General features: G+C 50.6%; 60 protein-coding genes, 1 rRNA gene and 1 riboswitch (1 of these 62 cut by a window edge). Of the genes, 14 read left to right on the forward strand and 47 right to left on the reverse strand.

The genetic code is table 11. From position 1 onward, the window contains the following. The 14 genes from EDC32_RS07120 to EDC32_RS07185 all read right to left on the reverse strand — a co-directional run. Positions 1-73, reverse strand: a 23S ribosomal RNA gene (locus EDC32_RS07120); the annotation flags it as partial. Between the two features lie 819 nt (positions 74-892). Then, positions 893-1,933: a cytochrome d ubiquinol oxidase subunit II gene (locus EDC32_RS07125; protein WP_132221015.1), complete on the reverse strand. Its 1,041-nt coding sequence runs from the start codon at positions 1,931-1,933 to the stop codon at positions 893-895. After that, a complete protein-coding gene (locus EDC32_RS07130; RefSeq protein WP_132221017.1) occupies positions 1,917-3,287 on the reverse strand; it encodes a cytochrome ubiquinol oxidase subunit I in 1,371 nt (456 codons plus the stop codon). The genes EDC32_RS07125 and EDC32_RS07130 overlap by 17 nt, the downstream gene beginning before the upstream one ends. A gap of 223 nt (positions 3,288-3,510) precedes the next feature. Beyond that, positions 3,511-4,755 carry a dihydrolipoamide acetyltransferase family protein gene (locus EDC32_RS07135; RefSeq protein WP_132221019.1) on the reverse strand — a complete coding sequence of 415 codons (1,245 nt, stop codon included), beginning with the start codon at positions 4,753-4,755 and terminating at the stop codon, positions 3,511-3,513. A 15-nt stretch (positions 4,756-4,770) separates the two neighbouring features. Then, entirely contained in the window at positions 4,771-5,751 is a 981-nt protein-coding gene (locus EDC32_RS07140) for an alpha-ketoacid dehydrogenase subunit beta (RefSeq protein ID WP_342774497.1), read from the reverse strand. Then, a complete protein-coding gene (gene pdhA, locus EDC32_RS07145; protein ID WP_246026888.1) occupies positions 5,748-6,827 on the reverse strand; it encodes a pyruvate dehydrogenase (acetyl-transferring) E1 component subunit alpha in 1,080 nt (359 codons plus the stop codon). The genes EDC32_RS07140 and pdhA (EDC32_RS07145) overlap by 4 nt, the downstream gene beginning before the upstream one ends. Then, entirely contained in the window at positions 6,824-7,996 is a 1,173-nt protein-coding gene (locus tag EDC32_RS07150) for a Leu/Phe/Val dehydrogenase (protein WP_132221023.1), read from the reverse strand. Before EDC32_RS07150 ends, pdhA (EDC32_RS07145) begins: the two co-directional genes overlap by 4 nt. A gap of 312 nt (positions 7,997-8,308) precedes the next feature. After that, the gene (locus tag EDC32_RS07155; RefSeq protein ID WP_132221025.1) at positions 8,309-9,103 is read right to left on the reverse strand and encodes an enoyl-CoA hydratase-related protein; all 795 of its coding nucleotides are present in this window, start codon (positions 9,101-9,103) and stop codon (positions 8,309-8,311) included. A gap of 15 nt (positions 9,104-9,118) precedes the next feature. After that, the gene (locus EDC32_RS07160) at positions 9,119-9,892 is read right to left on the reverse strand and encodes an enoyl-CoA hydratase-related protein (protein WP_132221027.1); all 774 of its coding nucleotides are present in this window, start codon (positions 9,890-9,892) and stop codon (positions 9,119-9,121) included. 242 nt (positions 9,893-10,134) lie between these two features. Further along, the gene (locus tag EDC32_RS07165; protein WP_022736964.1) at positions 10,135-10,401 is read right to left on the reverse strand and encodes an AbrB/MazE/SpoVT family DNA-binding domain-containing protein; all 267 of its coding nucleotides are present in this window, start codon (positions 10,399-10,401) and stop codon (positions 10,135-10,137) included. Positions 10,402-10,506: 105 nt separating this feature from the next. Continuing rightward, entirely contained in the window at positions 10,507-11,541 is a 1,035-nt protein-coding gene (locus tag EDC32_RS07170; RefSeq protein WP_132221029.1) for an anti-sigma-I factor RsgI family protein, read from the reverse strand. A 25-nt stretch (positions 11,542-11,566) separates the two neighbouring features. Continuing rightward, a complete protein-coding gene (locus tag EDC32_RS07175; protein WP_102993239.1) occupies positions 11,567-12,277 on the reverse strand; it encodes a sigma-70 family RNA polymerase sigma factor in 711 nt (236 codons plus the stop codon). Positions 12,278-12,555: 278 nt separating this feature from the next. Further along, on the reverse strand, positions 12,556-14,505 hold the full coding sequence (locus tag EDC32_RS07180) for an AMP-binding protein (RefSeq protein ID WP_132221031.1): 1,950 nt from the start codon (positions 14,503-14,505) through the stop codon (positions 12,556-12,558). 174 nt (positions 14,506-14,679) lie between these two features. Next, positions 14,680-16,086, reverse strand: coding sequence for an amino acid permease (locus tag EDC32_RS07185; RefSeq protein WP_132221033.1), 1,407 nt, complete (start codon positions 16,084-16,086; stop codon positions 14,680-14,682). Between the two features lie 322 nt (positions 16,087-16,408). Here EDC32_RS07185 and EDC32_RS07190 point away from each other — a divergent pair, with 322 nt between their 5' ends. Then, complete coding sequence (locus tag EDC32_RS07190) at positions 16,409-17,125, forward strand: alpha/beta hydrolase (RefSeq protein WP_132221035.1); 717 nt, start codon at positions 16,409-16,411, stop codon at positions 17,123-17,125. A 44-nt stretch (positions 17,126-17,169) separates the two neighbouring features. Here EDC32_RS07190 and EDC32_RS07195 read toward each other — a convergent pair whose 3' ends face one another. From EDC32_RS07195 to EDC32_RS16320, 8 genes are all read right to left on the reverse strand, one after another. Further along, the gene (locus tag EDC32_RS07195) at positions 17,170-18,261 is read right to left on the reverse strand and encodes a glycine-rich domain-containing protein (protein WP_132221037.1); all 1,092 of its coding nucleotides are present in this window, start codon (positions 18,259-18,261) and stop codon (positions 17,170-17,172) included. A gap of 40 nt (positions 18,262-18,301) precedes the next feature. Further along, positions 18,302-18,718, reverse strand: coding sequence for a BrxA/BrxB family bacilliredoxin (locus tag EDC32_RS07200; RefSeq protein WP_132221994.1), 417 nt, complete (start codon positions 18,716-18,718; stop codon positions 18,302-18,304). Between the two features lie 74 nt (positions 18,719-18,792). Further along, a complete protein-coding gene (locus tag EDC32_RS07205; RefSeq protein WP_132221039.1) occupies positions 18,793-20,220 on the reverse strand; it encodes an RtcB family protein in 1,428 nt (475 codons plus the stop codon). A 306-nt stretch (positions 20,221-20,526) separates the two neighbouring features. After that, complete coding sequence (gene queF, locus EDC32_RS07210; RefSeq protein WP_022736973.1) at positions 20,527-21,015, reverse strand: preQ(1) synthase; 489 nt, start codon at positions 21,013-21,015, stop codon at positions 20,527-20,529. Positions 21,016-21,027: 12 nt separating this feature from the next. Next, positions 21,028-21,414, reverse strand: coding sequence for a 6-pyruvoyl trahydropterin synthase family protein (locus EDC32_RS07215; RefSeq protein ID WP_132221041.1), 387 nt, complete (start codon positions 21,412-21,414; stop codon positions 21,028-21,030). A 5-nt stretch (positions 21,415-21,419) separates the two neighbouring features. Continuing rightward, a complete protein-coding gene (gene queC, locus EDC32_RS07220) occupies positions 21,420-22,109 on the reverse strand; it encodes a 7-cyano-7-deazaguanine synthase QueC (RefSeq protein WP_132221043.1) in 690 nt (229 codons plus the stop codon). A 6-nt stretch (positions 22,110-22,115) separates the two neighbouring features. After that, positions 22,116-22,790, reverse strand: coding sequence for a 7-carboxy-7-deazaguanine synthase QueE (locus EDC32_RS07225; protein WP_132221996.1), 675 nt, complete (start codon positions 22,788-22,790; stop codon positions 22,116-22,118). Between the two features lie 408 nt (positions 22,791-23,198). Then, positions 23,199-23,483 carry a hypothetical protein gene (locus EDC32_RS16320; protein WP_158283266.1) on the reverse strand — a complete coding sequence of 95 codons (285 nt, stop codon included), beginning with the start codon at positions 23,481-23,483 and terminating at the stop codon, positions 23,199-23,201. A 31-nt stretch (positions 23,484-23,514) separates the two neighbouring features. On the opposite strand from EDC32_RS16320, the gene EDC32_RS16325 reads away from it, so the two are divergent. After that, positions 23,515-23,817, forward strand: a complete 303-nt coding sequence (locus EDC32_RS16325; protein WP_158283267.1) for a pyridoxamine 5'-phosphate oxidase family protein — start codon at positions 23,515-23,517, stop codon at positions 23,815-23,817. Positions 23,818-23,881: 64 nt separating this feature from the next. Further along, positions 23,882-24,004, forward strand: a complete 123-nt coding sequence (locus EDC32_RS16720; RefSeq protein ID WP_281275215.1) for a hypothetical protein — start codon at positions 23,882-23,884, stop codon at positions 24,002-24,004. Positions 24,005-24,121: 117 nt separating this feature from the next. Here the strand turns inward: EDC32_RS16720 and EDC32_RS07235 are convergent, their stop codons facing one another. Beyond that, complete coding sequence (locus EDC32_RS07235; protein WP_132221047.1) at positions 24,122-24,475, reverse strand: hypothetical protein; 354 nt, start codon at positions 24,473-24,475, stop codon at positions 24,122-24,124. A 132-nt stretch (positions 24,476-24,607) separates the two neighbouring features. Then, the gene (locus EDC32_RS07240) at positions 24,608-25,357 is read right to left on the reverse strand and encodes an IclR family transcriptional regulator (protein ID WP_132221049.1); all 750 of its coding nucleotides are present in this window, start codon (positions 25,355-25,357) and stop codon (positions 24,608-24,610) included. A 313-nt stretch (positions 25,358-25,670) separates the two neighbouring features. Between EDC32_RS07240 and acnA the strand changes: the two genes are divergently transcribed. Beyond that, positions 25,671-28,394 carry an aconitate hydratase AcnA gene (gene acnA, locus EDC32_RS07245; RefSeq protein WP_132221051.1) on the forward strand — a complete coding sequence of 908 codons (2,724 nt, stop codon included), beginning with the start codon at positions 25,671-25,673 and terminating at the stop codon, positions 28,392-28,394. 122 nt (positions 28,395-28,516) lie between these two features. Beyond that, positions 28,517-29,191 (forward strand): site-2 protease family protein, encoded by a 675-nt coding sequence (locus EDC32_RS07250; RefSeq protein ID WP_132221053.1) that lies wholly within the window; start codon positions 28,517-28,519, stop codon positions 29,189-29,191. Positions 29,192-29,313: 122 nt separating this feature from the next. On the opposite strand, the gene EDC32_RS07255 is transcribed toward EDC32_RS07250, so the two are convergent. Next, positions 29,314-29,799: a GNAT family N-acetyltransferase gene (locus tag EDC32_RS07255; RefSeq protein ID WP_132221055.1), complete on the reverse strand. Its 486-nt coding sequence runs from the start codon at positions 29,797-29,799 to the stop codon at positions 29,314-29,316. An 18-nt stretch (positions 29,800-29,817) separates the two neighbouring features. Further along, a complete protein-coding gene (locus tag EDC32_RS07260) occupies positions 29,818-30,624 on the reverse strand; it encodes an ABC transporter ATP-binding protein (RefSeq protein WP_132221057.1) in 807 nt (268 codons plus the stop codon). Between the two features lie 238 nt (positions 30,625-30,862). After that, positions 30,863-30,976: riboswitch (TPP riboswitch) on the forward strand. A 285-nt stretch (positions 30,977-31,261) separates the two neighbouring features. Between EDC32_RS07260 and thiC the strand changes: the two genes are divergently transcribed. Then, a complete protein-coding gene (gene thiC / locus EDC32_RS07265) occupies positions 31,262-33,010 on the forward strand; it encodes a phosphomethylpyrimidine synthase ThiC (protein ID WP_132221059.1) in 1,749 nt (582 codons plus the stop codon). A gap of 28 nt (positions 33,011-33,038) precedes the next feature. Here the strand turns inward: thiC and thpR are convergent, their stop codons facing one another. Both thpR and tpx read right to left on the reverse strand, forming a co-directional pair. Next, on the reverse strand, positions 33,039-33,632 hold the full coding sequence (thpR, locus tag EDC32_RS07270) for an RNA 2',3'-cyclic phosphodiesterase (RefSeq protein WP_132221061.1): 594 nt from the start codon (positions 33,630-33,632) through the stop codon (positions 33,039-33,041). 69 nt (positions 33,633-33,701) lie between these two features. Further along, positions 33,702-34,223 (reverse strand): thiol peroxidase, encoded by a 522-nt coding sequence (tpx, locus tag EDC32_RS07275; RefSeq protein ID WP_022736989.1) that lies wholly within the window; start codon positions 34,221-34,223, stop codon positions 33,702-33,704. 213 nt (positions 34,224-34,436) lie between these two features. Between tpx and EDC32_RS07280 the strand changes: the two genes are divergently transcribed. Both EDC32_RS07280 and EDC32_RS07285 read left to right on the forward strand, forming a co-directional pair. Next, complete coding sequence (locus tag EDC32_RS07280; RefSeq protein ID WP_102993253.1) at positions 34,437-34,748, forward strand: hypothetical protein; 312 nt, start codon at positions 34,437-34,439, stop codon at positions 34,746-34,748. 79 nt (positions 34,749-34,827) lie between these two features. Then, positions 34,828-35,406 (forward strand): YdcF family protein, encoded by a 579-nt coding sequence (locus EDC32_RS07285; protein WP_158283268.1) that lies wholly within the window; start codon positions 34,828-34,830, stop codon positions 35,404-35,406. Positions 35,407-35,445: 39 nt separating this feature from the next. Here the strand turns inward: EDC32_RS07285 and EDC32_RS07290 are convergent, their stop codons facing one another. Further along, positions 35,446-35,844, reverse strand: a complete 399-nt coding sequence (locus EDC32_RS07290; protein WP_132221065.1) for a DUF309 domain-containing protein — start codon at positions 35,842-35,844, stop codon at positions 35,446-35,448. A gap of 102 nt (positions 35,845-35,946) precedes the next feature. Between EDC32_RS07290 and EDC32_RS07295 the strand changes: the two genes are divergently transcribed. Next, positions 35,947-36,177, forward strand: a complete 231-nt coding sequence (locus EDC32_RS07295) for a DUF1128 domain-containing protein (RefSeq protein WP_158283269.1) — start codon at positions 35,947-35,949, stop codon at positions 36,175-36,177. A 97-nt stretch (positions 36,178-36,274) separates the two neighbouring features. Here EDC32_RS07295 and EDC32_RS07300 read toward each other — a convergent pair whose 3' ends face one another. The 8 genes from EDC32_RS07300 to EDC32_RS07335 form a co-directional block, all read right to left on the reverse strand. Beyond that, positions 36,275-36,667, reverse strand: a complete 393-nt coding sequence (locus EDC32_RS07300) for an acyl-CoA thioesterase (protein ID WP_246026889.1) — start codon at positions 36,665-36,667, stop codon at positions 36,275-36,277. A 25-nt stretch (positions 36,668-36,692) separates the two neighbouring features. Next, positions 36,693-37,160 (reverse strand): hypothetical protein, encoded by a 468-nt coding sequence (locus tag EDC32_RS07305; RefSeq protein ID WP_106342241.1) that lies wholly within the window; start codon positions 37,158-37,160, stop codon positions 36,693-36,695. Between the two features lie 381 nt (positions 37,161-37,541). Continuing rightward, positions 37,542-38,963 carry a dihydrolipoyl dehydrogenase gene (gene lpdA / locus EDC32_RS07310; protein ID WP_022736996.1) on the reverse strand — a complete coding sequence of 474 codons (1,422 nt, stop codon included), beginning with the start codon at positions 38,961-38,963 and terminating at the stop codon, positions 37,542-37,544. 1 nt (position 38,964) lies between these two features. After that, positions 38,965-40,254, reverse strand: a complete 1,290-nt coding sequence (locus EDC32_RS07315; protein WP_132221069.1) for a dihydrolipoamide acetyltransferase family protein — start codon at positions 40,252-40,254, stop codon at positions 38,965-38,967. A gap of 165 nt (positions 40,255-40,419) precedes the next feature. After that, positions 40,420-41,400: an alpha-ketoacid dehydrogenase subunit beta gene (locus tag EDC32_RS07320; protein WP_132221071.1), complete on the reverse strand. Its 981-nt coding sequence runs from the start codon at positions 41,398-41,400 to the stop codon at positions 40,420-40,422. 3 nt (positions 41,401-41,403) lie between these two features. Continuing rightward, positions 41,404-42,483, reverse strand: coding sequence for a pyruvate dehydrogenase (acetyl-transferring) E1 component subunit alpha (gene pdhA, locus EDC32_RS07325; protein WP_246026911.1), 1,080 nt, complete (start codon positions 42,481-42,483; stop codon positions 41,404-41,406). Between the two features lie 711 nt (positions 42,484-43,194). Beyond that, a complete protein-coding gene (locus EDC32_RS07330) occupies positions 43,195-44,517 on the reverse strand; it encodes a hemolysin family protein (RefSeq protein WP_342774501.1) in 1,323 nt (440 codons plus the stop codon). An 80-nt stretch (positions 44,518-44,597) separates the two neighbouring features. Then, positions 44,598-45,461, reverse strand: coding sequence for a Cof-type HAD-IIB family hydrolase (locus EDC32_RS07335; RefSeq protein WP_132221075.1), 864 nt, complete (start codon positions 45,459-45,461; stop codon positions 44,598-44,600). A gap of 188 nt (positions 45,462-45,649) precedes the next feature. On the opposite strand from EDC32_RS07335, the gene mnmL reads away from it, so the two are divergent. Together mnmL and mnmM are read left to right on the forward strand one after the other, a co-directional pair. After that, positions 45,650-46,633, forward strand: a complete 984-nt coding sequence (gene mnmL, locus EDC32_RS07340) for a tRNA modification radical SAM protein MnmL/YtqA (protein WP_375163153.1) — start codon at positions 45,650-45,652, stop codon at positions 46,631-46,633. Positions 46,634-46,639: 6 nt separating this feature from the next. Then, on the forward strand, positions 46,640-47,239 hold the full coding sequence (gene mnmM, locus EDC32_RS07345) for a tRNA 5-(aminomethyl)-2-thiouridylate-methyltransferase MnmM (RefSeq protein WP_132221079.1): 600 nt from the start codon (positions 46,640-46,642) through the stop codon (positions 47,237-47,239). A gap of 118 nt (positions 47,240-47,357) precedes the next feature. On the opposite strand, the gene EDC32_RS07350 is transcribed toward mnmM, so the two are convergent. Beyond that, positions 47,358-47,744, reverse strand: a complete 387-nt coding sequence (locus EDC32_RS07350; RefSeq protein WP_022737004.1) for a S1 RNA-binding domain-containing protein — start codon at positions 47,742-47,744, stop codon at positions 47,358-47,360. Between the two features lie 502 nt (positions 47,745-48,246). Here EDC32_RS07350 and pckA point away from each other — a divergent pair. The 3 genes from pckA (at position 48,247) to EDC32_RS07365 (ending at position 51,544) form a co-directional block, all read left to right on the forward strand. Beyond that, complete coding sequence (gene pckA / locus EDC32_RS07355) at positions 48,247-49,827, forward strand: phosphoenolpyruvate carboxykinase (ATP) (protein ID WP_132221081.1); 1,581 nt, start codon at positions 48,247-48,249, stop codon at positions 49,825-49,827. 165 nt (positions 49,828-49,992) lie between these two features. After that, positions 49,993-50,622, forward strand: a complete 630-nt coding sequence (gene udk, locus EDC32_RS07360; RefSeq protein ID WP_022737006.1) for a uridine kinase — start codon at positions 49,993-49,995, stop codon at positions 50,620-50,622. A 154-nt stretch (positions 50,623-50,776) separates the two neighbouring features. Further along, positions 50,777-51,544 (forward strand): DUF3050 domain-containing protein, encoded by a 768-nt coding sequence (locus EDC32_RS07365; protein ID WP_246026891.1) that lies wholly within the window; start codon positions 50,777-50,779, stop codon positions 51,542-51,544. A 47-nt stretch (positions 51,545-51,591) separates the two neighbouring features. Here the strand turns inward: EDC32_RS07365 and EDC32_RS07370 are convergent, their stop codons facing one another. From EDC32_RS07370 to EDC32_RS07410, 9 genes are all read right to left on the reverse strand, one after another. Further along, entirely contained in the window at positions 51,592-52,017 is a 426-nt protein-coding gene (locus tag EDC32_RS07370) for a hypothetical protein (RefSeq protein ID WP_022737008.1), read from the reverse strand. A gap of 163 nt (positions 52,018-52,180) precedes the next feature. After that, positions 52,181-52,405 (reverse strand): DUF2553 family protein, encoded by a 225-nt coding sequence (locus EDC32_RS07375; RefSeq protein WP_158283270.1) that lies wholly within the window; start codon positions 52,403-52,405, stop codon positions 52,181-52,183. Between the two features lie 93 nt (positions 52,406-52,498). Continuing rightward, complete coding sequence (gene gcvH / locus EDC32_RS07380) at positions 52,499-52,879, reverse strand: glycine cleavage system protein GcvH (protein ID WP_022737010.1); 381 nt, start codon at positions 52,877-52,879, stop codon at positions 52,499-52,501. Between the two features lie 18 nt (positions 52,880-52,897). After that, on the reverse strand, positions 52,898-53,347 hold the full coding sequence (locus tag EDC32_RS07385; protein WP_022737011.1) for a TlpA family protein disulfide reductase: 450 nt from the start codon (positions 53,345-53,347) through the stop codon (positions 52,898-52,900). A gap of 74 nt (positions 53,348-53,421) precedes the next feature. After that, complete coding sequence (locus EDC32_RS07390) at positions 53,422-53,961, reverse strand: peroxiredoxin (RefSeq protein WP_022737012.1); 540 nt, start codon at positions 53,959-53,961, stop codon at positions 53,422-53,424. Positions 53,962-54,439: 478 nt separating this feature from the next. Next, on the reverse strand, positions 54,440-54,796 hold the full coding sequence (locus EDC32_RS07395) for an arsenate reductase family protein (RefSeq protein WP_022737013.1): 357 nt from the start codon (positions 54,794-54,796) through the stop codon (positions 54,440-54,442). Positions 54,797-54,844: 48 nt separating this feature from the next. After that, the gene (locus tag EDC32_RS07400) at positions 54,845-55,432 is read right to left on the reverse strand and encodes a cob(I)yrinic acid a,c-diamide adenosyltransferase (protein ID WP_132221087.1); all 588 of its coding nucleotides are present in this window, start codon (positions 55,430-55,432) and stop codon (positions 54,845-54,847) included. After that, the gene (locus tag EDC32_RS07405; RefSeq protein ID WP_132221089.1) at positions 55,429-56,244 is read right to left on the reverse strand and encodes a heme ABC transporter ATP-binding protein; all 816 of its coding nucleotides are present in this window, start codon (positions 56,242-56,244) and stop codon (positions 55,429-55,431) included. The genes EDC32_RS07400 and EDC32_RS07405 overlap by 4 nt, the downstream gene beginning before the upstream one ends. Positions 56,245-56,254: 10 nt before the next feature. Further along, positions 56,255-56,971: the 3' portion of a FecCD family ABC transporter permease gene (locus EDC32_RS07410; protein WP_132221091.1), read on the reverse strand. It continues 312 nt past the right edge of the window; 717 of the gene's 1,029 nt are visible here — the last part of the coding sequence; its start codon lies off the right edge, out of view — the gene reads right to left on this strand; the stop codon is at positions 56,255-56,257.

A 56,971-nucleotide genomic window follows, 5' to 3' on the forward strand; every position in this document is an offset into this window, starting at 1 on the left:
TATCGGAGTTCGTCCCGTCCTTCATCGGCTCCTAGCGCCAAGGCATCCACCGTGTGCCCTTAGTAGCTTAACCTACCAGGTTTATCCGGCATATCACTATGCCGCTCGGTATCTCCTCGGTGATTTGCAACATCGACGATCTAAGAAGGATCTCCTTCTTAACCTCGTTGCTTTATTCCATATCTAATTTTCAAGGTGCGTCTCTCTTTGTTATCACCGCGTCGCGGCGACAAGTAATAATGTACCACGGTTCAAAAATAAATGCAACCCTTTTTTATAAATTTTTTCTCGGTACAAAGCAATGGGACTTTCGCAATCTCACTCCGTCACCAAGTATACTCTGCGCATGATAAAAGCCACAACCTTTGAAACAGAAAAGGCTGTGGCCCATCCACCAGTCTGAACCGCGCTTATAAGTTATTCACCACACTATTGGCTCCACCACTTTCGAGAAGTCTACCTCTTCCTCCTCCGCCTCTTCTCCTTCTTCTACATACCAAAATAACGGATTCTCCCCGGTTCAACCAAATTGTTCGGGTGGACCCGCTTCCACGTCCACAGGTGATATTTGCGGAGCTGTTTCCACATCGGATCCTCACCATCTCCCCACGCTGCAATCCAACGATTCTTGGACGGAACCTCAACCGGCCACATCTTACAATAGCGATTTCGCCACGGCGCAAACGAATGTTAAACTCCTCTCTCCGGTTTGGACGCAAAAGAATTTGACTCACTTGGGAGTGTGTCAATTCAGATGTTCTGATCATTCCCCTTTGGCCTCCTTTTATATGCTCTACCTTACTCTATAAAAGGAAGCAGGAATTTGACTCCGCCATACGGCTAGTTTAATGGAGAAAACTTAAAATGGGTCACAGTAGCCATCCACTCCAAGTCAGGGGCGTCTCTCTCCCTGCAAATAGCGCTTGTCTTTCATAAACAGCCTCCAAAAAATGATAAATCCGGGCAACAAAATAGCCAGCCCCATTGTAAACACTTTTAGCAACGAATAAAAAGTGTTGATTTGTGTGAACGCCTCGTTAACAGTCAAATACGGATAAATGATATATGGCAAATGTGCCGCTCCATAAGCAAAAGTGGCGATAGCATATTGGATGGCAATAGCGATGACCGCCACTCTCGGCCGGCCCACTTTTCCCTCTGGCGTCTTCCACCATAGCGCCAAGTACCCGATTAAAAATGCAAGAATCGACCACACATACCAAACCTTAAATTCTTGCAGGCGCTTCAACAACCAAAACGCTTCCGGTTCCAATGTGTACAGCGTGAAGACAGCCACCAACAACGTGATCGGCCCGAACACAATCGCATGCTTGCGGTATGCGGCGTATGCTTCCTCATCCCCCGATTCCCTCGAGTAGTCTGCCAAAAAGAGTGCCGCCAGGAACAATTCTGAAGTCAAACCAAACAGGATATACAGATAAACCGACGGGCTGGTTAGCAGTTTGTCAAACAAAAGCAGCTCCCGCCCATCTGCCCTTTGGACAAAACCGCCTTGCGTGACAGGCAGCGCACTGATCAACAAGGCGGGGATGAACAGCGCTGTAATCCCGGACACCGCTTGGAGCAACCGCTGATATCCTTCTACATAATAAGCGAAGACCATAAAGGAACTGCGGATGGTGATCAATAGCAAAATGACGCTGACCGGAACAATCAAAACGTTGCCTAGCATGTAGGCTGCCCGGGGGAAAAAGCCAACACCCATGACCACCAATAAAACCAAGATGGTATTGGTCACTTCCCATGTCGGCGATAAGAATCGATTGGCGATTTTGCCCGCTTGCGTTTGTTGGTTTCCGTAGACCATCGCCCAAAAACTGGCGCCAAAATCAATGGAGCCCGCCATGCTGTAGATATAAAGTACAACCCAAACAGCAAGAATGGCGACAGAGGGTTCAATGGGTTGAACCATGGGCATTCACTCCTAACTCTCGGTTAAGCCGATGTAAATCTTGTACCAAGGGATGGCGACGGAAATAGCGGGTCATTACTACAGCTACGATTGTGGCCAAGAAAAGATAGACCAAGGTGAAAAGAACAAACAACACGCCCAAATTTTCCGCTTTGGTAGCTGCTTCGGCTGTAGTTTGAATGCCATAAATGGTCCATGGCTGTCGGCCACTGCAACTAAAAATCCAACCGAATTCAATGGCGATCATGGACAACGGACCCGCCGCGACCAAACACCGTAGTAACCACTCCGGCCAATTCTGTCCGCCGCGTTTCCCACGGCAATAAACAAACAATCCCAGTGCGGCCAACACCAGCAACAACATGCCTAATCCCACCATTACATTGAACAGGGTGTGCGTATAAGCTGGCGGCCATGTCTCACGCGGAAAATCATTTAATCCCTTCACTTCCGTATCAAAACGGTCGCCCGCCAACACGCTCAGCATGTAAGGAATCTCTACTCCATAACGGATTTCTTTTTTTTGATAATCGACATACCCACCCACAGCCAACGGCGCATAGCGTTGGGTTTCAAACAACCCCTCGGCTGCGGCCAACTTTTCCGGGCTATAACGGTGCAAATTTTGTGCTGAACCATGTCCAGACATAGCCGTAAGAAAAGAGAAAATGAAGGCGACGACAAGTGACAAGAGCAACGCCTTGTGGTGAACGCTCCGCTCCTCTTCTTTCCTGTTTTTTAACAAACGATACGCAGCGACCGACACCACGACAAAGGCCCCGGTCATCAGGGCACTAACCACGACATGATAAGCGCTACCGAAAAAGCTAGGGTTAAAAAATGCTTTCCACGGATTGACGTCCGTAATCGTACCGTCCGCTCGCATGGTAAAACCGGCGGGTGTGTTCATCCATGTATTGGCTGACGTGATTAACACAGCCGAAGCGGTGGCTCCCAATGCAACCAGGAACACGGAGACCACTCGAAACGCCGGGGGCAAACGATCAGCTGCATACACATAGATAGATAAAGCCAATGCCTCCAGGAAAAAGGCGAAAATCTCCACCTGAAACGGCACTGAGATAACCTGACCCACAATTTTCATAAATCCGGGCCATAACAAGCTGAGCTGCACGGCTACGATGGTTCCGCTGGGAATAGCCACGCCCAACAAAATGGCGACCGATTTGGTCCAGCGTTTGGCCATGACACTGTAATGAATATCTTTTTTCCACCAATAAAGAAATTCGCTGAGAAACACCATTGCCGAAATCCCGATCCCCAGTGTGGCGAAAATGATGTGAAATGCCAGGGATGTCCCAAAAAAAGCGCGCGCCAGCGTAACTGTATCCATTGACACAACCGCCCTTTCTGCCAAATAATGTAACCTTATTCTTGGCAGTCCGCTCATTTTTATACAAAAGCGGATGGCAGTCCATGTCCTTTCTGATAAAGTTGACTGGCGCGCCTTGGGACGACCGCATTGCCTCGAATGCGCGAATCGACAACTCATTATACATGCAAAAAACACCGCCTTGGCAGCTAAGGCGATGTCCTCACGATAACCAATTCGATTGTCATATCAGCTCTTGCAACAACCGTCCGGGGTCTTTCGTAAACGTTTCAAGTGTCTGGGTGAACCGGATGGCATCAGCCCCATCAATCACTCGATGGTCAAAGCTCAATGAAATGTTCATCCGCCAGCCTACAGTCAATTGCCCTTCTTTCACAACCGGTTTTTGTTCAATCGGATGAAGCGCCAAAATCGCCACTTCCGGAGGATTAATAATAGGAGTGGCCCAAGTCCCTCCAAGCGCCCCTGCATTGCTGATCGTGAAAGTGCTCCCTTTCATCTGCTCCGGTAACAGCTTCCCTGCCCGCGCCGCTTGAGTCAATTCATCAAGCTCCCGCGCCAATTGCTCCATCGTTTTCCGTTCGACCTGCCGCAATACGGGAACCAACAACCCTTTGGGCGTATCGGCCGCAATCCCCAAATGAACGGTATGGTACTGCCGAACCATTTGCGTCTCTTCTATAAAGTGGGCGTTAAATTGAGGATGGCGCTTTAGGGTGTGCGCGACCAACTTGCTGATGATGGCTAGATAGGAAAGGCGAGGTGAACCCTCTTCTCTCTCTGCCATGCGGCGCTGGCGCCACTCTACCAATCCATCCACCGCCAATTCGGCGAAGTGCGTCGCATGCGGCTTGCGAGTCACAGAAAACAGCAAGCGCTCCGCGATCACCTTTCGCAACGGGGACAAGCCGGTTTCGCTCCACTCGCCGGTTTCCGTTGGGGTCGGCATAATAGTTGGTGGCACCATCAACGAACTCTCCGCCTGCGCCACCTGCACGCTTGATTGTTCGCCGTGCATAGCAGCATGGTTGCGCACATCCGCGGCAGTAATCCTCCCATGGGCTCCCGTCCCTTTAACTTCAGTCAGATCAACACCCAGCTCACGGGCAAGCCGGCGTGTCGAAGGAGCAGCCAACACGCGCTTTTTCTTTTGCGGTACGGGTGGCGATGCGTTGGAGTGGGAATCATTCGGTTGGTGCGGAACTTCCTTCGGTTCCTGTTCTCGCCCCGCTTCCGTCCCGATCACATACAGCACCTCACCGACAGGGACGACATCGCCTTCTTTCCATTTCAATTCCGCCATTTTGCCGCTTGCGGGTGCCGGCAATTCTACCACAGCTTTGTCAGTCTGAACTTCTATGACAGGTTGGTTTTCTTCCACTTCGTCTCCTTGTTTGACCAGCCAGCGGACCACCTCGGCTTCAGCCACACCTTCACCGATGTCCGGCAAGCGAAAGGCTAACGACATCCAAGCTCCCTCCTTCTATTCAAACGCCAACACTTGTTCAATCGCTTGGGAAACACGTTTCACATCAGGGCGGAATGCATCTTCCAACGCATACATCGGCACCGGAACATCATAGCCTGTCACCCGTGCAACAGGAGCTTCCAGATAGAGAAAGGCCTGTTCATTGATTAAAGCGGTCAATTCCGCTCCCAGACCCGCCGTTTTCGGTGCCTCGTGCACGATCACTACCCGGCCCGTCTTTTTGACGGATTCAATGATGGTTTCTTCATCCAGCGGATACAAGGAACGCAGATCAATCACGTCACAGGAGACACCTTGTCTCTCCCACTGTTGAGCCGCTTCGGAAGCGACTGGCACCATCGCACCCCAGGCGATCACGGTGAGCTCATCACCTTCGCGCACTTTGCGTGCTTTGCCCAGCGACACTTCAAACCACCCCTCGGGCACTTCTTCCCGCACCGACCGATACAGCCTCATCGGTTCCAAATAAATGACCGGATCTGGATCGTTGATCGCCGCCAGCAATAACCCTTTGGCATCTCTCGGAGTGGCAGGAGTCACCACTTTCAATCCCGGAATATGAACAAAGAGGCTCTCTGTAGAATCGCAATGCAATTCCGGAGCGCGAATCCCACCGCCATACGGAGCGCGAATCACCAACGAAGCCGGATGGGTTCCTTGCGTGCGGGTACGAAGCCGAGCGGCATGGGTGATGATTTGTTCAACCCCTGGATAGATAAAACTCAGGAACTGGATTTCAGCCACTGGTTTTAGACCGTTGATGGCCATGCCGATCGATGTGCCGACAATACCCGCTTCAGCCAACGGCGTATCAATGACACGATCATCGCCAAAAGTTTCCCATAGCCCTTCTGTTGCTCGGAACACTCCGCCGTTGCGACCCACATCTTCGCCAAGCACAATCACCCGTGGATCATGCTCCAAGGCCACCCGCAATGCATCGTTGATCGCCTGCACCAATGTTAATTGCTTCATCCCACTTGCCCACCGCCTTGCTCGCATTGTTGCCGTTGCCGTCGTTCGTTGGGACCCATCTGGGCGTAAACATGCTCAAACAAATGGGTTGCTGGGGGCGGGGTAGCCGATTCCGCCTCACGAATGCCCAAGTCGATGCGCTCTTTACATTCTGCCTCCCAGGCCAACTCGTCCGCATCGGACAACAACCCTTCCGCTTTGAGCAACCGTACATAACGCTGGAGCGGATCTTTTTGCTCAACCCATTCTTTCACTTCAGCTTCAGGTCGATATCGTTTGGCATCATCTGCCGTGGTATGGGAACCTTTGCGGTATGTGACCGCTTCGATGAGCGTCGGCCCACCCCCCGTTTTCGCTTTCGCCACGGCTTGCCGCATCGCGTCATATACGGCCAAAACATCATTGCCATCCACACGGACGCCTTCAAATGCATAGGCTGCCGTTTTTTCTGCTACGGTTTCGGTCGCTGATTGCCTGGAGAAAGGAACGCTGATGGCATACCCATTGTTTTGACAAAACAAGATGACTGGCACTTGAAACACACCGGCAAAATTGCATCCCTCATGAAAATCCCCTTCAGAGGTCGCCCCATCGCCAAAGTAAGCCACAGCCACACTTTCTTCGCCTTTGAGCTTGGCGGCCCAAGCTGCACCAACCGCCTGTGGAATCTGGGTCGCAATCGGAACATACGGCGGCATCAATCGGACACCTTCCGGCGCTTCACATCCCTCTACCCGCCCCATCCAGTACAGGAAGATTTGGGACAAGGGCATGCCGGCAACCATCGCCACCCCATGCTCACGATAACTGGGGAATATCCAATCGGCTCGGGAAAGGGCCAAGGCGCTGCCCACTTGGGCCGCCTCTTGTCCTTCCAATGGGGCGTACGTTCCGATCCGACCTTGGCGTTGCAACAGAACGGCGCGGCGGTCAAACAGCCGCACCATTGTCATCCAACGGTAAAACTGAAGCTTGCTTTCATCAGGAAGCGCCCGCCAGCAGGAGCGGCCCTGCTCGGTCAAATCCCCTTCCGGTGTCACATACTGCACCATCTCTTTATTCAATTGACCGATCACCCGCGTCCCACCTTTCTGTTTTGATTGCGGTCATAACCGAGAATCATTCTGCGCAAATCCGCAATGTTTTCCATCCGCTCCACGACGATGCGATCGGCGGCACGACATGTTGGAATATTCTCTCTTTTGGAACGTTCGCATATTTCAAGCACCATGTCGTAAATTGCTTTGGTTTTGGCCAAGACGCGCTCCGCCTGGTAGCCTTCCAACTCATCAGCCACTTGGATCAGGCCTCCTGCGTTCACCAAATAATCAGGGGCGTACAAAATACCCCTCACATGCAGAAGATCGCCATGTCGATCCTCCTCCAGTTGGTTGTTGGCGGAGCCAACTACAGCTCTGCACTGCAATTCGTCAAGGGTGCGATCGTTGATGATCCCGCCCCGGGCGCAAGGCGCGAAAATATCACAGTCCACCTGATGGATAACATCAACCTGACTAATCTCAACCTGTTCTGGCGCCCGCTGTTTCCACTCCGCACAACGCTCTTCGCATAAATCGGCAATAACCACCAACGCGCCTTCCTCCAACAACATCTCCACCAACTTGCTCCCAACTTTGCCGATTCCCTGCACAGCCACTTTCTTCCCTGCCAGCGACGGCGTTCCCCACAGATGCGCTGCAATGGCTCGCATGCCCTGCAACACGCCCAACGCAGTCGGTATCGAAGTATCTCCGCTCCCCCCATGGGACTGAGGCAGGCCGACAAAAGATGCTGATTCTCTGGCAGCATGAATAAAATCTTCTGGTTCGGTACCCATATCCGTACCCGTGAAAAACCGGCCGTTTAACCCCCCGACAAACCGGCCGACCGCTCGGAACATCTCCGGAGACTTATCTTCTGCGGGATCACCGATAATCACCATTTTCCCCCCGCCAAAGTCCACATCTGCCAAGCCGCATTTATAAGTCATCCCTTTAGAAAGACGCAGGACATCCTCCAGCGCCTCATCTGTTGTTTCATAAGGAATCATTCGACATCCGCCAATGGCCGGCCCCAATGTCGTGTTGTGAATGGCAACAATTGCTTTCAATCCCGTACGCGCATGCCGGCAAAATACCACCTGCTCATGACCGTGTTCCTCCATCAGAGCGAAAACATCACGCATCTGGGCGATTTCCGCCCGTTTCTCTTTTAGCTCAAGGTGATCCATTTTCAGACTCCCCATGATCAACCATCTCCACTTTATTATTCAAAGTCATGCATGTTGATTAGCCAGTGAAACAGAAGCCGGTTTCCCATGCGAAAATCACCGGGAGCACGTTATTCAAGTGATATTGCTGCTGGGAGAAAGCGGGTCTTGATCCTTCTACCCTGGTTGCCCGCTGTCTCCGCCCAGCAAGTGATACAACTCCCAGACAAAGACTTAGAAATGCAAACACAAAACCCGCCTCCGTCCGTATGTTGAATATGGGTAATCAACACGCCCCTTCAAAAGTTTCTTGTTGATCCATCATATGACACTGTGCTGGCAAAGGGTTTATTTTCCCTTGAATTGTGGTTTTCTTTTTTCCGCAAATGCCTGCACACCCTCCAGGAAATCGTGTGTGCGCCCAGCCAACTCTTGCACCTCGGCCTCAAACTCCAGCGCCTCACTGAGGCTAGACTCCATCCCGCGGATGATCGCCCGCTTCGTCAAACCAATAGCCACTGTGGGACCTTCAGCCAATTGCCGAGCAAACGCGAACGCCTCATCAAACAATTTGCCCTCTTCGACCATCCGCTCTGCCAGGCCGATGGAGAGCGCTTCTTCTGCTTCCACATCCCGGCCACTCATCGCCAGTTCCAACGCCTTGCCCAAGCCTACTAAACGTGGCAGAAAATAGCTTGAACCACTGTCAACCGCCAAGCCGATGCGCACAAACGCTTCAACAAACCGGGTTGATGGCGTGATAAAACGAATATCGCAAGCCAAAGCCAAACTACAACCGGCTCCTGCCGCTACACCATTCACTGCCGCAATCACCGGCTTGTCCAGTCCCGACAGTGTTTCAATCAAAGGGTTGTACCGCTCACGCACACTGTCCCCCAAGGCGAAATGGTCTCCCTTTTTCTGCATGGCGGACCGATCTCCAAGATCTTGTCCCGAACAAAACGCTTTGCCGGCCCCAGTGATCAGAACAGCCCGGATGTCATCATCTTGGGCCACTTGTTGTAGCACATCCACCAGCTCCCGGCTCAATTGCTGGTTGATCGCATTGTACACCTTCGGCCGGTTGAGGGTGATTACCCCTACGCCGTCTTGTTTATTCAGTAACACCGTCGCTTCACTCATGATCTGGTTCCTCCCTCATTTCCCCTTAAATTGGGGCTTGCGCTTCTCCATGAATGCTTTCATTCCTTCCTGCTGGTCTTCCGAAGAAAACAGCAAGTAAAACGCATGTTGCTCAAACTGCAATCCTTGCTCTACGGTCAACTCTTGCGCTCGGTTGACCGCCTGCTTGGCCAAACGGACGGCGATAGGAGGCTTCCGAGCAATCTCCCCGGCCAAAGCCAATGCTTCTTCCTCTACCTGCGCATCCGGCACAACGCGGTTGACCAAGCCCCAAGCTAGCGCCTCGTCTGCCGTCAACATCCGGCCGGTGAGAATCAGCTCCATGGCCTTCGCTTTGCCAATCGCCTTGGTTAACCGCTGAGTACCGCCCGCCCCCGGCATCACGCCGATGTTGATTTCCGGTTGGCCAAATTTGGCCGACTCTCCTGCGATAATCATGTCACAGCACATGGCGAGTTCATTCCCACCACCCAAGGCATATCCCTTGACTGCGGCGATGAGCGGCTTAGCAACCCGACGAATGCGCTCCCAATCGGCAAAATAAGGCTGGTTAACAAAGTCGACCGCATCCATGCTGGCCAACTCCTGAATATCAGCGCCAGCAGCAAACGCTTTATCTCCACCAGTCAAGACAATCGCGCGCACCCCGTCTTCCCGATCCAACTCTTCCAACAGATCAGCCAGCCGTTTCACCAATGCTTGGTTCAAGGCGTTTAGCACATGCGGCCGGTGCAAACGGAGCAATGCAACATGGTCTTTGGTTTCAACCATTATGCGCGCTTCGCTCATTTTGTCCCTCCTCCATCTTCCATACATCCAATCTGGTGTTTATCCAGCTTTGATATGTTGGAAGCGATTACAAATAAACTTTTTTAAAAAAACTCTCTTTTCTGATGATACGATTTTATTTTACCAAACAAGCGATTGTTTGTCAGTTTGTTACACAACAGCTGTCCAGCATCACAGTACAAAAGTCTTGTGCTTCTGGGCACCATGAAAAAAGCACCCCTTTGAAAGGGATGCCTTGCCATTTATCTTTGCTCTCCGGATGCCAACACATATTTGGCGGTTTCTTCAACGCATTCTTCGCAAATGATTTTTTCTCGGAAATAAAAGAGTTTATCGGCGTTTCCGCATAAGACGCATGTGGGGTTATATTTTTTTAAGACAATACTATTATTGTCAACATATATTTCCACCCCGTCATGGGGATTGATATTCATCATATCCCTAAGTTCTTTGGGCAAAACGATGCGTCCTAGGTGGTCTACTTTCCGAACGATCCCGATTCCCTTCATAGGTTGGCCCCTCTCTTTTCTGTTGAAGCTGGTGGGAGGTGTCAGCTTGCAACTGAAAATGCGAGCCTTGCCGTGGACTAGGCTGGTATCGGACGGTGTAATGTGCTATGGCGTCTTTTGCGTCGATCCAGTGTTTGTGTCGGTGCTTTGTGATGTGTCCGTATTAGTATTGTGATCCGTTGGCGGTTGATTTGTCCCGCCTGTGTCACCCGTACCCGAATGATCTTGCTCAGGCTGCTCGTTATTCGGCTCAGGTTGCGGTTCTTGTGTTGGTTCATCCTGCTTGTTTGGCGTTGTGGCCGGTGGCTTCGGCTCATCTGTCGTGCGCGGTTCCTGTTTCGTCTCGGTTGCCTTCGGCTGTTCTTTCTCGATGATGTCCACAATCTCCGGCAACACTTCTGGTTTACTTAACATCTCAGAAACCGGCGGCACTTCCAACGCCAGCTCTGTCAATGGCGTTTCTTCCATCTCTTCAGCTTCCAATTGTTTGCCTTCTTTTTTAGCTATCAGCCAAGCAGCGTACTTCACAGGAGATAAGCCGAATTGGCTTGCTTTGCTTTTCACTTTTTTGGGAACGACTAATGATCGTACTTCCAATTGCAAATTTTCCTGCTTGCTCTTGTTGTCCAGGATCGTTTTGAGATGATCCAGCGTTTCTTCACTATTTTTCTCTTCTTTATAACCGGACAACACCACTTGGTCTTTTTGTTGTACATAGCCGTGTTGCTTGGCTTTTCCTAAGAAATCGATAACGAATTGGTTGAGGCTCTCTTTTTTCCATTCTTCCCCATCCAATAATTGTTTGGCTGTCTTGTTCAGCGGATGGAGTTCCACTATATTGCGCTCTTCATCTATGCCTATTTCCACACTCGGATTCACATCAACATAAATGTATGTTTGAGCATCAACCTGATCTGGAGCCAGCTGCGGCAAAACGAAAAACATCCCCAGTACGGCGGCGGCTGCAACGGAGACAAATGCCGGGACAAGCCTCCGGCGATTGCGCTTCGTCGCTTGGAAAGTGATTTCCTCCCCAACCAATAAGGAAGGATTGGTTCTTGGTACTTTGATAAAATCGCCTTCTGGGGTGAGCACAATCCAATGCCGTGATTGCACTTCCATTATAATTCCTTTGTGCATAAGGTCCGCCCCCCCTTTCTCCCCGTCACAATCCAATATAACTTCGCAACAAACCAAGATCCTCCACTCGAACAATCGTCAACGCGATCAAATAATCGCGGTGCCTGCTTAGCGTTCGGCGATGCATACCTAAAGCTTTAGCCAATTCTTTGTCAGGTCTTTTCTGTGTATAAAATTTATGTAGCAAGCTTTGATCCGCTACAAGCTGTCTGGCTATCTGGAAGAGATTTTCACGCGTGTCACGATGCTTGGGCTTTTTCTTGGCCAAATCATTCAAGCTGATGTCAAATTTGGCTAGAGCTTTGATGAAAATTTCAATTTCCATCCTGCGCATGCGATCCAACTCTTCATTGTTATGCCTTTCAAAGGATACGGATACAAGTTCTTGATTTTGGTTTTCATCAGCCCGTGTGCCAGTCCCGCCCATCGGCAACACTCGATGATGCTTGCCCTCTTGACGGAAATAATCGACTAAGCGGCGCTGGATCACTTTGTAAGCGAAGGATAAAAATGAAGCATTAAAATCAGGTTTGAATTTCTCCAACGCTTCATCCAGCGCCCGATAAGCAATCATATACTCATCATCTTGCTGCGTTATCACTCTCCGGCAAACCCGGGAAGCGATTCGACGAACGTGAGGTTCCAATTCACGCAACAAATCGTCTCTCTGTTCAGGAGAGTGAGCAGTTTGCACCTGTAACACACGTGCTTCTAAATCTGTAGTTCCCCGGAACATGCAATACCGACACCTCTCCCTATCTATTTATTCGCATCGTTTCCCTTTTTTTGTGTCTCTCTTCGCGGAAGCAAGATCATTTTACCATGTTTGCCCACATATTTGACTAATTAAAAGAAAGATTTTTTAAAAACATAAAATAATCAACCCTTTTATATTCGGTCAGGATAAAAGAAATTGGTTCCCTTTAACAGGAAACCAACGATTTTTAAAATTATTTAAAAATGAATCGAACAGAAACCTCTGTGTTTAAATATTTTACCCCTATAGACCGTTCTTCAGTTTGTATGATTATCTCCCATTTTTCGTATGATTTCAACAGCTGCACGATTCTCTAAAGACGATAAATCCCCGATCTCCCGCCCCAGATAGGCGCTTCGGATGACGCGGCGCAAAATTTTGCCGTTTCGTGTCTTCGGCAACTCGTCAACGACAAGAACGCGTTTCGGCTTCAACGCTTTCCCCATCTTCTCGCCAACAAAGTGAATCAACTCCCGTTCTATGTCCTCTCCCGCATCCGGCTCCACTTTTAACACAACAAAACACACCGCGCATTCGCCTTTGACCGAATCTGGAACACCGATGGTGGCCGCTTCTAAGACATCTGGATGGTCCACCAGTACCGACTCCATTTCTGCTGGTCCCATTCGTTTGCCGGCGATGTTGAGAGTGTCGTCCGAACGCCCCGTGATAAACCACTGCCCTTCTTCATCAATGGCCACCCAATCCCCATGCACCCATGTTTGGGGCCAACGCCGCCAATACGCCTCTTCATACCGGTCGTCATCCTGCCAAAAGCCGTTGGTCATGCCGACCCAAGGCTGACGCAACACCAGTTCGCCCACTTCGCCGCGCACCGGGTTTCCCTGTTCATCCCACACATCGGCATCCATTCCTAGCAAAGGGCCGGCAAAACCGCACGGTGCAATCGGTTTGAAAAAGTGATTACCCAAGATGCCCCCTGACACCTCTGTTCCGCCTGAGTAGTTGAAAATGGGGATCTGCTTTCGTCCCACTTGCTCAAACAGCCACATCCACGGCTCTGGATTCCATGGTTCGCCCGTGGAGCCGAACACCCGGAGCGAGCTTAAGTCGTTTCCTTCCAGCCACGATTCCCCTTCTTTCATCAAAGAACGGATCAAGGTTGGGGAGATGCCCAAGTGCGTCACCCCATGCCGCGCGACCAATTGCCACAACCGATTTGGCTGGGGATAGTCAGGAGTGCCTTCGTACAACAGCATGGTGCTACCCATCAGTAAAGAGCCAAACACCATCCACGGCCCCATCATCCAACCCATATCCGTCACCCAGAACAGTACATCTCCAGGCCCCACATCAAAAGCGTACCCCGTATCAAATGCGGCCTTGAGCGGGAAACCGCTGTGGGTGTGAACCGTTCCTTTCGGCTTGCCCGTGGTGCCAGAAGTATAGATGATCATCAATGGCTCACTGGCATCGGTATCAACGGGTGGAAGCGGTTCCATCTCTTTCATCAACTCATCCCAACTTACATCCCGCGAATCATGCCAAGGACATTCTCTCCCCAGCCTCCGCACCACAATCACCTTTTCAAGCGATGGAGACAATTGCGCAGCCCGGTCAGCTTCTTCTTTCATCGCCACTGTCTTTCCGCGGCGCTTGTAACCGTCCGCCGTAATGAGCCACTTCGCTTCACAGCCTTGCATTCGAGTCGCCACCGCTTCCGCGCCGTAACCGGAAAAACACGGGGTGAAAATCGCGCCCAGCCGGGCAATCGCCAGCATCGCCACCACATTCTCCACGATCATGGGCAGATACAACGCAACCCGGTCACCCCGTCGGACGCCCAATTCACGTAACCCGCGAGCGCAACGGTTCACCTCGCGCAACAATTCGCGGTACGTCAGTTTTTCCGTCGCGCCGTCGTCGCCTTCCCAGATCAGGGCAAGCTGGTGGCGTCTGGCTGGATCTTCCGCAAACCGATCCAGCGCGTTGACAGAAATATTTAACCTCCCCCCGACAAACCAGCGCGGCCAAGCGATGCCTCTCTCCAAATCGACTGCTTTTGTATAAGGTACCGTCCAAGCAAGCGACATGTCTTTGGCTACTTCATCCCAAAACCAACCAATATCCTTAATTGACGCTTGGTAAAATGCATCATAATCTTCATACCCCAACTTCTGCATCAGACGATATAGCCTTGTCTGCTCGATCATCTCCCGCTTGGGAAACCAAACCGGTTTATACATGGTACCACTCCATTTCCCACATGAAATATCAGGGCTCGTTGTACATTCATTTTAACTTTCCAATTGAAAAATCACAATATTGAATGATTTTAGTCTTTAATCACACACAAAAAACACCCCCTGTCTGCATACCAGGGAGTGCTACGCATTGGGAAGGCGATTTGCCTAATCAATTTATTCAGTTACCCGCTGTGCTTGTAATGCGGCGAATTTTTTTCTGAAGAACAAGAAATACACAATGTAGCAGATGATGATCGCCGGCACACCGAAGGTGATCGCACTGCGGGTGGCAGGATCAAACCACTGGCTCACCAAAACCACCAAGTTGATCACAAAGGCCAAGATCGGCACAATCGGGAACAGCGGAGTCTTAAATTTCAGATCTTCCACTTTCCCACCTTCTTTCACATATTTGATGCGGAAGAAGAATTGGGATGCGGCAATCGACATCCAAGCCAGCACCGCCGTCACTCCGGCGATGGAAAGCAAGCTCATATAAATGGTGTCTTCTGCGAAACGATAGGACAACAGGGATAGACAGGCAAAGCCCATGCTGAGGATCAACGCATTTAGCGGCACACCCTTTTTGGTCACTTTGCCGAATATTGGGCTTGCCATGCCATTGTGTGACAAGGAGTACAACATCCGGGTCGTCGCGTACAATCCGGAGTTGGCAACAGACAACAGCGCCATCAAGATGACGAAGTTCATTACGTCTGCAGCGTAAGGAATGCCCAGCTTCTCAAATGCTACGACAAACGGGCTTTCCATCACACCAGCTTCTTTCCAGGGAATCAAGCCAGCCAACACAAAAATCGCCAGACCGAAGAAAAGAATCGTACGCCAGACGGTTTGATTGATTGCCCGTGGGATGGTCTTATCAGGATTCTCACTTTCTCCCGAGGCGATCCCGATCAATTCGGTTCCTTGGAATGAGAAGTTTACTGCCAACATGGTCATCAAGACCGCACCAAATCCATTGGGAAACAAGCCGTCTTTCGTAAAGTTATTCAGCATCGGAGCAGCTTCTCCGCCTTTCAACGTGATAAAGCCGAACATTGCCGCTCCACCCAGGATAATAAAGACAATAATCGTTAACACTTTAATGCTGGAAAACCAAAATTCCGTCTCCGCGAAGCCCTTTGCAGAGAAAGCGTTTACAACGAACAGAATAATTCCAAACACCAAACACCATACCCACAGGGAAACATCAGGAAACCAACGATCCATCAACATTCCGATCGAGATCAACTCGAGCGCCACAGTTACCGCCCAGCCGAGCCAATACAGCCAGCCGATCGTAAAACCCGTCGCTGGATTAATAAATCTCGTCGTATAGTCTTGGAATGATCCTGCAACAGGATAGGCGACAGCCAATTCCCCCAAACATAGCATAATCAGGTACATGCTCAAACCGCCGATGAGGTAAGATAATACCGCACCAAATGGACCGGCTTGCCCCACGGTATATCCCGTGCTCAAAAAGAACCCGGTTCCAATCACACCCCCAAGGGCAATCATAAACAAGTGGCGGCTTTTCATTGTCCTTTTCAATTCTTGCTGCTGATTAGTTTCGTGCATTAATCCTCCTCCTCGTCACTGCAACGCAATCTATCATATGTCGATATTATAATTTTTTTCAAAAAAAGAAAAGGTTCATTTTTATCCAACTCCAACAATTCCTTTATCTCGTCGTTATTATACCCTTTCGTAGAGAATATATTATATTAAAACTTTATCGCTTCGTAGTATAAATATACACGACAACCAAATAAATAATCAACAGGAAATCACTTCAAAAATAGGGTATAGTATTGAATACATATAGCGATCAAAGCTATTTTGACACGATTCATTGAATACGAACCTGTATACAATCAATGCAGAAAAGGGCGGAGACAACATGGCAAAACGCACCATTAAGAAAGAATTGGTAACGAGCCGCTGGCTGAATGAAACCAAAGAAATCCTCATTTATCTGCCTCCCGGCCACGAAACATTGACCGACTTGCCACTGCTGGTGCTTCATGACGGGCCCGATTATTTCAACTTGGGCCGCATCGTCACCCAAGCGACGCCATTGATCGAAGCCGGAGAACTTACACCCTTCGCCATGATGGCGATTCCGGTGAACAAAGAGCGCCGCACCAGCGAATATTCGCCGATCGGAGAGCGGCAAGTGTCGCATATGAGCATGGTGGTTGAAGAATTGCTTCCCTTGGTGCGGAGCCGTTACCCCATCAGTCCGAAACGGGATGACCTGGTGATAGGCGGCTCCTCTCTTGGTGGCACCGTCTCATTGCATTTGGCGCTTCAATATCCTGATGTTTGTTCCCGCGTTTTATCCCAGTCAGGAGCATTCCTGCAACAAACCATTGATGAAGTGATGCGGCAACCCAGCCTCTCACACCTTCAGATTTATCAATCGATCGGCTTGTCGGAGATTGCGGTTCCCACACATATGGGCACCCTTGACTTGGTCGCACGCAATCGCGAAATGAAACGCCATTTGCTTGAAAAAAATGCAAAAGTGGCCTATTACGAGGAAGAGGGAGACCATACATGGGGATTCTGGCAGCGTGAACTGCCCCGTGCCTTGCGCCTGTTTTTCGGGCAATAACAAAAAAGCCATGACAAGTTTACTCACTTGTCATGGCTTTTTGATTAAGACGAGCTGCCGCAACCAGAGCTGGAACTGGAACAGCTGGAACTCGAACAACTGGAGTTCCCGGAATCAGAATCGCCCGAACCCCCAGAATCTCCCCCGTTGTCGATACTGGCACATCCAAACTCATCCGAGCCGGAGCTCGAATGATGGGCTTTCGCGGACGGTGATTGGAGCCGCGCCAGTTGCGTTGCAAAGTCTTCATCATGATAAGCGGATAAAAACAAGACGCTTGTCAACATGAGCAACGCTTCATTCGATTGCGGTACCAAGCTCTTACGGTAACGCTTGAATTTCGTCACCGTGTGTCCCTCTTTGGCGACCACCTCATCAATTTTGGCCAATTGCCCTTTCAGATACACGATCAAGGATGAAACCAGCTTAGCCACATGCGGTACCTGTTCTTGAGTACGAGTATTGAAATAGCGGCTCGCAATCTCTTCCACATCATCTTCCTTTAACGCCCAGATCAGCTCACGGCGAAGCGGGTGACGCAAAAAGGCGCCCCATGTTTGCGAACTGTATTTGGTCGGTTTGAACAGGCAAACATAGATCACATCAAACCATGCCCGCTCGTAGGGGTCAGGCGCTTGATCGCCATCATTTGGGGAGTGATGCAAAGTGGTTCTTAAGAAACGGCGTGAGAAATCTTCGTATTCGCGGGTAAACATCAGCATCTCATGCCACACTTCATCCACTTCCCGGCTGTACATGGGAACACTCTTCAACAGCGCGGTCATCACCAAGTACCGTTTCCACTCAAACCAGCGATTTTCCCATTCGGTCAAACCCACTTTATGCTCGCGGAAAACGCGTTCCTTTACACGCGCCACATAGGTTTCATCTAACGCGTTGTCCAGGTGATCGATGAGTGCTTTCAATTCCTGCGCAAACTCTTCACTGTGTTCTTGCATCCCCAAGTCGGGCAAAATATACGACTGGCTGGGGCGGGGCTTTTTAGCTGAGCGGTACAGCGCATTGACCAAAATGATAATCGCAATGAAAAAGGCCAGTAATATAAACGCTACTCCCTCCACATGAACCACCCTTTCGCTTTCACTGTCAAGGCTCCCTCGTCCTGGGGCTTTCAAAAAAGAGAGCACTCCCCGGAAAAACAGGGGAGTCCTCACATCAATCACAATATTTGTCGTAAGCGTTGGTCAGATTGGCCGCAATCTCTTCAAGCGGCACATTCTCAATCTCATGACGGTGAACCATATGTACCAGTTGGCCGTCTTTCAACAACGCAAACGACGGAGATGACGGCGGTTGACCTACCAAATAGGCACGGGCCCGCTCCGTCGCTTCGCGGTCTTGGCCGGCAAACACCGTATACCAATGATCGGGAACTTTATCATGCTTCAACGACAGCGCGACGGCAGGACGAGCCAGACCGGCCGCACAGCCGCACACCGAGTTGATCACGAGCAAGGTGGTCCCTTTGGCACCTTCCCCTTTCAGCGCCTCATCCACTTCTTCAGGGGTACGCAACTCCTTCACACCGATCGAAGTCAACTCATCGCGCATATGTTGAACCATTGTCTGCATTTGTTGCAAGTAGAAGTTTTCAGTCACTTGCTCTTCCCTCCTTTGCCCTTATTGTATCCCATCCCAGCTGGAACTTAAATCCCTTTGATCACGGCCATGGGATGACATTTGGCCACAACCGAAGCTAGACCTGCGCCAACGACAGAATCGATGATTTGATCCACATCTTTGTACGCCTGCGGGCATTCATCCAAGATGTCGCGCAACGTGCGTTGATTCACCATAATCTCTTCTTCCGTACCTACTCTCATCGACTGGGCAAATTGGTCGATCGTAACCACCTGTTTGGTCGCTTTGCGCGAGCGGACACGGCCCGCTCCATGGCAAATCGAATAGAAATTCTTTTCTCCCGCCTTTTCCCCGACCATAATGTAAGAAGCCGTTCCCATCGACCCGGGGATGAGTGCAGGATGACCCGTCTCTTTGTACGGTTTGGCGTTGAGGAAATGACCGGCCGGCAAAGCACGGGTCGTCCCCTTGCGGTGTACCAGCATCGTTCTGTTGCGGTGAAACTCTTGCAGGGCATAATTGTGCATCAAATCATACAGAACCGGCATCTCAAAGGCGGAGCCAAACACATCTTTCAAACCTTGGCGCACACCAAACGCGATCATGTGACGGTTGACGACTGCATAATTCAAAGCCGAATACATCAGGTTGATGTAGCGTTGTCCCTCAGCGCTCTGGATCGGTGCGTATACCAAGGTAGGATCAGGATTCTCAATTCCCCATAAATCCATCGCGTTGCGAAAGTCGCGGGTGTACTGATTCCCCATCATCCCACCCCAAGCACGAGAGCCGGAATGGATCATTACCACCACTTGCCCGTCAAACATCCCCCACTTGGCGGCGATATCACGCTTCGCTTCATTGATTTCCAAGGTTTGAATTTCGATAAAATGGTTGCCGCCACCTAATGTCCCGATCGTTTGCCAAGCGCGTGCCCACATCTTATCTGGGACGGCGGACAAGTAATCTTTGACAAATTTAAACTTGGCATGTTCCACATGAGTGAGGGATCTGCTTTTTTTCGACGGCTTTTCGTCGGGGATGTAGGAGACCGGCAGGCCTTCAATCCCCTCAGTTACCACCTTTTCCACCTCTATATTGCTATAGGACGAAGATTGACGTTCGTTGACGGGTACATATTTCTCAATTGATTCAATCATTTCACGCCGCAACGACTTCGACTGGATGTCGTCCTTGGTAAGCGGTGTCAGATGCACCCTCATGCCGCAGCCGATATCAGAACCGACGATGGACGGAGAGACAAATCCATCCTTCATGTTCCAGACCGCCGTTGTTCCGATACACGTACCCACCCCCACGTGAGCATCGGGAGTATAGCTCATATAGACATTGCGCGGAATGCGCAAATTGTTATCAGCCATGTCGTAAACGCGTTGTTCCAAGGATGCGAATACTTCATCATTGGCAAACACATGTAATGTGCCGTGCGCCAATGACAGTTCACGATGATTGTTTCCATGATGTTTAATCATACCTTTTCCCCTTTGCACCCGTTGCCACTGCGACCAGACGGGGGAGAAACCCCTGAGCCCGGCTTATCGCGTAAGGGGCAACCGGCGATTTGAATAATTATGCGCGATCTTTTGTAAAGAACGATATTTTCCGATGATTTTTTTAAAAGTAAAATGGCCGGCGAGTCAAAAAAATTTTTTCAAAAACTACGGTTACCCATGAAGAACGTCCACATGTTCCCCTCTGATTTTCCACGTGCATCCACTTTTGAAACATTTAATCACACAAAAAACCCCCGGAGCTAGTTCGCTCCGAGGGTGACATCCTCATCGGTTATCCACGCGTTCCGGATAGAGATCATGTTGCGCCAATCGCTGTTCGGCAATCCGCTCCCACCGCGTACCCGGTTTGCCGTAATTGGCATACGGGTCAATGCTGATCCCGCCGCGCGGCAGGAATTTCCCCCACACCTCAATATATTTGGGGTCCATTTTCTCAATCAAGTCTTTCATGATCGTCACAATACAATTTTCATGAAAGTCTCCATGGTTGCGATAACTGAACAGATACAGCTTAAGCGATTTGCTTTCAACCAGCTTCTGGTCCGGCACGTAACTAATATAAATCGTGGCGAAATCCGGCTGGTTGGTAATAGGGCACAAGCTGGTGAATTCCGGGCAGTTGAATTTCACGAAATAATCCGTGCCCGGATGCTTGTTGTCGAAGGTTTCCAACACATCCGGATTGTATTGGAACACATAATCAGTTTTAGCTCCGAGAGCATGGAGCTGGAGCTCCTGTCGCTTCTCACTCATCTAGTTGCCTCCTTACACCCTTTCATAACGGGCAAACGCTTCATTGGTTTCTTCTACTTCCACCCATTTCACAATGGGGCGGTTGGATTTTTGCTCGCATAATTCCTCAATCGTTAAAAAGAACACTTCCGCCACTTTCTCCGTGGTCGGGGCATGTCCCCCTTGCGCGGGGTCGAACTCAGGAAATTCATTTAACAGATTATGATCGTATTTCTTCTCGATGGCATGTTTTACTTGACGAAAGTCGATCAACATCTGCTGTTCATCCAATTGCGTCCCCTCTACGCAAAAAGTGATTTTGTAATTGTGCCCGTGCAACCGATCGCACTTGCCCGCACCAGGCACGCGATGGGCACAAGAAATCCAAAAGTGCTTGACCAACGTATATTTCCCAGGCATGATTCTCACCCGATCTTCGTTTTATATGGGATAGGATCTTGTACGCCGTTCTCCTTGAAGCCCTTCAATCGCAAGAGACAGCTGTCACACTCCCCGCAAGCCTCCTCTTCCCCTTGGTAGCAGGAGGTGGTCAATTCATATGGGACGCCCAGCTCCAGGCCTCGTGCGATGATTTCACCTTTGGTCAGCGAAATGAGCGGCGTCGCGATTCGCAATTTCTCATCCGAGGTGACGCCCAGCTTGGTGGCCAGGTTAATGGTTTCTTCCATCGATTTGATAAATTCCGGACGACAATCGGGATAGCCGCTATAATCCACGGCCGTGACGCCGGTGTACAGCACTTGCGCACCGATCACTTCCGCATAAGCCGTCGCCAACGACAAGAAGATTAAATTGCGGGCAGGCACATAGGTAGACGGAATCCCCTCACCCACTCCCTCCGTGGGCACTTCCATCGCCGTGTCGGTCAGGCTGCTGCCACCGATTTGGCCGAGGAAGGAAACATCCACCACTTTGTGGCGTTCAGCCACCCCATAGTGTGCCGCAACTTTGCGGGCATGCTCCACTTCTTTGTCATGGCGTTGGTTGTAATGAAATGTGATGGGGTACAACTCATACCCTTCTGCCAAGGCTATCCCCATGCAAGTGGTGCTGTCTAACCCCCCGCTCAACACGATGACCGCTTTTTTGCTCATTCCTGCTCACACTCCTCTAGCATTTGGGTCCCAAATCACTTTATGCAATTGCAAATTCAACTTCACTTGCGTCAAACGCTCTGCTAACATCCGCTCGACCAAGCGGGCTGGTGGCATGCTTTCCCACACCGGACTGAACAGTGGGACGCCCCGTTTCATCCGCTGTCTCACTACTTCAACCGCCACATCAAAATCCGTATCGTCGGCGATGACAAACTTCACTTCGTCCGTATCACGCAAAAAAGTGAAGTTCTCCTCGATCATCTTCTCCTGTTCCCCGCTGGCTGGCAGTTTATAGTCAAGGACAAACCGAACCTTTTGCCCCCGCTCGGGATTGGCTTCCCGCCAAGCATGAAACGGAGCCAAATGAATGGCGCCATTGGTCTCAATGTGGATGTCCGCCACTTCTTCCAGCTGTGCCAACGCCTCAATGAGCATAAGTGACTTCTCCCCGTGGATGAGCGGCTCCCCGCCCGTCAAGCAAATACGGGGGTGACCGTACCTTTTCACTTCTGCCACAATCTCAGCGATGGTAGCGAAAAATTCCGGCTTGGCCGGCGCATAACTGTAAGGCGTATCACACCACGTACAGCGCAGGTTGCAGTTGAACACCCGCACAAACGTCGTCGGATACCCAGCCTGTGTCCCTTCCCCCTCTACGGTCTCAAACAGTTCGACCATGGGTAGTTTCACTTCATCTATCGTTTGATGCGCTTGTGGCACAAATGCACCTCTTCTCTTTTACAACAAAATGGGGCAACACACTCCGGTCGCCGCTATGAAAAACACCTACTAGCCATGCTAGCAAAAGGGCTTCCCTCTTAGCAATAGGAAGATGATTGGCAATGTCAAAAAAGAAACACAGAAGGCCGTAACGATCTCTCTCATACATTAAGCAAACAATACCCGTATCGTTGTGACCGCATCTAACACCAATGGTACAACCGGAAGACATCCATTGTTTCCCCACCTTGAATCCTCTGCCCGTTAACAAACCCTGAATCTTGGATCGGAGCGGCGGCAACAGTCCAAAAGGGTCTTACTGCTCCATTTGCCATGAAGCTTCTACTGCCCGACTTGCCACTTGCTTCAACACGTGGGCGCTCTCTTCCTCTGGCGGGGTGGAAATACCAGACGGGGGAAACATCCCGGCACACGGGCGGGGCTGCTCAAATGCACCATTTCGCCGCACACTTGCAATCGCCGTTCCCATGCGCGCACCATGGGTAGTTCAGACCCAGCCGGCAACTGGCTTGAGCGGCTGGCAGCAACCACTTGCCGCGCCAGTTGTTCAGCCAAAGGAACCCGAGACGCCCGATCCTCCACAAAACCAAACGTTTGCATGACAAAGAGCGGGTGCGGCAACTGCTTCATTCCACCCGCGTCAACTACTTGGGCCTCGTCGATGCGGAAGGGACTTACGTCGTTCCGTTCAACGATGTCTGGTAATCAAGATGCGATTTATTTTCATGGAAGCAAAAGCGGGCGGAAAGCAGATGCGCTAAGCACCGCCACCAGCCCGCTCTGTTTCACTTTAGCCCAAGAGTACAAAACCATCGTCGTGTCCACTGTCCCGGCCGAGACCGGCACGTCTTACACCGGCGTCATGTTGTTTGGAAACGTCGCTCCCATCACCGATCTCGCCGAAGCCACCGCAGCACCGGAAGCACTTTGCTACGGCAGTCGTACCCAGCGAGATGACCTGTAAAAATCTTGACCGGCATGGCTAACTGCCAATTTCCTTGAACAGACTGAAAAAGAGAGGGAGTCAGGTGGCAAAAACGACCGATGATATGTATACATGGACTTTTACCGACGATGAAGCTGTAGTGATCAATTTCGCCTTGGATCAAATCATCGTGATGAATGGCACCAGCAACAGTGCCAACGCATAAAACAAATCCTGTTAAACCGGTTTGAAGTCGAGCTGTAACAATGACAGGAACGCCGCTTTGCAGGCGTTCTTCTTTTATTTTTACCGCAATCACGCCAAGCCCATGGGGCTGTCCGCCTCAGTCATCATCGTTGTCATGCTTGCGCTTCTTTTTATACTCATCTTTATCATGCTTGTCGTCATCCTCCAGATCGTCGCTCGACGACGTCCCATTTGCGTCGATTTCTGACTGGGAAGTGGGTGGATCAGAAACAGTCGGTATTGCTTTGCCGTCACCCATCCCTTTGGCCGCTAGCAGCGCGATAATGAAAATACCAAGAAACACAAAAGATGAGACATACATTTTACGGTATTTGGCCCTGCTCAAGGAAGGAAGTTTCCCATGTTTCGCTTTTTCCACTTGGGACCTGTACAAAGTGAACAGAAAAGTGAAGACAAACCCCAAAAAGCATCCCATTGCCGCCACTTTCATAACGCCATGCTCCCCTTTCCCTTTTGCTCTCTAGTTTTTATATCACAAACGAAGCGCCTCTCTTCCCACATTTTACGAACCCTCACCACACTGTCACAAGTGAGTGAGGCCCCTTTGTGTTTTTTAGGGGCCTCACTCACGCACCAACTTGCCCATCCGCTGGGCTGACTCTTTGAGACTGGGCACACACTGTACCATTTTCTTGACATTCATGCGGGAAACAGGGCCGGACACCGCCAGCGCCGCCACCAATCTCCCTTGCCGTGAAAATACAGGCACACTGACCGCCGCGGTTCCCGCTTCCCGCTCTTCAACGCTGATGGCGTAGCCGTCGTCGTGGATGCGCTGCAATTGTTCCAAATATACTTCCTTGCTGACATTGTCAGGCCAATCGGGATCTGCCAGCAACTCCTGAAGCTCTTCCTCACTGGCATAAGCCATCAGCACTTTGCTGGAAGCCCCCACATACAATGGCAACCGCGCCCCGACCGGCGCCACGCGGCGAATGGCTTGTTTGCTTTCAATCGCCTGGACACGGACTCGCTCTTTGCCGATACGGTAATACAGGCTAACCGTCTCATCCAACTCATCTCGCAATCGTTCCATCTCCGGTAAAAACAGAACGGCCGGTTCGTCTGATTGGTTGAGGCTAGTAGCCAGTTCCCACACGCGGAAACCGAGCTGATACTTGTCCGTCTCCGAATCCCGCTTCACAAATCCCTTACCTTCCAGCGTCGCCAGCAAGCGAAATACTGTGCTTTTATTCAATCCGGTACGCTCGGCGATCTCCATCATGCCCAAGCTCCCTTCATCCACAAAGCAGAGAAGGATATCCAAAGCCCGTTCCGCCGCACGCACGGTTGACTTTTTCTCATCACTCACCGTTTACCCCTCCGGTTTCACTCTACGAAACAACTTTTCACCCATTATACCAAAAACGCGGGATAAACCTACAAGCATGTTTAAGACTCCTCAAACAGGCAGGATGATTACGAAAACCCTTGTGAATACTGCATTCCGACCTTTTGAAAAGAAAGAACGCCCGCCGCTTGCACAAAGATTCCGCGATTTTTCAATGAAAGCACTCTATACAACTTTTCAAAACCATTGTATAATGAAAACGAAATTAGAAACCGGGTTTCACTAGATGAAACTGACCTATATCATTTTGCGTTCGCTAAAAGGAGGTTCCACGATGACAAACGACCTGTTTCACGTTCGTTCCAAACTGAAAGTCGGGGAGCAAGAGTATGTTTACTATCGTCTGAACGGATTGGAAGAGCAAGGGATTGGCCCTGTCTCCCGCTTGCCTTTCTCCATCAAAGTGTTGCTGGAAGCAGCCGTGCGTCAATACGACGGCAAAGCTGTAACCAAAGAACATATCGAACAATTGGCCACTTGGGCTGACAAGCGCTCCGACAAAGAGATCGCATTTAAGCCTGCCCGCATTGTATTGCAAGACTTCACCGGTGTTCCGGCCGTGGTGGACTTGGCCGCGCTCCGTTCGGCTATGGCGCGCGTCGGCGGCGACCCAGAACGCATTAATCCGCTTATTCCGGTTGACCTGGTGATCGACCACTCTGTTATGGTTGACAAAGCGGGAACCCAAGACGCACTTGAGTACAACATGAATTTGGAGTTTGAGCGCAACGAAGAACGTTACCGCCTGCTCAGATGGGCAGCTGAATCGCTTGACAATTTCCGCGCCGTACCGCCGGCAACCGGGATCGTGCATCAGGTCAACTTGGAATACTTAGCCAATGTAGCAGCTACCCGCGAAGTCGACGGTGAAACTGTCGTTTTCCCTGATTCCCTTGTCGGAACCGACTCCCATACGACGATGATCAACGGCTTGGGCGTCGTCGGTTGGGGTGTAGGCGGAATCGAAGCAGAAGCTTGTATGTTGGGACAACCGCTGTACTTCATCACTCCGGAAGTCATCGGTTTCAAACTGACCGGACAATTGCCAGATGGTGCCACCGCCACTGACTTGGCACTCACCGTAACCGAAATGCTGCGTAAAAAAGGAGTCGTCGGCAAGTTTGTCGAGTTCTACGGACCGGGACTTTCCAATCTCAGCCTGGCAGACCGGGCCACCGTCGCCAACATGGCTCCTGAGTATGGTGCGACCATCGGCTTCTTCCCCGTCGACGACGAAGCGTTGAACTACCTCCGCAACACTGGCCGGGATGAAGAATTGGTCACCTTGGTGAAAGAATATTACCAAGCACAAGGCTTGTTCCGTACCGACGATACGCCAGACCCAGTCTTCACCGACACCGTTGAACTGGATCTCAGCACCGTCGTCCCCAGCTTGTCCGGACCAAAACGCCCGCAAGACCGCATTGAACTTACCGCTATGAAAGAAGCTTGGAATGAAACATTGCGCAAGCCTATCGATCAACGCGGCTTCGGCTTGAGCGAAGAAGAATGCGCCAAATCAGCGCAAGTCAGCCTGCCGGACGGTTCCTCCTATCAATTGGATCAAGGCGCAGTTGTGATCGCAGCGATTACCAGCTGTACCAACACCTCCAACCCGTCCGTAATGGTTGGCGCCGGCTTGGTAGCGAAAAAAGCGGTTGAAAAAGGACTCACTGTTAAACCATTCGTCAAAAGCAGTTTGACACCTGGTTCCAAAGTGGTAACCGATTACCTCGAAAAGGCCGGTTTGATCGAACCATTGGCCAAATTGGGCTTCACTGTCGCTGGTTACGGTTGCGCCACTTGCATCGGCAACAGCGGTCCGCTGTCTGATGAAGTGAGCAAAGCGATTGAAGAAAACGACTTAACTGTGGCATCAGTCCTGTCCGGAAACCGGAACTTTGAAGGACGGATTCATCCGCTGGTCAAAGCCAACTATCTGGCATCCCCACCACTGGTAGTTGCTTACGCGCTCGCGGGAACGGTGAACATCGACTTCGCTACGGAGCCCATTGGCCACAATGATGCGGGTGAAGCCATCTATCTGAAAGACATCTGGCCAAGTTCGCACGAGATCAGTCAAGTGATGAACTCCGCAATCAGCGCCGAGCAGTTCCGCAAACAATACGCGCAAGTCTTTGACGCCAACGAACGTTGGAACCAGCTGCCAACCCCCAAAGGCGTGCTGTATGAATGGGATCAAGATTCAACTTATATCCAAGAGCCTCCATTCTTTGTCGACATGTCCGCCGATGTGGAAGAAATCAAGCCGATCACGGGTGCGCACATCCTGGCGCTGCTCAACGATTCCGTGACCACCGACCATATTTCTCCCGCCGGTAGCATCGCTCCGACCAGCCCAGCTGGACGCTACTTGCAAGATAAAGGCGTGGCTGTCAAAGACTTCAACTCGTACGGCTCCCGTCGTGGTAATGACCGGGTAATGACACGTGGAACCTTCGCCAACATCCGCATTCGCAACCAAATGGTGCCGGGTTCAGAAGGTGGCGTAACCAAACATGTGCCATCCCAACAAGTGATGTCCATCTACGATGCAGCGATGGAATACAAAAAATCAGGCACCCCATTGGTCGTCATCGCGGGCAAAGAATACGGTACTGGCTCTTCTCGTGACTGGGCCGCCAAAGGGACCAACTTGCTCGGGGTAAAAGCTGTCATCGCGGAAAGCTTTGAGCGGATCCACCGCAGCAACCTCGTCGGCATGGGCGTGTTGCCGTTACAGTTTGCCAACGGAGCTAATTGGCAATCGCTCGGCCTTGACGGCACAGAGAAAATTGATATCGCCGGCTTGAACGACGAAGTGACTCCAGGTCAAACGCTCACTGTGACCGCAACCAAACCAGATGGCTCTTCTGTCCAATTTGATGTAACTGTGCGCCTGGACAGTGTTGTGGATATTGAGTATTACCGCAATGGCGGCATTTTGCAAACAGTATTGCGCCAAATCCTGGCCAACCAAGAAGAGAGCAAAGCATAACCATGGAGTTTCGCGATCCATTTGGGAATCGCGTTGAGATGATACAAATGCTATGATAAAAGCAGTGCCAACATGGCACTGCTTTTCTATATGCAATCCATTTGAGATGACAGGTGATAACCATGGATTTTTTGTCTTATTTCTCAGCCACGCTCAATCAACTGCCGTTTTTGCTGACAGCGGTATTGATCGGGTTAACCGTGCATGAGTTCGCTCACGCTTTTGTAGCGACCCGCTTCGGGGACCCAACCCCCCGAAACGATGGACGCCTGACTCTGAATCCAACCGCCCATCTCGATCTGATGGGAACATTATTCTTTATCTTCTTCCATTTCGGTTGGGCCAGACCCGTCTTGGTCGACCGCCGTCACTTTCGTCGACCGCGACTGTACAGCATTCTCGTCACCTTTGCGGGCCCATTCAGCAATCTTCTTGTCGCCTTGGTCACCATGGCGCTCTGGATGGTAGCCACCGCCGCTGGCTTAATGGATGGAATATCTTCGCAAGCCGGTTATATCGTCAACACCTTGTTTGGGACCATTGTCCATATCAATGTGTTGTTGTTCTTCTTCAATCTCTATCCGTTCCCACCGCTGGATGGCTATCGCATAGTGGAAGACTTGGTCTCTCCCCGCCTACGAGCCAAGATGGGACAATATGAACAGTGGGGCATCTTTGTATTCCTTATCTTGGCCATCACACCGCTTGGCCAATTTGTCTTTGGACCAATGTTCAACTATGCGATCCCCATGACCATCGAGGCGATGAGTAATCTCCTCTCATTGCTGTTCATGTGAACAACCTTCGCTATGGAAATCCAGCTTGCTTTCTTGCGCGAGACACGTCTCCAGTCAAAAAGGCACCCCCCCTTCACGCACACCGTCAAGAGGGGGCGTTGCCATACCTTGCATATTCGCCGTCACCATGCCTTCGCCAACTCTAACTCATCACGCAAAGGAATCCCATGGTACCCGATGACCGGAATGGTCGGCTTCATCCGGCGTGCGGCATCGACAGCCCCTGGAAACAGGCGCACCAACCGATAGCCCCGTTTTTGATAAAAAGCAAGCGCATGCAGATTATCATTGGTAGTGATCAGGTACAGGCGCGTCGTTCCCATGGCTTTCACTTCCTGCTCAGCGCGCGCCAGCAACGCCCCACCGATGCCTTGGCCTTCCCGCAAGGCATTGAGGCTCATCAGTTCGGCATCTTGTTCGTCCATGCGCCAAGTAACCGCTCCCACGGGTTCCCCGCCACTGTAGGCGATCACTGCCTGTACATCCGCCAAAGCGGTGCTACGGCCGCGGGTGATCATCGTTGTTCCACCCCATTCCTTTTGCCATAACGCCTCCAGCCACTGTCTTTCCTCATCCGTCTCTGCCAGCCTTAATTCCAATTCTGTCATACTGGTTCCCTCATCCCGTTATCGTTCTTGTTGATAGGAAAAAGTCTGCATCGTCCGATACCATGCACTAACCGTGCCTTCCTTAACGCCAGCAGTCAGCCATTTGCGCTTGCCGTGACGCCGGCATTGGCCACATTCCATCAAAATCAATTGATCAGCCAGTTCAGCCAAGGCCATATCCCGTTCTGTGGCGATCAGCGTAATCCGGTCTTTGGACGGGTGCCGCAATTCTTGCCACAACAAAGCCCGCCCCAATGGGTCCAACCCCTCTGTAGGCTCATCCAAAATCCATATGCGCGGCTTGCCGATCAATCCGTGCGCCAATAAAAAGCGCTTCAGCGCCCCACCGCGCAGTTGGTACAACGGTGTATGGCGCACACCGGCCAATCCCCAACGCGTCAGCAATTCCATCGCCCGTTTGCGAGACCGCAACACCCGCTTGCTACGCGCTTGCAAGATCAGCGACTGTTCCACGGTCATATCATTGTCAAGTTGCTTAGCATGCGGTATATAGCTAATGATTTGTTTGAGCGGCGACACACTGGATATTCCCGATGCCATCAAGCATCCCCGCGACCATTCTACCATTTCTTTGTCTGTCAGTTGATACAGCACATTGCCGTCATCCGGTACCATCACTGTCGCTGTCACTCGGAGCAAAGTGGACTTGCCCGCTCCCCGTGGCCCTAGAACCACTGTGATCCCTTCACTGACTGATGCTGAAAAATCAAGTAAGCCGATGTTCTTCATTTGGTTCCGAGCTGGGCGGGTCCGTGCATCAGATATTTCATAACATTTTCTGATATGAGACCATTCAATCCGCATGATTCACCCATCCCTTCCTAACCCAATTACGCTGAAATTCCATGTATGATTGTGTATGTTAATGTTCTAATCTCAGAATAAATTTCACTCTCCAACTACTTACAATTTAAGTATAGCTTGATAAAATCAGGCACCAACCCGCTTTTTTCGCAAAATAATGACAAATATGTGAACGGCATACCTATTCTTTGTTGACAGAAAATTATTGTCATGATACTTTAAATTCTGGACACCTTCATATGTGAAAGACGGGAGCTTGGAGTAAGCCAGGCTGAGAGGGCGGAGCACTCTGCCGCCGACCGGTTAACCTGATCTGGGTAATGCCAGCGTAGGGATGGGTTGGAACCGCTTCATTGCGGAACCTTGTCGAACAAGACACTTGTCGACGGATTTTCTGCTATGATGCGCTCCTTCACACTTTGACCATTCAAGTCATACGCGCTGGGCGTATGGCTTTTTCTATGCACACATACACACCACCGTATTCTCCTCACGGCGCATCGACACACCGCACATATCGGTTGCGCTTGCACGCGCCGCCATTTCTAATCACCCCGACCATCGCCTCTGTTTGCCCCTGCGCGCCAAACTCCTGTCCATATGACCGTCCGAACAAGAGCGCAAGGAGTGTTGTGATATGGAACGATATTTTTTTCCCAATAGCCGCAAGGTATATGTACCCGGTTCACGCCCGGACATTCAGGTGCCAATGCGGGAGATCCAATTGTCTCCGACCACCCATGCTCAGGGAGAAACCCCAAATGAACCGGTGCGCGTCTACGATACCAGCGGCCCGTACACCGATCCAGACGCTTCAATCAATTTGGAGCAAGGTTTGCCCAAACTGCGGCGGCAATGGATTCTGGAACGCGGGGATGTGGAGGAATACGAAGGCCGCAAGGTGCAACCGATCGACAATGGGTTCAAATCCGAGGAAAAAGCAAATCTCTTACGCACCTTTCCCCAAACGGGTTCACGCCCATTGCGCGCGCTCCCTGGCCGAAGCGTAACCCAGATGCACTACGCGCGTAAGGGCATCATCACGCCGGAAATGGAATTCATCGCTATCCGTGAAAATGTGACGCCTGAATTCGTTCGGGAAGAAGTGGCCAGCGGACGCGCTATTATCCCGAGCAACATCAACCATCCAGAAGCGGAACCAATGATTATCGGCAAAAATTTTCACGTCAAAATCAATGCCAACATCGGTAACTCCGCCGTAACTTCTTCCATTGAAGAAGAAGTGGAAAAAATGACTTGGGCTACCCTGTGGGGTGCTGACACGATCATGGATCTGTCCACAGGGAAAAACATCCACAACACCCGGGAATGGATCATCCGCAACTCACCCGTACCAGTGGGCACCGTACCTACTTACCAAGCACTTGAAAAAGCTGGTGGCGATCCGGCCAAGCTCACTTGGGAAATGTACCGCGACACGCTGATTGAACAAGCCGAGCAAGGTGTTGACTATTTCACCATTCATGCGGGTGTATTGTTGCGATACATTCCGCTCACTGCCAACCGTACAACAGGTATTGTATCTCGCGGCGGTTCGATTATGGCAGCTTGGTGTCTCGCCCATCACCAGGAAAACTTCTTGTACACGCATTTCCGGGAAATCTGCGAGATCCTGCGGAGCTATGATATTTCCGTTTCTCTCGGAGATGGATTGCGTCCTGGATCGATTGCAGATGCCAATGATGAGGCGCAGATGGCTGAACTGTATACCTTGGGTGAACTGACCAAGATCGCTTGGGAATACGATGTGCAAGTGATGATTGAAGGGCCTGGCCACGTGCCGATGCATAAAATCAAAGAAAATGTAGACATTCAACAAGAAGTGTGCCAAGAAGCTCCCTTCTACACCCTGGGCCCATTGACGACTGACATCGCGCCAGGCTACGATCACATCACTTCAGCCATCGGCGCGGCAATGATCGGTTGGTTCGGGACCGCCATGCTTTGTTATGTCACCCCGAAAGAGCATCTGGGATTACCTAATAAAGAAGACGTCAAAGAAGGGGTAATCGCGTACAAAATCGCCGCTCATGCCGCCGATCTGGCGAAAGGCCACCCTGGCGCCCAAAAACGGGACGATGCCTTGTCCAAAGCGCGGTTTGAGTTCCGCTGGCGCGATCAGTTCAACCTCTCGCTCGATCCCGTACGGGCGCAGGAATACCATGATGAAACCTTGCCAGCGGAACCGGCCAAGACAGCCCATTTCTGCTCCATGTGCGGCCCCAAGTTCTGCAGCATGCGAATTACACAAGATATTCGCGAATATGCCGAGCAAAACGGGTTAAGTCTGGCCGAAGCAGCGGAAGTAGGCTTGAAGGAAAAAGCGGAGGAATTTAAAGAGAAAGGTTCCTCTTTATACCAATAACCTGCCAACAACAAAGAAGAAACGCTGACTACGGCGTTTCTTCTTTGTTATGTTTAAATGGATACCAGCCGATTGCCTCATACATGGGGATGCGACCCAAGTGGGAGCGGTACAAGACCACGCCTTCTACCAACCAAGGCTGTTCAATCTCTGGAGACAAGCTTATTTCGTTCAGTCGATCATAGGGAAACCGACTTTGTCGATATTTGCGGGCCAAGGTGATGTGTGGGCGGTATGGACGATCATCGGGCTTAAAGCCGAGTGGACGCATCCTGGCTGTCACCAATGATTGCAGAGCATGCAAGCGCTCCAGCTCACCCGTTGCACCTACCCATAAAATCTGAGGGCGATCTGGACGCCCGAACGTTCCGATCCCCTCCATTGCCAGCCGAAACGGAACGGTTTCCTGTGCCAACAGCGTTAACGCTTCTTTGACTTGATTTAGTTGCTCCGCCGCAACATCTCCCAAAAATTGAAGGGTTAGATGATAATCCGCCTCGTGCACCCATTTGGTAAACGGCCATTCTTCCTTCTTTTCGCATACCCACGCCTTCAATCCGGCTCGTTGCGCCGCCGGGATGGGCAAAGCCACAAAATACCGCTCAGTGGATGCTTCCTTCATCTCTCTTCCCTCCTTTTTAAAAGCAAAGCCCAGCTATGCGGGTAGCTGGACTTTGGGTGCATATGTAGATTATGCATTTAATGCTTTTTTAGCCGCCAACACAGGCGCCTCATAATCAGGATGATTGGTCACCTCTGGTACATATTCCACATACACGATCTGATCGTTGCGGTCAACGACAAATACTGCGCGAGCCAACAGGCGCAGTTCTTTAATCGCTACACCGTATGCGGTACCAAAAGAGAGGTCCCGATGATCAGACAGGGTTTGGACGTTTTCCACTCCAGCCGCACCGCACCAACGCTTTTGGGCAAATGGCAAATCAACGCTGACGGTCAGCACTTTTACCCCATCCAATTTGGCAGCTTCTTCATTGAAACGGCGTGTTTGCATATCGCACACGCCCGTGTCCACGGAGGGAACAACGCTGATGATACGTACAGAACCCTTGCTGCTGTCCAGTGTCACCGGGCTCAGATCATTGGCCAACACCGTGAAGTCCGGCGCTTTGTCGCCTACTTTTAATTCCGGTCCCAACAGGGTCACCGGGTTTCCTTTAAAGGTCACTGCTGCTTGGCGTTCAATCGTCATGGTATATAGCCTCCTTTTTTTTGGCTCGTCTCCATCTTACCATGAGGCCGAGATCAGGAAAATCCCCCACCCCAGGCGGATTCCCCCCCACTTGATTTCATCTACAGGATATCCACTTTTTCTTTGAACATGCCTGTTGCTCCCCCATTTTTCATTCTTCTTCATCCATGCTATAGTGACAAAGAAAGTGATCTAAAGGGGAGCGATACCGGAATGAATATCCAAGTGAGCGAATTGGCATTGGCAAAGATGAAATGGCTGATCTGGCAAGAACAAAGCACGGCCCCGCTGGCGTTCCGGGTCATTTCCCTGACCTCGGGTTGCGGTGCACCAACGTTTGCCTTGGAAATGACCGAACCCACACCTGCCTTTCAGACCAAACGTATCGACGGCGTCCTGTTCGCATGGCTGCCGCAAGATGCCAAGTGGATGGATGGCTTGGTCATTGACCTCAATCGGGAAAACGGCAAATTTTCCATTTATCATCCCCACCCTTCATTCATGTCTTCGTGCCCATTTGAATGAAATAAATAGAAAGGGATGCGGCCTGGCCAACAATTCGCTATTCCCCGTCAACAGATGTCAAATAGGAGTGGATAAAAAGATGCTGGCCAATAAATGGATGATCGGCGGAGTGATTACGCTCATCGTCTTACTCCTCCCGTTTTGCACTTTGTGGAACCTCGTCTCGCGTTATGACCATGCAGAACCTAGTGCAGAGCATCACCACATCGCCGTTGTCCTGGGAGCCGCCCTTTGGGATCAACAGCCCAGCCCCGCCCTCAAAGAGCGGTTAAATCTGGCACTTCGCCTGTACAAAGAAAAACGGGTGGATTATCTATTGCTATCTGGAGGATTGGGCGTGAGCGGGATCACCGAGGCGGAAGGCATGAAGCGCTACCTAATCGCACGCGGTGTGCATGCTGACCACCTCATATTGGAAGACCGATCCAACAACACCAAGGAAAACTTGAAATACTCCGCCGAATTACTGAAACAATCAAAAGGGGAAAAAGTTGCCCTCATCACCCATGATTACCACATGTACCGCGCCCTCAATTATGCACGGCAAGCGGGGGTACGCGCCACTCCTGCACCGGTTCATTCCCAAGTGCTGTTCACACCTTACCACAAAGCGCGTGAATGCCTAGCCTTAATTAAGCAGAAACTGTTGCGGATGTGAGCTTGGCGCGGGTTCCATCCCCGCGTTTTTCCACATTCGTCACTCGTCTTTCTCCGCCATGGAGCGTTGTCTTACTGCGGTCCGCAACCTCTCATCAACGATGCGGATTTGCATCAAACCACCTGTGCCAGGACGTCCTTCTTTGATTGCCGCCAACCGCGCTTCGGTCTCTTTTATTACCGCAGCCATATCAATTCCCATCCACTCCTCAGGATACGCCGCCAGCTTTTCCAGCGCTGCCGTCCACAACTTAACCGCCCCTCCAAGATTTCCGTTGCGTTGGTGGTACAGACCGACAGCCACTTGCAACAACCCTTGGTAAAACCGTTCCCGTCCTTCCTCCAGCCAAAGCTCTTCCAACACTTCATGGCACTCATAATAATCTTGTTCCACGTTAAAATAATAAAGAAAATCAATATACAATTGCGGATAAGCCATCTGTTCACCTCTCGTGGGAGCAACCGCCAATTGCTCCTATGTTTTTGCCCACGCTTCCGCTAGAATAGATAATAAGTGAACGACAGAAAGGATGGCGTCTACGTGAATTTGGAAACAGCCACGCGCGAAAATCTTGAACACATCGTCAACAAGATTAAAGACAGCCTGAAAATCGTCAACGCCGCAATCATCACCGCGGATGACTTCAAGCTGGAACAATACGAGGAATTGCTAGACATCTATCGCATGATTGAAAAAAAACAGGGCCGATTATCCATGATGGAGATCGAAGGCGTCTTGGACGAATTGCGAGATCTGAAACAAAACAAATAGCCCCGCTTTTCACACCATTGGTGCGCGAACCGTTAAGAAAAGCCCCTCTCCAACCGCTAACCGGTTTGGGAGAGGGGTTTATTCCATCTATTTCATTTTAGGCAAAGCATTGCGCCAAGGCATCCGGCAACGGCACTGCCTTACGCTCTATCAAGTCGATGGTGCAACTGATCACTTCTGCATCAGCAACCAATTCTCCACGCTCATTCACAATCTCATGCTTCAGCACGAAGCTGGTGCGCCCTTTGCGGATCGGCTCGGTGCTAATGGTCAGTTTCTGGCCCAACCTCGCCTCTTTTCGATAATTGATGTTGATGTTGACCGTGACTGTGCCCACATTCTGTTCCGATAAAAGATCAAAGGGCAAGCCCGCCCGGTTGTACCAATCTTCCCGGCTCCACTCCATGTATTCCAGGTATTTGGCATTGTTCACATGCCCCATCACATCAATCTCCGTTGGACGAACTTCGATTTGAATCGCCGTTTTCATATCGCATGCCTCCGCTGCTCGCTTCTCACTCGTATCCGGCCTGTTCCAATGCATCCAGCAAATCAAGCAATTCCACCCATCCTTGCCGGTCGCGATGGGCCCCCATCTTTTCTGTCAGGTGTTCTTGGTTCCACAAAAAAGCCCGCAAAGTGAAAATGTTCATTTCCAACCCCACTTCATGGTACTCCTCATGGAAACAAGCCTCAAATAGGCCGGCCAACTCCGCATACGCATCATGCGGCGCCAGACGCTCCAAGTAGAAAGCCATTCGAATCTTGCGCCAACCATGCAGTAGCCGTTGCTTCAAAAAGCTTTGCCGATAACGCGACCATTCTCCATGCAACAACATGTCCGTCTCAGGTTGGTGGTCTGCGATTTCATTGATGATGTGAAAAACGGTATGCATTTGGTCAGGATTTAATTCCATTGTGCTGATGGATTGTACTTTAATATTCAACTTCTTCAACGATGGAATCAATTCCCTCATTTTCATTATGGATGCCCCCTATAATAAAACCGAAAACCATGTCACCATTTACTTCATCTCTTTGCGAATGAAATGTGCGGCTGCCAAGTCGACCCCGGATGAATGAAAATGACAAATGCAAGGGACGCCGACGGCAACCGCTTTATTCGCCCTGTCTTTTTGCCTCAATATCCGCTTCGCTTATTCATTCCGATGTATTCATTGTTTTCGTTGATTTGCGTTAAGTTAAAACGAACAGGGAGGCTGAATTTTTTCCCTGTTCATTTTATTATTATATCTGAAAACCTTTCCAATAAGAGGAACGGGGGATTATTTTTAAATTTTCGTCAAATGTGCAAAGGAAAAAGCCCCCAAGACGGGTTGGGGGCTTGGTTTGGCGTGTGTGTGTTATTTCTTGTTCACCATATGAATAGCGTGTCCCAACACACCTTCCGCCGCTTCCATGATCGTCTCTGGCAGAGTCGGATGAGCATGGATGGTCAGTGCGATGTCTTCGGCGTTTGCACCCATCTCCACCGCAAACACAGCTTCGCCGATCAGAGTGGATGCTTCCGGACCAACAATTTGCACACCCAAGACTTGCTTGGTTTCTTTGTCCGCCACGATTTGCACGAAGCCGTCCGCATGGTTCATGGACAGAGCCCGACCGTTAGCCGCAAAGGCAAAACGGCTTACCACCGGCTCATACCCTTCCTCCTTGGCTTGTGCCTCAGTAAGACCGGTATAAGCGATTTCCGGATCGCTGAAAATGACAAACGGCATCGCTTGATAATCGATCACGCTGTTCATTCCGCACATTACTTCTGCCGCGATTTTCGCTTCATAGCTCGCTTTGTGAGCCAACAGTGCACCACCTGCGCAATCGCCAATCGCGTAAATGTGCTCTACGTTAGTGCGGCATTGTTTGTCGATTTTGATGAAGCCGCGTTCGTCCGTCTCTACTCCCGCGAATTCCAAACCTAATTCATCGGTGTTGGGTTTGCGGCCGACGGCAACCAAGCAATAGTCAGCAGAGAATGTTTTTTCTTCGCCATTTACGGTTGCGCGGACAACAACTTCGTCACCAGTGTTTTCCCCACCTTGCACCATCGCTTCGGTGATCACGGTAACACCCAGCTTTTTCAGCTTGCGGGTAACCATTTTGGTCAAGGCTTCATCCGTGCCCGGCAGCAACGATTTGGTTCCTTCCAGAATCGTTACCTCAGCACCAAGTTTGGCATAAGCGGTACCCAGCTCCAAACCGATGTAGCCGCCACCCACCACGATGAAGCGTTTCGGTACTTCTTGCAGGTTGAGCGCTTCGGTGGAGGAAAGGATCCGTTTGCCGTCAAAAGGCAGGATTTTCAATTCGGCCGGACGGGAACCGGTAGCGATGATCACATCATTAAACTTATATGTTTGGCTAGCATCTTCGCTCACCACACGCAGGGAGTTAGGTCCGCTGAAATAAGCTTCCCCGCTGATGATCTCCACTCCGTTGCCTTTGAGCAGGCTGTTCACGCCGCCGGTCAATTTTTTAACCACACCGTTTTTCCACTCGATCAATTTCGGCATGTTCACGTTGACGTCGCCGGACACTTCAATGCCCATCTCACCCGCTTCTTTGATCCCCATATACCGCTCAGACGCGGAAATAATCGCTTTGGAAGGGATACAACCGCGGTTGAGGCAAACGCCGCCAACCGTATCTTTATCTACAATCGCTACGGAACGTCCCAGCTGGGCCGCACGAATGGCCGCAACATATCCTCCTGGGCCGGAACCGATGACGAGAACATCTACTTCTTGTGCCAAATCACCTACTACCATCTTATCTCATCTCCATCATCAAGAGTTTTGGATTTTCCAAGAGCTGTTTCAAACGGCTTAAGAACCGGGCAGCGACATCTCCGTCGATCAGGCGGTGGTCAAAGCCCAAGGAAACGTGCAGTTGCGGACGAACGACGATTTCTCCGTTATGCACAACCGGCTTTTCTTTGATCGCTCCGACACCCAAGATGGCCACTTCCGGATAGTTGATAATCGGGGTGAACAATTGGCCCCCCAGATTACCCAAGCTGGAAATGGTGAAGGTGCTTCCTTTCATCTCACTTGCATCCAGCTTCATTTGGCGCGCGCGGCTCGCTTTGTCAGCCGTTTCTTCCGCCAAGTCAAACATGGATTTGCGATCCACATCTTTGATCACTGGCACCAGCAAGCCATTGTCGGTCGCCGCAGCCATACCGATGTGGTAGTAATGCTTAATGACGATTTCTTGATTTTCATCATCGATCGAAGCATTTAAGGTTGGGAACTCGCGCAGGGCCGCAACGACTGCTTTCATGATAAACGGCAGATAGGTCAATTTGATGTTGCGCTCTTGCGCGATGCTTTTGCCCCAGTTGCGCAACTCAACCAGTTCGGTGACATCAAATTCATCCATGATGTGCACATGCGGTGCAGTGTGCTTGCTTTCCACCATGCGTGTTGCGATGGTGCGACGAATACCACGCAATGGGATACGTTCTTCCGTGCCGACGGTCTCGATGGCTGTTTTGGACGGTGCCACACCAGATGCCGCTTTGGTCGCAGGCGCTTCAGCAGCGGTTTCTGCCGGAGCAGCTGCTTGTTTGCCGCCAGCCGCAAAGTTGCGCACATCTTCAGCCAAGATGCGTCCATGTTTGCCCGTTCCGGGCACTTGTGTGATATCTACGCCCAATTCGCGCGCCAGCTTACGCACAGACGGCATCGCCGACACATTGCCGCGTTTAGCCGGCGCTTCCGTTTTGGCCGACTCTACTTGAACCGGTTCAGCCGGTGCTTTTTCCGCTTGCGCCGCTTCCTCTTTAGCAGGCGCTTCGGTTGCCGGAGCCGGTTCGGCGCCTTCCACATCGATCAGAGCGATGGTAGAATGAACGAGGGCAATATCCCCTTCTTTCACTTTCAGTTCACGAACCGTGCCCGTAACTGGTGAAGTGATTTCCACTACCGCCTTGTCGGTTTGCACCTCTGCGAACACGTCAAACTCTTCGATTTTGTCTCCCACATTGACATGAAGCTTTACTATCTCACCTTCGTGGATTCCTTCACCAACATCAGGCAATTGAAATTCGTATGCCACGAGAGCAACCTCCTATCTGACTCAAGCTACCTAGTTTTGTTCAATCTGGTCATGAAAAAGAAGGCGGTGACCCGACCACCTTTTTCGTGGCGGGTATGACCACCGCTCATTGCTATGTACCATGCCAAACATGCAACAGTACACAGGTTGTCCGTTCCAATCTCATCAGAAGTCGAGCACTTCGTTGATCGCCTTCACGACGCGTGCGGCATCCGGCACCCACTCATCTTCAATCAATTGGTAAGCCAAATGCGTATCCGGCGGTGTCACGCGTTTTACCGGTGCTTCCAATTTGAGAATAGCGTGCTCGTTGATCAGTGCAATCACATCTGCGGCCACACCAGCAGAGTATGGCGCCTCTTGCAAGACGATGGCACGGCCGGTTTTTTCAACCGAGCTGACGATGGTTTCAACATCCAGCGGGCTCAGGGTGCGCAAGTCAATCACTTCCACTTTCGTGCCGCGCTCTTTTTCCGCTTGCTCTGCCGCTTTCATCGCCGTATGCACCATCGCACCGTACGTGATCACGGTGATATCTGAACCTTCCCGCACAACGTTGGCTTTGCCGATCGGTACGGTGTATTCGCCTTCTGGCACTTCACCTTTCAATGCGAAGTACAATTTCAAATGCTCCATGAAGAAGACCGGGTCGTTGTCGCGGATCGCCGAGATCAACAATCCTTTGGCATCATAAGGGTTGGATGGGCAAACCACTTTGATCCCCGGCGTTTTGGTCAACCACGCTTCCAAGCTGTCGGCATGCAACTCCGGCGCCTTCACACCTGCGCCAAATGGCGTGCGGAAGACGATTGGGGCGGAATAGCGACCACCGGAGCGGTAACGCATCCGCGGAGCTTGCACCGCGATAGAGTCAAATGCTTCTGGAATAAAACCGATGAACTGAATCTCAGCAATCGGACGGAAACCTTGGACAGCCAGACCCACAGCCAGACCACCGATGCCCGACTCCGCCAGCGGGGTGTCAAGCACGCGGTGTTCACCAAACTCTTTTTGCAAACCGTCGGTTGCACGGAAAACGCCGCCGTTGGTTCCCACATCTTCACCAAATACCATGACGTTTGGGTCGCGCTTCAGTTCCACGCGCATGGCATCATTGATCGCTTTCACCATTGTCATTTGTGGCATGGTTTATTTACCCTCCTTTGCGAACTCTGCTTTCTGTTTTTCCAGATGCGGAGGAGTAACTTCGTACATCGCATCGATCAATTGATCCACCGTCATCTTCTCATAAGACTCGGCTTTCTTGATCGCATCTGTCACAGCTTGTTTCGCTTCTTCAATCACTTGGTTTTCATCCGCTTCCGTCCACAGACCTTTGGATTCGAGGAAACGGCGGAAACGAACCAGCGGTTCTTTCTCGTCGTACTCAGATGGCTCATCTTTGGCACGGTAGCGGGTTGGATCGTCACCCGACATCGAGTGCGGTCCAAGGCGATAGTTGATCGCTTCGATCAATGTTGGACCTTCGCCGTTGCGGGCGCGTTCTGCTGCATCGTGCACAGCTTGGTACACAGCCAGCACGTCAAATCCGTCTACTTGAATGCTACGAACACCGGCGGCTACACCTTTTTGCGCGATGGAAGCGGCATTCGTTTGCTTCTTGAACGGTGTGGAGATCGCATAACCGTTGTTTTGCACCACAAAGATCGCAGGCAGTTTATAGACGCCAGCAAAGTTCATTGCTTCATAGAAATCCCCTTGCGAGCTACCGCCGTCTCCGGTGAAGGTGATGGCTACACGTTTCTCACCACGTTGTTTGAAAGCCATCGCTACACCGGAGGTTTGCACGTATTGTGCACCGATGATGATTTGCGGCATCAGCACATGCACATCTTCAGGAATTTGTCCGCCATGGATGTGCCCTTTGGACCACAGGAACGCCTGATACATCGGATAACCGTGCCAGTACAATTGTGGAATATCACGATAGCCCGGCAGGATGAAGTCGTCTTTGTTAAGCGCGAATTCACTACCGATCATCGTCGCCTCTTGACCCGACACAGGCGCATAGAAACCAAGACGCCCTTGGCGAGCCAAGTTAACCGCGCGCTGATCCCAGACGCGGGTAAACACCATGCGTCTCATCAATTCCCGCAGTTGCTCGTCGCTCAACTTTGGCATTGCATCTTTATTCACCACTTTACCTTCTACAGACAGAACGGCAAATGGCTCAATCGGTTGTAACCGAACTTCAGCATTTCCAAACATGTTGCGTTGTTTGGTCTTCGCCATGGTATCACCCCATTTTATAAGTCTCAGTGAAAACGTTTCACTGTTATAACTATAACCGCAATCTGTTTTAGTACAGGATGAGGATCGCTCCGGAAATCAATTGCTATGCTTCAATTTCCCCTGTTGAAACAAACGCTCATAATTCAATAATACAACTCATAAAAAATTTGTCAATCAACCTTTCTCCTTTAAGATGCTCATTAAACTTTTAAATCATGAACTGACTGTTTTCTGTTCCACCCTCTTGAATAAATTTACCAACCATAAAAGATTCCCTGCTCTTTTATTCTTCCTTAAAGCGCTTCGCTATTTTCGCATAAACGCAGAGAAAAATAAATGCAGATTAATAAGAATATTCTAATTATATTTGTGCGAGGAAGAAATAATTAGAAAAATGGATTATCGCTATGTAAAATGCATTTACTAATTATATTGAAAATTTGTTTCGAATTGAAGTACAATTACATAACAAAGACATAATGGATGTATTTCGCAGCAAAAGAGGTGACGTTAGATGAATTTTATTTTAGAAGCAGACCCTCCAAGTAGTTAAACCAATAAATGAACGGGTGTAGCCAATCAGCGCCATCTCCCCAATAATTACCAAGCCAAACTCAGGAACCTTCCTGAGTTTATTATTTTACGTGGCATAAAAAAAGGAACCCAAATTGGGTTCCAAACCTCCCCCTAGGATGAAGTTGGCAACAACTTCTCATCGGGCGGTTGATCCTCCTGCGTCAACGGTGACGCCATAATTCGGGAGATCCGCAACTGATCCATTTCTTCCACAGTGAACAGCCAGTCTCCGAAAGCGACCTGATCCCCCACGCTCGGCACCTTCTCCAGTTCCGAAAACAACCAACCACCGATCGTGTCATTATCATGGTCTTCAATCTGAATATGAAGCAATTCATTCACATCTTCAATCAACAACCCTGCATCAATAGACGCATTACGTCCCTTCCGCAAGATATGAGGCCGTTCATTGTCAAACTCGTCTTGGATCTCACCGAAAATCTCCTCTATGATATCTTCGGTAGTCAAAATGCCGGCCGTTCCGCCATATTCATCAACGACAATCGCCATTCCCGCGCGATTTTTTTGCAATTGGCGCAAGATGTCCTTCACTTCCATCGTTTCTGGCACAACTGTAGCCGGCCGGGCCAACTCCGAGAGATTCGGCTCTTTTCCTTCTGTCATCAGCTGATACACGTCGCGAATATGCACAATCCCTTTGATGTCGTCCTTGTCCCGGCCGCATAATGGGAATCGCGTATGCGGCGTCTGTTTGATCCGTTCCAGATTGGCATGAAACGGCTCATTCTCATACAGACAAACGATTTTAACGCGCGGTACCATCACTTCCCGGGCAACCCGTTCCGTGAAATCAAACACGTTGTCAAACAGGGTCAACTCGGTTTGATCAATCACGCCGCTCTTATGGCTTTGCGCGATGAGCATCCGAATTTCCTCTTCGGTGTGCGCCTGGTGGGTTTCATTGGATTCGACGCCAAACCACCTCAAACACAAGTTGGCCGCATTGTTCAGGACGTAGATAAAGGGTCGGAAAACGACATAAAACCAGTTGAGCGGCATGGCCGTCCACAAGGTAATGGATTCCGCTTGGCGAATCGCCCAAGACTTTGGTGCCATCTCACCCAAGACGATATGCAAAAACGTGATGAGGGTGAAGGCAACGATCACCGCCACCGCATGAATCATCCATTCGGGCATACCCAGATAGATGAACAGCGGCGATATCAATTTGACGATGGCTGGTTCCCCAATCCAACCCAACGCCAAGGAAGCCAGTGTAATCCCCAGTTGCGTCGCCGACAGATAGGCGTCCAGATTGGCCAGGATTTTCTGCGCAACCCGGCCGCGCCGGTCTTCCAATTGGGCGATTCGTGTCGATCGCACCTTGACTATGGCGAATTCGGCTGCAACAAAAAATCCGTTAAGGAATACAAAAAACACTACCAAAGACATCATAAGAAGCGGTTCTATCACGTCTTCCAATCAAGTTCTCCTCCTAAGAGCGCGAAAAAATATGTTTTCTCTGTATTATATCACCTTTTCCCAAGGTATGTTCAGTCCCCAACAAACTTACGAATCGCATGTGCCACACCGTTTTCCGTGTTTGGTTTAGTCACGAAACGGCAAATCTGCTTCACTTCGTCCTCAGCATTGCCCATCGCCACCGGAACACCTGCCACTTTCATCATGGATCGGTCATTCTGGTTGTCACCGATCACCATGACTTCTTGCATCGGCACACCGTAACGCTCCGCCAACTTTTGCACCGCGATCCCTTTTTGTGCCTTTTGATCGTTTACTTCAAAGTTGTAGACAGAAGAAGCGGATACCGCTACATCTGAAACGGCTTCGGCACGCTGCCTGACTCTCTTCAATTTGGTTAAATCACTCGACAGCGCCACTGCTTTATAGATGCCGATCGAGGGATCAGCCAGAATGTCTTCGGCGTACCGCCCTTTCACCCGATCTTCGATCCGATTGCGCCTGCGTTCAGTGAAACTCTCCAACCATTGGTGCAATGAGGTGTCAACCTGTTCAAGCTTGTCCATTTCCGCTTTGATGATCTCAATCCCGTCACGGTTGCGATAAATCCCATCTCGAGTGTAAAACTCATAATATGTCCCACCATCTTTAAGCAAGTGTGCCAGTTCGTCTACTTTGCCCGGGGACATGAAGATCTCTTCAACCATTTCACCGTCAGGCAACTGCGTGCAGGCGCCATTCAAATAAATGAGCGGTCCTGTAAATTCGATTTCATCCAACACTCTGCGGGCACCATGATAGGAGCGGCCCGTCGCAATGGCCACCACCACGCCTTTGGCCTGCGCTGCGGCGATGGCTTGCCGATTGACCTCACTTACCCGCCCTTCATGATCCAACAGGGTGCCATCCATATCGATGGCGATTAACTTCACCATACCATCCACCCTTTCCCTTCTTTATAACAAGCGTTTCATTCCCTTGTTTCATTCCGACTAAACAGCTTCATCGCGCTTTTAATCTTTCCATTCTGTCAGGAGCCGATGTGCTTCATCGTTTTAAACCGCATGGGCCGGGCAAATTGTGTATAATAGGGACAGACCTTTAATGGACAAGGATGAGTGCAATGCAAACGACAGAACAACAAACTCCCCGCCTGTGGGGAGATAAACGTTTTCATACATGGAACCACCACCTGCGCCAAGTGTTTGGCGAAAAGATCTTCAAGGTGTCCTTAGATGGCGGGTTTACCTGTCCCAACCGCGACGGCAAGGCCGCTATCGGAGGATGCACCTTTTGTAGCGCCCGCGGTTCGGGTGATTTCGCGGGAAACCGCCGTGATGACTTGCTCAAACAATTTCACGATGTAAAAGAGCGCATGCATACCAAATGGCCTGATGCAAAGTACATCGGGTATTTTCAAGCGTTTAGCAACACGTACGCACCGGTGGAAGAGTTGCGGGAGATGTACGAAGTGATTCTGGAGCAAGAAGGGGTAGTCGGCTTGTCGATTGCCACGCGCCCCGATTGCTTGCCGGACGATGTGGTCGAATATCTGGCCGAACTGAATCAGCGCACCTACCTGTGGGTTGAGCTGGGACTGCAATCGATCCACGAAGAGACATCTAAACTGGTCAACCGCGGGCATGATTACGAATGTTTCCTGGAAGGCGTAGCAAAGTTGCGCAAGCACGGCATCCGTACATGCGCCCACATCATCCACGGCTTGCCGGGCGAAACAGAAGAAATGATGCTCCAGACAGTGGAAGCTTGCGCCAACATGGATATTCAGGGCATGAAAATCCACTTGTTGCATCTGTTGAAAAACACCCCCATGGTCAAGCAGTACGAAGCGGGGCTAGTCCAATTTTTGGAGCAAGACCAATATGTTCGGCTCGTAGCTGACTCCTTGGAAATGCTGCCCCCTGACGTGGTGATCCATCGCGTGACCGGGGATGGCCCGCCTGATTTGTTGATCGGCCCGATGTGGAGTCGCAAAAAGTGGGAAGTGCTCAATGCAATCGATGCCGAGCTGGTACGGCGTAACTCCTGGCAAGGCAAAAAAGCCAAACCCCGCAACGCTGAGCGGCTTCATCCGAACAGGGTGTGATTAACTATGATCCTACCTTCCATCTTGGCCAGCGCCCACGCTGCGGTGAAAGCCGCCTGCCCTCCCGGCTCCATCGCCGTGGACGGCACGATCGGCAATGGCCATGATACCTTATTCCTGGCCGAATGCGTAGGCCCCACCGGCCATGTTTATGGATTTGATATCCAACAGGCGGCGATCGAGCGTACCCACGCCCGATTGCAACAAGCCGGCCGACGCGAACGGGTCACTTTATTCCATACCAGCCACCACCTCTTGGCGGAGCAACTGCCCGAAGATACACGCGGCCATGTTCGCGCCTTCATGTTTAACTTAGGGTATCTCCCGCACGGAGATGAACAGGTAATCACCCAGCCACACACCACCTTACACGCGTTGGAAGCAGCGACCTCGTGGATGGCAACAGGGGGCATTCTCAGCGTAGCCCTGTACACCGGCCATCCCGGTGGGGAGGAAGAAGCACGCGCTGTCATCGATTGGGCCCGTTCCCTCCCCGCCCACGCCTATCAAGTGATGTGGCAACAAACCATCAACCGAAACCAAGCACCTTCCCTGCTACTGATCGAAAAAAAACACGTGAAAAAAAGGGGTGACGGTCTTTCTTGACCATCACCCTTTTTTCCTGCTTGGGCTCAATCCACGCAAGCTTTTCATGCCACTAAATGCACAAAAAAACATCTCCCATTTGGAAGATGTTATGTTCAAATATTGAACTGCCGTCGCGTTAACGATTCCGTTTTTGTTTTGCCGCAAGTGCACTCAAGCGCTCTTCGCTGCTCTTCATCCATTTTTTCATCATGTCCTCGAAATCGCCCGAGTTTTTGTTGCGGCCGCCACCTCGACGGTCCCCGCCCCTTTTCTCGCGCGGCCGATCATCGCTCAGTGCTTTGATCGACAAGGAGATTTTGCCTGACGGATCAATGGACAACACTTTCGTTTTTACTGTAGCACCTACTTGCAATACATCTTCAACTTTTTCTACATACTTTGTCGAAATTTGAGAGATGTGAACTAAACCTGTTTCTCCTGATTCTAATTTAATAAAGGCTCCGAAAGGTTTAGTGGAAATCACTTCTCCCTGTACGACGGCCCCTTCCTTTAACTCGCTCATTATAACACTCCCGAAGTGGAATTCATTCTGTACAAAAGTACCATTTATTTTTTGAAAAGTCAACGGGTATTTATCCCAGCAAAGAATATGATTCGTAGAGTTATCAAGGCTTCGTGCCCACTCCTCCTACGAACAATATATGGGAAAATAGGCGGGAAATATGCCTCTACCCTCGCCCTTCCTTTAGTGTAACCCGTTTTCGCCAACGCCATGAACCATTGCTCGATGTTTGCAAATCACTCAATTTTCATAATGAATCCTGCATATTTAATCATTTATACCAACCTCCTTCACGAACGACAATTAATTATGTTATACTTTTTAACGATTGATACACCACATATGAACGAAAAATTAATTCGGGGTTTGAATGAGTTTATTTACAATCGGGTCGTGTTTGCTTTAGCTACCAGTGAAACCTGCCATTTCATCCCATATGTATGGTTACCAGACACCCCTTTTGTAAGCTCACACCCCAGAAAAAAAAGGTGGATGCTTAAGAATGAGTATCGTCATTCCTACAGAGAAACCGGCACTTCAACTGTTGCGCAGCCAACAAGTGCACATGAATCTGTCCGTCGCGGAACTGGTTGAACACGCCGTCACCCGCGGAGAAGCCATCTTGACCAAAGAAGGAGCCTTGCGGGCGACCACGGGTTCATTCACTGGACGTTCCCCCAAAGATAAATACATTGTCAACGAACCGACGATCACGGATAAGATTGACTGGGGCACGGTTAATCAGGCGATGGCGCCGGAACAATTTGCCCACATTCTAAAACGCTTACAATCTTATTTGAAAGAAAAAGAGCTTTTCATCTTTGATGGATTCGCCGGAGCCGATTCGACCTACCGCCTGCCAATCCGCGTGATCAATGAATATGCATGGCACAACCTGTTTGTGCGCCAATTGTTCATTCGTCCAGAGAAGGAAGAATTGGCCAACCACCAACCGGAATTCACCGTCGTTTGCGTGCCGCATTTCGAAATCGATCCCGAACAAGACGGCACCCGCTCCAGCACGCTGATCGCCATCAGCTTCGAGCATAAGATGGTTATCATTGCCGGCACTGAATACGCTGGTGAAATGAAAAAATCGATCTTCAGCGTGATGAACCATTTATTGCCGGAATACGGTGTGATGCCGATGCACTGCTCTGCCAATGTGGGAGAAGACGGGGATGTCGCCCTGTTCTTCGGTCTGTCCGGCACCGGCAAAACCACGTTATCAGCTGACCCTGAACGCCGCCTGATCGGTGATGACGAGCATGGCTGGTCCGACCATGGGGTGTTCAACTTCGAGGGTGGATGCTACGCGAAATGCATCGGCTTAACCAAAGAAAAAGAGCCGCAAATTTGGGAAGCGATCCGGTTTGGCACCGTTTTGGAAAACGTGGTGCTGGATGAAACGCGCCAAGCGGATTTCAAAGACAACAGCCTGACGGAAAACACCCGAGCCGCCTATCCGATCGATTACATTCCTGGAGCGGTGATTCCTGGAGTGGCTGGACATCCTAACGTCATCCTCTTTTTGACTGCAGATGCATTTGGCGTCTTGCCACCGATCGCCAAATTGACACCGGAACAAGCAATGTATCACTTCTTGGCTGGTTACACCAGTAAGCTCGCCGGTACGGAACGCGGTGTCACCGAGCCGGAGGCGACTTTCTCCACTTGCTTTGGCGCTCCATTCTTGCCACGTCCGGCCCATGTCTATGCTGACATGCTCGGTAAGAAAATCGAGCAACATGGAGTGGACGTCTACTTGGTCAATACCGGATGGACCGGAGGCCCTTACGGTACAGGCCAACGCATGAACCTGGCCTATACCCGCGCCATGGTACGTGCAGCGATTAATGGTTCGCTCAAACAAGCCGACTTTGAGACTGATCCCATCTTTGGCTTGCATATACCGACTTCTTGCCCCGATGTGCCTGCCGAACTTTTGAATCCGCGGCACACCTGGCAAGATCCGGTTGCTTATGACCAAGCAGCGCGCGAGTTGGCCGAACGTTTCCATCGACACTTCGACAAATTCACTGGCATTAGCGAAGCAATCAAGCAAGCAGGCCCCATCCGCTAAGCCTGACACTACTATCCTCATCCCAAGCCCGGCTCCAAGAGCCGGGCTTCTTCTTTGCAAGAAGCCATTTCCATGATGTTTCACTTGAAAACGACCAATAATATTGGTATCATCACGAAAGTGAAACCGCACGGAGCAATGACAGCATGAAGGGAAGCATATGCCATGAACAAACCTGTAGTGATCGGCGTGGCGGGCGGATCGGGTTCCGGCAAAACCACTGTCGCGCGCAAACTGGTGGAGCAATTCGCCGATTCTGTCGTCTATCTCGAACAAGATTCCTATTACAAAGACCAATCGCATTTAACCCTTGAGGAGCGCCAAAAGACAAACTACGATCATCCACTCTCCTTTGACACCGACCTGTTGATCGAACAGTTGTCGCAGCTGCTCCAATACAAATCCATCGACAAGCCGGTCTATGATTACACTGAGCATACGAGAGCGCCGGAAACGGTGAGGCTTGAACCGAAGGACGTCATCATCTTGGAAGGGATTCTCATCTTAGACGATGAGCGTTTGCGTAATATGATGGACATCAAAATCTTTGTCGACACAGATGCCGATGTACGCATTTTGCGCCGGATTGAAAGGGATATCAAAGAACGGGGTCGCACGTTCCAATCGGTGATGGATCAATATCTTAACGTCGTTCGTCCCATGCACTTGCAGTTTATCGAACCGAGTAAACGTTACGCTGACTTGATCATTCCCGAAGGCGGACACAACCAAGTCGCCATCAATCTTTTGATTAACCACATCCGTATGTATTTGCACACAGCCAATACCCGTTGACCAGTCTTCCAGGAGTCGATGTCCTGGAAGATTTTTCTTGTTTCCGGCCTCCTGTTTTCAAAAATTTAAGAATAATGTTCTTGTTTTCACCAGGGGAATGCAGTAAAATAAGCGATAGTTTATTTCATAATTCTTTCCAAAACAGGAGGAATTTATGGTGAATGCCATATATTCAGAAACGATTCAAACCACACGGGAAGATCTTCTTACCCACCCGGTTTATACGATGGTCAATTCGCCCGAACGTATCAAAATCTTCATGAAACACCATGTTTTTGCCGTTTGGGATTATATGAATGTGCTCAAACGGCTCCAACGGCAGCTAACTTCCCTCTCCATCCCGTGGATCCCGCGGGCGCATGCCGAGTATGTCCGCTATATCAACGAGATGGTACTGACGGAAGAAGCTGACGAGGACGGGCAAGGAGGCTACGCCAGCCACTTTGAAATGTACATACAAGCCATGGATGAAGCTGGAGCTGACATCACCCCGATACAGCAGTATGTGGAAATGATCATCGCGGGATACCATCCGCTTGAATCCTTATACTCTAGCGAAATCCCCCCCACTGTTGCCGACTTCGTCAGACAGAGCCTGGAATTATCGCTGAACGGTAAACCCCATGAAGTCGCCGCTTGGTTTATTTTCGGGCGTGATGATCTGATCCCTGATATGTTCGCAACCTTATTGCGTTCTCTGGAACAGCAGGGAATCCATAATCGGTTCACCTCTTATTTGCGACGCCATCTCGCCGTAGACGGCAGGCGCAATGGCCCGCTTGCTGAAAAACTGCTGCAATCCTTGTGCGGCAACGACCCCTTGAAACGAGAACAAGCCTACCGGATTGCACAATCGGCGTTGGAAGCGCGCCTCCGGCTATGGGACGGCATCACCGATGAGATCAAGCGCACCGGAGTTTAACTACCGCACAAAAAAGCCCGGGCAGCGAAACTGTGCCGGGCCAACATTTATCGGCTTTCTTCTTTTTGTTGTTCTAATTTTTTGAGTTGTGTGGTCAGCACGCTGAGGCGGTGCTTCAATTCTTCGCCCCACTCTTTATCATTTAACACTTTGGATACTCTCAAGAGATCGAGTGAATGGTCGATTTGTTCGCGTAGGATCGGCTCCAGATCATCCGTTTCTTGGAAACTGATCCCAGCCTCTTTCCATTCTGCGATCATTTCCGGAGTGATCGTTTCACGGAGGGTGACCTCTCTCACACGGTCTTCCAGCGCATATTCAATCACCAATTCAAATTCTTCCTTAACCGCAGGATGCACTTCCATCGAATGACAGACTGGACAAAACATTAACGGAACCTGATGCACCATGATGGACTGCTGCCGATAAGATCCAATTAATCCAATCATGGAGGCGCCACAGCAGTAACCCATGGGCTTTCCCTCCTCTTCCCACTCATAATCGACCACATGTTTTAGGACATTTGATGGAAAAACAAAGAAGCTTGTGTATATATTTTACCACAAATCTGAGTAATCCAAACCATAAGACCAAAAGAAAAAACATAGCGAATCTTACTCCGCTATGTTTTATCTCTCACTTGCACCAATCTACATCACAATCATCTGCATAGCGCGGTTGTAATTTTGTTTTATTATCTGCGGCAAAAATTTGCGCGCCATCCATCATGTACCCCTCGCGCATGCTCATCTCTTTGGTTCGCAAATCCATTTCGCCTACCGGTTGGTGGTTGTGATAAAAGACCAACCGACCGTCTTCCAAGCGACCCGTCACTTTATCGCTGATATCAGCCCATCCCATAAAAAACATCCCCCTCCTTGCACCTTTTTTAATTGTCCATAGTCTGTCTCGGACCGAGAGGCGATATGCAAAGAGGGGGACCGGCTTCACACTTTACTCGCTAATCATTTCTTCATATTTTTCTGCTGGCAGAAGCTTTTCCAAATCAGCCTCATTTGACATTTCGACAACGATCATCCAGCCTTCTTCGTACGGTGAATCGTTCACATTCTCCGGAGAATCGGTCAGCTCTCCATTGACTTCCACGACTTTTCCGCTGACTGGAGCATACAACTCCGAAACGGTTTTCACAGACTCAACACTGCCGAATGGTTCATCGACGACAAGTTCGGTTCCTACTTCTGGTAATTCTACGAATACGATGTCACCCAATTCGGATTGCGCGAAGTCGGTGATCCCGATACGGGCCAAGTTGCCCTCCGTTTTTACCCATTCATGTTCTTTGGAATAACGTAGCTCTTTTGGCAAGTTCATGTCGATTCCCTCCGGATCTTAAGCTTCTGTTTCAGCCAGCACCCGTTCCAGCGGACGTTTCAGCATCGAGAGCGCTTTCTCGCCGGCTGAACGGTGACGCAGCAGGCCGTTTGCATCGAATAAGTAAAATGCAGGCACAAATTCGTTTTCGAACGCATCCACCACACGATGTTCGTTGTCGATGCCTTGTGGATGTTTCAGTTCGTATTTTACTATGGTTTCTTTCACCGCGTCCACATCTGTATCTTTCTCCGAGCGCGGCATATGAATCCCAACCAGTTTCAGCTTGGGGATTTCCTCCCGCATTTTATTGAGTTCAGGCAAACTTTCTTTGCACATGTGGCAACTGATCGACCAAAAATGAACGAGCACAGGGCTTCCTTTCAATTCTTCCTTGGTCACCTCTTGATTGACCCATTCCGTCACACCATTGATTTCAGGCATTTCTGTGCGTAATCGAAGCGCCATGTTCTCCATCCTCCTGTCATATATGGAAAGAAAGGACCTAACGCGACGGACGTTAGGCCCTCTACTCACTTATCTTAAAGCGTTTTTTGCCCCGGTTTCCAGTTGGCCGGGCACAAGCCGCCGGTTTGCAGAGCTTGCAGTACGCGCAGCGTTTCATCCACGTCACGACCGATGTTGTTGTCGTTTACCACTTGGTAACGCAAAATGCCGTCCGGATCGATGATGAACAAACCGCGCAGGGCAATGCCTTCCTCCTCAATCAGCACACCGTAGTCACGGCTTACTTTATGAGTGGTGTCAGCAGCCAAGGGGAAGTTGATGTCACCCAAACCGTTTTCGCTACGAGGCGTATTGATCCAAGCACGGTGGGAGTATTTGCTGTCGGTGCTCACTCCGAGGATCTCTGCATCAAGATCTTGAAACTCTTCATAACGGTCAGACAAAGCTGTAATCTCGGTTGGGCAGACAAATGTAAAATCAAGTGGGTAGAAGAACAGAACCAGCCATTTTCCTTTGTAATCGGAAAGAGAAACTTTCTCGTCCAATGTTTCCAGATTTTTGGTGCTCTCCATTTCAAAATCTGGAGCTGGCAACCCTACAAGACGTTGAGCCACTTGAACAACCTCCTCAAGTTATGAAACTAGCCATTACTATTTCATGCCACATTCTTTACCTTGCCCATCATAGAAGGGTCTTAAAACAGTAGGTGGCAATGCTTGGCACATATTTAACATACCATGCCCCTAGATTATAGTCAATACTATTTTATAGTAATTATAAAGTAATAATATTTATCGATTGTCCGCTTTGCTTCCCAACTATTTATTTCCTTTCCTTACCGATTTATCCTGCAATTGCGCCTGGAGAAAGGGCTAAAGAGCCGGGCTATGGCTACCGCTATGTCATCGAAACCGGCGCTTGTACTAACACTTGAGCAAGCTACCTGACTGGGGTGTAGCTGGAGCGCCGATACAAAAGGGAAGCGAATGTGGCCATCGTTACCTCCACATATGTCTTAATTTTTCGTCATCCCTTACACGAACAAACCGACCTCCCCACCTGTACAGAAGGGAAGGTCGGTCTGCTAGTTATTCACACCCACGTCTCTTTAAATTGCTCTTCCTTAAAGCCGACGGTCACTTTCTCCCCATCGGTGACGATCGGGCGCTTGATCAGCATCCCGTCGGAAGCAAGCAAGTCCAGCTTCTCATCGTCGCTCATCTCTTTTAATTTCTTCGACAAGCCCAACTCGCGGTACTTTTGGCCGCTGGTGTTAAAAAACTTTTGGATCGGCAGTCCACTTTTCTTAACCAAATCTGCCAACTCAGCTTTGGACGGCGGCGTTTCGACGATATGTTTCTCTGTCACCGCCACTCCGTGTTCCTCAAAAAACTTTTTCGCTTTGCGGCACGTTCCGCATTTGGGATACCAATACATCACTAACGCCATACCCGTTTCCTCCTCACATCTCACTTTCGCGCACTCTGCAGTTTAACATCACGTTGTGCCCTGGTCCTTTTTCTCGTCTGTGTGAAACACCCGCACGCCACGCTTATATTCCACATCCGCCATTCCTGCCCGCACATTGGCCACCCGCGCCACAGTGAAGAAGAAGTCCGACAACCGGTTCAGATAACGCCGCACTTCGACGTTTGTTTCTTGCTCCCGGCACAAGCTGACAACCAGCCGTTCTGCCCGGCGCGTCAACACGCGGCATACATGCAAAGCGGCCGACAACGGGGAGCCCCCGGGCAAAATAAATCGTTCCAGTGGTGGGCATTCCTGCTCATACCGATCAATCAATGCCTCCAACCGGGTCACCATCTCCGCTGTCACCATATAGCGACGATTTTTACCCGCTTGAGCCAAGTCTCCCCCGGCATCAAACAATTCATGCTGGATTTCGGTCAAATCTTGGAGCAAATCGGCATGGATTGCCGGGTCCAACCTGACGATTGCCTCACCGACAAACGCATTTACCTCATCCACCGTACCATACGCTTCCACGCGGATATCATCTTTCGACACACGTCCGCCAATGACTCCTGTCTTGCCTTCATCACCCGTCCGGGTATAGATTTTCATCGTTCGCGCTCCTCCCCGCTCTCCTGTGCTTGCATCGCAGTCAATAACACTTGCGGAACCCCGAGCAACGGATGTTCCACCACAATGGGAGACATGCCATAAACCGCTTCGACCATCTCCGGCTCAATCACCTCGTGCGGAGTACCCTGGCGCACGATTCGTCCCTGCTTCAACACCAGCAGGCGGTCACAATATTGCGCGGCCAGATTTAAATCGTGCAAGACCATAATCACGGTCAACCCGCATGACGCCTGCCACTGTTTAATCCAATTCAACAAGGCGAACTGGTATTTCAGATCGAGATAGGCCGTGGGCTCATCCAGCACGAGCAACACCGGCTCCTGTGCCAGCGCCCGTGCTAAGGACACCCGTTGTTTCTCGCCCCCGCTAAGGCCTGCAAAAATCCGCTCGGCCAAATGCTGGCTATCGGTCTGACGCAACACATCAGCCACGATACGCTCATCCCGTTCCCCGAGCCACGGCCAGTGTCCCAGATGGGGATGCCGCCCCATCTCCACTATTCCTTTGACAGTGAAATAGATTTCCCCTACCTCTTCTTGGGCCAAAACCGCAATTTGCCGCGCCCGCTCCTTGGCTCCCATCTCCGCCAATGGCCGGTCTCGCAGCCACACCTGTCCGGAGTCAGCTTTTTTCTCCCCCACCAAGCACGAAAGGAGGGTGCTTTTGCCGCTTCCATTGGGGCCAATGATGCCGACCATCTCCCCCGATGCCACTTCTAAACTGATTTCATGGAGCACCCAGCGACCACCCAAGCGCTTGCCAAGCCCTTCCGCCCGCAATAACACGATCATCCCTCCTCTCTTAGCCATGCAATTTATGTTGGTGCTTGCGCAGTATCACCGCAAAAAATGGAGCTCCCACAAATGCAGTGATGACACCCAACGGCAATTCGCGCGGCTCCAGAACCACCCGGGCCAACGCATCCGCCCAAATGAGGAAGATGGCCCCCGCCAGCAGGGAGAGTGGAATCAGCGTCCGATGATCCCCTCCGGTCAGCATCCGCATGATATGGGGGATCACCAGCCCAACAAATCCAATCATTCCCGCCACTGAAACCGCCGCACCTGTCATCAGCGACGCGAGCAAAATCAATCCCAAACGAACTTGACTGACAGACAGTCCCAAATGCGTGGCCGAACGATCGCCCAGTGCAAACAAATTCAACTCCCTGCTGAACAACCAACACAGCACAAAACCACCAACGCAAAACGGCAAAACTGCTTCTACATGTTGCCACTCACGGAGCGCCAAACTCCCCATCAACCAAAATTGAATCCGGTTGAGCTCTTCCGGGGACAGCGAGATGATCAAGGTGAGTACCGCGCCGAAAAACGCCTGCACCACGACCCCCGCCAAAATCAGCGAAGTCACCTGAAGATGCTTTCTAATCTGCGCCAAGCGCAACACCAGCAATACAGAGATTGCGGCTCCGAAAAATGCTGCCAGCGGCAACGACCAACTGCCCAACAAGGACAGCCCCCATCCCGTGATCACAATGAGCGCGCTGCCAACCGCCGC

This window comes from Laceyella sacchari (assembly GCF_004343255.1).
GTDB classification, from domain to species: Bacteria; Bacillota; Bacilli; order Thermoactinomycetales; family Thermoactinomycetaceae; genus Laceyella; species Laceyella sacchari.

Excerpts from the sequence above, each read along its gene's own strand:
- EDC32_RS07290 (WP_132221065.1), bottom strand. The coding sequence starts at position 35,844 with ATGGCTTATCCGCAATTGTATATTGATTTTCTTTATTATTTTAACGTG.
- mnmL (WP_375163153.1), top strand. The coding sequence starts at position 45,650 with ATGCAAACGACAGAACAACAAACTCCCCGCCTGTGGGGAGATAAACGT.
- EDC32_RS07255 (WP_132221055.1), bottom strand. The coding sequence starts at position 29,799 with ATGACAGAATTGGAATTAAGGCTGGCAGAGACGGATGAGGAAAGACAG.
- EDC32_RS07180 (WP_132221031.1), bottom strand. The coding sequence starts at position 14,505 with ATGTATAAACCGGTTTGGTTTCCCAAGCGGGAGATGATCGAGCAGACA.
- EDC32_RS07205 (WP_132221039.1), bottom strand. The coding sequence starts at position 20,220 with ATGATTAAACATCATGGAAACAATCATCGTGAACTGTCATTGGCGCAC.
- EDC32_RS07170 (WP_132221029.1), bottom strand. The coding sequence starts at position 11,541 with ATGCACAAAGGAATTATAATGGAAGTGCAATCACGGCATTGGATTGTG.
- EDC32_RS07260 (WP_132221057.1), bottom strand. The coding sequence starts at position 30,624 with ATGCGGATTGAATGGTCTCATATCAGAAAATGTTATGAAATATCTGAT.
- EDC32_RS07165 (WP_022736964.1), bottom strand. The coding sequence starts at position 10,401 with ATGAAGGGAATCGGGATCGTTCGGAAAGTAGACCACCTAGGACGCATC.
- EDC32_RS07125 (WP_132221015.1), bottom strand. The coding sequence starts at position 1,933 with ATGGTTCAACCCATTGAACCCTCTGTCGCCATTCTTGCTGTTTGGGTT.
- EDC32_RS07175 (WP_102993239.1), bottom strand. The coding sequence starts at position 12,277 with ATGTTCCGGGGAACTACAGATTTAGAAGCACGTGTGTTACAGGTGCAA.
- udk (WP_022737006.1), top strand. The coding sequence starts at position 49,993 with ATGAACAAACCTGTAGTGATCGGCGTGGCGGGCGGATCGGGTTCCGGC.
- mnmM (WP_132221079.1), top strand. The coding sequence starts at position 46,640 with ATGATCCTACCTTCCATCTTGGCCAGCGCCCACGCTGCGGTGAAAGCC.
- EDC32_RS07305 (WP_106342241.1), bottom strand. The coding sequence starts at position 37,160 with ATGAAAATGAGGGAATTGATTCCATCGTTGAAGAAGTTGAATATTAAA.
- EDC32_RS07285 (WP_158283268.1), top strand. The coding sequence starts at position 34,828 with ATGCTGGCCAATAAATGGATGATCGGCGGAGTGATTACGCTCATCGTC.
- pdhA (WP_246026911.1), bottom strand. The coding sequence starts at position 42,483 with ATGTTTGGAAATGCTGAAGTTCGGTTACAACCGATTGAGCCATTTGCC.
- EDC32_RS07200 (WP_132221994.1), bottom strand. The coding sequence starts at position 18,718 with ATGCAGACAATGGTTCAACATATGCGCGATGAGTTGACTTCGATCGGT.
- EDC32_RS07225 (WP_132221996.1), bottom strand. The coding sequence starts at position 22,790 with ATGGTCGAACTGTTTGAGACCGTAGAGGGGGAAGGGACACAGGCTGGG.
- EDC32_RS07350 (WP_022737004.1), bottom strand. The coding sequence starts at position 47,744 with ATGAGCGAGTTAAAGGAAGGGGCCGTCGTACAGGGAGAAGTGATTTCC.
- EDC32_RS07150 (WP_132221023.1), bottom strand. The coding sequence starts at position 7,996 with ATGGGGAGTCTGAAAATGGATCACCTTGAGCTAAAAGAGAAACGGGCG.
- acnA (WP_132221051.1), top strand. The coding sequence starts at position 25,671 with ATGACAAACGACCTGTTTCACGTTCGTTCCAAACTGAAAGTCGGGGAG.
- EDC32_RS07385 (WP_022737011.1), bottom strand. The coding sequence starts at position 53,347 with ATGGCGCTTCGATTACGCACAGAAATGCCTGAAATCAATGGTGTGACG.
- EDC32_RS07215 (WP_132221041.1), bottom strand. The coding sequence starts at position 21,414 with ATGCCTGGGAAATATACGTTGGTCAAGCACTTTTGGATTTCTTGTGCC.
- gcvH (WP_022737010.1), bottom strand. The coding sequence starts at position 52,879 with ATGAACTTGCCAAAAGAGCTACGTTATTCCAAAGAACATGAATGGGTA.
- EDC32_RS07250 (WP_132221053.1), top strand. The coding sequence starts at position 28,517 with ATGGATTTTTTGTCTTATTTCTCAGCCACGCTCAATCAACTGCCGTTT.
- pckA (WP_132221081.1), top strand. The coding sequence starts at position 48,247 with ATGAGTATCGTCATTCCTACAGAGAAACCGGCACTTCAACTGTTGCGC.
- queF (WP_022736973.1), bottom strand. The coding sequence starts at position 21,015 with ATGAGTGAGAAGCGACAGGAGCTCCAGCTCCATGCTCTCGGAGCTAAA.
- EDC32_RS07135 (WP_132221019.1), bottom strand. The coding sequence starts at position 4,755 with ATGTCGTTAGCCTTTCGCTTGCCGGACATCGGTGAAGGTGTGGCTGAA.
- EDC32_RS07370 (WP_022737008.1), bottom strand. The coding sequence starts at position 52,017 with ATGGGTTACTGCTGTGGCGCCTCCATGATTGGATTAATTGGATCTTAT.
- EDC32_RS07320 (WP_132221071.1), bottom strand. The coding sequence starts at position 41,400 with ATGCCACAAATGACAATGGTGAAAGCGATCAATGATGCCATGCGCGTG.
- tpx (WP_022736989.1), bottom strand. The coding sequence starts at position 34,223 with ATGACGATTGAACGCCAAGCAGCAGTGACCTTTAAAGGAAACCCGGTG.
- EDC32_RS16325 (WP_158283267.1), top strand. The coding sequence starts at position 23,515 with ATGCGGAAGGGACTTACGTCGTTCCGTTCAACGATGTCTGGTAATCAA.
- thiC (WP_132221059.1), top strand. The coding sequence starts at position 31,262 with ATGGAACGATATTTTTTTCCCAATAGCCGCAAGGTATATGTACCCGGT.
- EDC32_RS07395 (WP_022737013.1), bottom strand. The coding sequence starts at position 54,796 with ATGGCGTTAGTGATGTATTGGTATCCCAAATGCGGAACGTGCCGCAAA.
- EDC32_RS07300 (WP_246026889.1), bottom strand. The coding sequence starts at position 36,667 with ATGAAAACGGCGATTCAAATCGAAGTTCGTCCAACGGAGATTGATGTG.
- EDC32_RS16320 (WP_158283266.1), bottom strand. The coding sequence starts at position 23,483 with ATGAAGCAGTTGCCGCACCCGCTCTTTGTCATGCAAACGTTTGGTTTT.
- EDC32_RS07235 (WP_132221047.1), bottom strand. The coding sequence starts at position 24,475 with ATGAAAGTGGCGGCAATGGGATGCTTTTTGGGGTTTGTCTTCACTTTT.
- EDC32_RS07375 (WP_158283270.1), bottom strand. The coding sequence starts at position 52,405 with ATGGGATGGGCTGATATCAGCGATAAAGTGACGGGTCGCTTGGAAGAC.
- EDC32_RS07130 (WP_132221017.1), bottom strand. The coding sequence starts at position 3,287 with ATGGATACAGTTACGCTGGCGCGCGCTTTTTTTGGGACATCCCTGGCA.
- EDC32_RS07140 (WP_342774497.1), bottom strand. The coding sequence starts at position 5,751 with ATGAAGCAATTAACATTGGTGCAGGCGATCAACGATGCATTGCGGGTG.
- EDC32_RS07400 (WP_132221087.1), bottom strand. The coding sequence starts at position 55,432 with ATGAAAATCTATACCCGGACGGGTGATGAAGGCAAGACAGGAGTCATT.
- EDC32_RS07185 (WP_132221033.1), bottom strand. The coding sequence starts at position 16,086 with ATGCACGAAACTAATCAGCAGCAAGAATTGAAAAGGACAATGAAAAGC.
- EDC32_RS07190 (WP_132221035.1), top strand. The coding sequence starts at position 16,409 with ATGGCAAAACGCACCATTAAGAAAGAATTGGTAACGAGCCGCTGGCTG.
- EDC32_RS07160 (WP_132221027.1), bottom strand. The coding sequence starts at position 9,892 with ATGAGCGAAGCGCGCATAATGGTTGAAACCAAAGACCATGTTGCATTG.
- EDC32_RS07365 (WP_246026891.1), top strand. The coding sequence starts at position 50,777 with ATGGTGAATGCCATATATTCAGAAACGATTCAAACCACACGGGAAGAT.
- EDC32_RS07155 (WP_132221025.1), bottom strand. The coding sequence starts at position 9,103 with ATGAGTGAAGCGACGGTGTTACTGAATAAACAAGACGGCGTAGGGGTA.
- queC (WP_132221043.1), bottom strand. The coding sequence starts at position 22,109 with ATGAGCAAAAAAGCGGTCATCGTGTTGAGCGGGGGGTTAGACAGCACC.
- EDC32_RS07405 (WP_132221089.1), bottom strand. The coding sequence starts at position 56,244 with ATGATCGTGTTATTGCGGGCGGAAGGGCTTGGCAAGCGCTTGGGTGGT.
- thpR (WP_132221061.1), bottom strand. The coding sequence starts at position 33,632 with ATGAAGGAAGCATCCACTGAGCGGTATTTTGTGGCTTTGCCCATCCCG.
- EDC32_RS07280 (WP_102993253.1), top strand. The coding sequence starts at position 34,437 with ATGAATATCCAAGTGAGCGAATTGGCATTGGCAAAGATGAAATGGCTG.
- EDC32_RS07335 (WP_132221075.1), bottom strand. The coding sequence starts at position 45,461 with ATGGTGAAGTTAATCGCCATCGATATGGATGGCACCCTGTTGGATCAT.
- lpdA (WP_022736996.1), bottom strand. The coding sequence starts at position 38,963 with ATGGTAGTAGGTGATTTGGCACAAGAAGTAGATGTTCTCGTCATCGGT.